73 protein-coding genes and 1 tRNA gene (2 of these 74 only partly in view) are annotated in these 53,546 nt (G+C 36.0%); 50 read left to right on the top strand and 24 right to left on the bottom strand.

Going from position 1 to position 53,546, the window contains the following annotated elements; genetic code table 11:
* Nucleotides 1–688, top strand: the 3' portion of a protein-coding gene (locus ACW9XA_RS01775) for a matrixin family metalloprotease (RefSeq protein ID WP_457762719.1). It extends 551 nt beyond the left edge of the window; the window shows 688 of its 1,239 coding nt (coding positions 552–1,239); its start codon lies off the left edge, out of view; its stop codon occupies nucleotides 686–688.
* A 15-nt stretch (nucleotides 689–703) separates the two neighbouring features.
* Here ACW9XA_RS01775 and ACW9XA_RS01770 read toward each other — a convergent pair whose 3' ends face one another.
* The gene (locus ACW9XA_RS01770; RefSeq protein WP_457762718.1) at nucleotides 704–1,717 is read right to left on the bottom strand and encodes an NAD(P)/FAD-dependent oxidoreductase; all 1,014 of its coding nucleotides are present in this window, start codon (nucleotides 1,715–1,717) and stop codon (nucleotides 704–706) included.
* A gap of 296 nt (nucleotides 1,718–2,013) precedes the next feature.
* On the opposite strand from ACW9XA_RS01770, the gene ACW9XA_RS01765 reads away from it, so the two are divergent.
* Entirely contained in the window at nucleotides 2,014–2,616 is a 603-nt protein-coding gene (locus tag ACW9XA_RS01765) for a nitroreductase family protein (protein ID WP_457762717.1), read from the top strand.
* A 43-nt stretch (nucleotides 2,617–2,659) separates the two neighbouring features.
* A complete protein-coding gene (locus ACW9XA_RS01760; protein ID WP_457762716.1) occupies nucleotides 2,660–2,866 on the top strand; it encodes a hypothetical protein in 207 nt (68 codons plus the stop codon).
* A 546-nt stretch (nucleotides 2,867–3,412) separates the two neighbouring features.
* On the opposite strand, the gene ACW9XA_RS01755 is transcribed toward ACW9XA_RS01760, so the two are convergent.
* Nucleotides 3,413–3,580 carry a hypothetical protein gene (locus ACW9XA_RS01755; protein WP_457762715.1) on the bottom strand — a complete coding sequence of 56 codons (168 nt, stop codon included), beginning with the start codon at nucleotides 3,578–3,580 and terminating at the stop codon, nucleotides 3,413–3,415.
* A 124-nt stretch (nucleotides 3,581–3,704) separates the two neighbouring features.
* On the opposite strand from ACW9XA_RS01755, the gene ACW9XA_RS01750 reads away from it, so the two are divergent.
* The 6 genes from ACW9XA_RS01750 to ACW9XA_RS01725 all read left to right on the top strand — a co-directional run bounded on the left by ACW9XA_RS01750 (nucleotide 3,705) and on the right by ACW9XA_RS01725 (nucleotide 5,841).
* Complete coding sequence (locus ACW9XA_RS01750; RefSeq protein ID WP_457762714.1) at nucleotides 3,705–3,914, top strand: hypothetical protein; 210 nt, start codon at nucleotides 3,705–3,707, stop codon at nucleotides 3,912–3,914.
* Nucleotides 3,911–4,150 carry a hypothetical protein gene (locus ACW9XA_RS01745; protein WP_457762713.1) on the top strand — a complete coding sequence of 80 codons (240 nt, stop codon included), beginning with the start codon at nucleotides 3,911–3,913 and terminating at the stop codon, nucleotides 4,148–4,150. The genes ACW9XA_RS01750 and ACW9XA_RS01745 overlap by 4 nt, the downstream gene beginning before the upstream one ends.
* On the top strand, nucleotides 4,119–4,862 hold the full coding sequence (locus ACW9XA_RS01740; protein WP_457762854.1) for a TIGR00266 family protein: 744 nt from the start codon (nucleotides 4,119–4,121) through the stop codon (nucleotides 4,860–4,862). Before ACW9XA_RS01745 ends, ACW9XA_RS01740 begins: the two co-directional genes overlap by 32 nt.
* A 97-nt stretch (nucleotides 4,863–4,959) precedes the next feature.
* Complete coding sequence (locus tag ACW9XA_RS01735; protein WP_300322988.1) at nucleotides 4,960–5,142, top strand: hypothetical protein; 183 nt, start codon at nucleotides 4,960–4,962, stop codon at nucleotides 5,140–5,142.
* Nucleotides 5,143–5,336: 194 nt separating this feature from the next.
* Nucleotides 5,337–5,603: a hypothetical protein gene (locus ACW9XA_RS01730; protein ID WP_457762712.1), complete on the top strand. Its 267-nt coding sequence runs from the start codon at nucleotides 5,337–5,339 to the stop codon at nucleotides 5,601–5,603.
* The gene (locus tag ACW9XA_RS01725; protein ID WP_457762711.1) at nucleotides 5,596–5,841 is read left to right on the top strand and encodes a hypothetical protein; all 246 of its coding nucleotides are present in this window, start codon (nucleotides 5,596–5,598) and stop codon (nucleotides 5,839–5,841) included. The genes ACW9XA_RS01730 and ACW9XA_RS01725 overlap by 8 nt, the downstream gene beginning before the upstream one ends.
* A 1-nt stretch (nucleotide 5,842) precedes the next feature.
* On the opposite strand, the gene ACW9XA_RS01720 is transcribed toward ACW9XA_RS01725, so the two are convergent.
* The 3 genes from ACW9XA_RS01720 to ACW9XA_RS01710 are packed head-to-tail and all read right to left on the bottom strand — an operon-like array spanning nucleotide 5,843 to nucleotide 7,081.
* Nucleotides 5,843–5,965: a hypothetical protein gene (locus ACW9XA_RS01720; protein ID WP_457762710.1), complete on the bottom strand. Its 123-nt coding sequence runs from the start codon at nucleotides 5,963–5,965 to the stop codon at nucleotides 5,843–5,845.
* A gap of 48 nt (nucleotides 5,966–6,013) precedes the next feature.
* Nucleotides 6,014–6,796, bottom strand: a complete 783-nt coding sequence (locus tag ACW9XA_RS01715; RefSeq protein ID WP_457762709.1) for a 2OG-Fe(II) oxygenase — start codon at nucleotides 6,794–6,796, stop codon at nucleotides 6,014–6,016.
* Nucleotides 6,797–7,081: a hypothetical protein gene (locus tag ACW9XA_RS01710; protein ID WP_457762708.1), complete on the bottom strand. Its 285-nt coding sequence runs from the start codon at nucleotides 7,079–7,081 to the stop codon at nucleotides 6,797–6,799. It lies immediately after the preceding gene.
* Nucleotides 7,082–7,260: 179 nt separating this feature from the next.
* Here ACW9XA_RS01710 and ACW9XA_RS01705 point away from each other — a divergent pair, with 179 nt between their 5' ends.
* Nucleotides 7,261–7,485, top strand: a complete 225-nt coding sequence (locus ACW9XA_RS01705) for a hypothetical protein (RefSeq protein WP_457762707.1) — start codon at nucleotides 7,261–7,263, stop codon at nucleotides 7,483–7,485.
* Nucleotides 7,486–7,761: 276 nt separating this feature from the next.
* Here the strand turns inward: ACW9XA_RS01705 and leuS are convergent, their stop codons facing one another.
* Together leuS and alaS are read right to left on the bottom strand one after the other, a co-directional pair.
* The gene (leuS, locus tag ACW9XA_RS01700) at nucleotides 7,762–10,632 is read right to left on the bottom strand and encodes a leucine--tRNA ligase (protein ID WP_457762706.1); all 2,871 of its coding nucleotides are present in this window, start codon (nucleotides 10,630–10,632) and stop codon (nucleotides 7,762–7,764) included.
* 4 nt (nucleotides 10,633–10,636) lie between these two features.
* Nucleotides 10,637–13,306 carry an alanine--tRNA ligase gene (gene alaS / locus ACW9XA_RS01695; protein WP_457762705.1) on the bottom strand — a complete coding sequence of 890 codons (2,670 nt, stop codon included), beginning with the start codon at nucleotides 13,304–13,306 and terminating at the stop codon, nucleotides 10,637–10,639.
* Nucleotides 13,307–13,384: 78 nt separating this feature from the next.
* On the opposite strand from alaS, the gene ACW9XA_RS01690 reads away from it, so the two are divergent.
* From ACW9XA_RS01690 to ACW9XA_RS01680, 3 genes are all read left to right on the top strand, one after another.
* Nucleotides 13,385–13,894, top strand: a complete 510-nt coding sequence (locus ACW9XA_RS01690) for a hypothetical protein (protein WP_457762704.1) — start codon at nucleotides 13,385–13,387, stop codon at nucleotides 13,892–13,894.
* 57 nt (nucleotides 13,895–13,951) lie between these two features.
* On the top strand, nucleotides 13,952–14,248 hold the full coding sequence (gene rpl12p, locus ACW9XA_RS01685; RefSeq protein WP_457762703.1) for a 50S ribosomal protein P1: 297 nt from the start codon (nucleotides 13,952–13,954) through the stop codon (nucleotides 14,246–14,248).
* Between the two features lie 66 nt (nucleotides 14,249–14,314).
* Entirely contained in the window at nucleotides 14,315–14,947 is a 633-nt protein-coding gene (locus ACW9XA_RS01680; RefSeq protein WP_457762702.1) for a trimeric intracellular cation channel family protein, read from the top strand.
* Nucleotides 14,948–14,955: 8 nt separating this feature from the next.
* Here ACW9XA_RS01680 and ACW9XA_RS01675 read toward each other — a convergent pair whose 3' ends face one another.
* The 4 genes from ACW9XA_RS01675 to ACW9XA_RS01660 form a co-directional block, all read right to left on the bottom strand.
* On the bottom strand, nucleotides 14,956–15,174 hold the full coding sequence (locus ACW9XA_RS01675; protein ID WP_457762701.1) for a hypothetical protein: 219 nt from the start codon (nucleotides 15,172–15,174) through the stop codon (nucleotides 14,956–14,958).
* A 1-nt stretch (nucleotide 15,175) separates the two neighbouring features.
* Nucleotides 15,176–16,249, bottom strand: coding sequence for a hypothetical protein (locus ACW9XA_RS01670; protein WP_457762700.1), 1,074 nt, complete (start codon nucleotides 16,247–16,249; stop codon nucleotides 15,176–15,178).
* A 74-nt stretch (nucleotides 16,250–16,323) separates the two neighbouring features.
* Nucleotides 16,324–17,190 carry a 50S ribosomal protein L10 gene (locus ACW9XA_RS01665; RefSeq protein WP_457762699.1) on the bottom strand — a complete coding sequence of 289 codons (867 nt, stop codon included), beginning with the start codon at nucleotides 17,188–17,190 and terminating at the stop codon, nucleotides 16,324–16,326.
* Complete coding sequence (locus ACW9XA_RS01660) at nucleotides 17,183–17,845, bottom strand: 50S ribosomal protein L1 (protein WP_457762698.1); 663 nt, start codon at nucleotides 17,843–17,845, stop codon at nucleotides 17,183–17,185. Before ACW9XA_RS01660 ends, ACW9XA_RS01665 begins: the two co-directional genes overlap by 8 nt.
* Nucleotides 17,846–18,037: 192 nt before the next feature.
* Between ACW9XA_RS01660 and ACW9XA_RS01655 the strand changes: the two genes are divergently transcribed.
* Nucleotides 18,038–18,469, top strand: a complete 432-nt coding sequence (locus ACW9XA_RS01655; protein ID WP_457762853.1) for an Lrp/AsnC family transcriptional regulator — start codon at nucleotides 18,038–18,040, stop codon at nucleotides 18,467–18,469.
* Here the strand turns inward: ACW9XA_RS01655 and ACW9XA_RS01650 are convergent, their stop codons facing one another.
* Genes ACW9XA_RS01650 through ACW9XA_RS01640 form a run of 3 tightly spaced genes read right to left on the bottom strand, consistent with a single transcriptional unit; the run spans nucleotide 18,470 to nucleotide 19,618 of the window.
* Nucleotides 18,470–18,949, bottom strand: a complete 480-nt coding sequence (locus ACW9XA_RS01650; protein WP_457762697.1) for a 50S ribosomal protein L11 — start codon at nucleotides 18,947–18,949, stop codon at nucleotides 18,470–18,472.
* A 35-nt stretch (nucleotides 18,950–18,984) separates the two neighbouring features.
* Nucleotides 18,985–19,443 carry a transcription elongation factor Spt5 gene (locus ACW9XA_RS01645; protein ID WP_300323019.1) on the bottom strand — a complete coding sequence of 153 codons (459 nt, stop codon included), beginning with the start codon at nucleotides 19,441–19,443 and terminating at the stop codon, nucleotides 18,985–18,987.
* A 1-nt stretch (nucleotide 19,444) separates the two neighbouring features.
* Nucleotides 19,445–19,618, bottom strand: coding sequence for a protein translocase SEC61 complex subunit gamma (locus tag ACW9XA_RS01640; protein WP_014964557.1), 174 nt, complete (start codon nucleotides 19,616–19,618; stop codon nucleotides 19,445–19,447).
* Nucleotides 19,619–19,657: 39 nt separating this feature from the next.
* Between ACW9XA_RS01640 and ACW9XA_RS01635 the strand changes: the two genes are divergently transcribed.
* Both ACW9XA_RS01635 and ACW9XA_RS01630 read left to right on the top strand, forming a co-directional pair.
* Nucleotides 19,658–20,434 carry a D-aminoacyl-tRNA deacylase gene (locus ACW9XA_RS01635; protein ID WP_457762696.1) on the top strand — a complete coding sequence of 259 codons (777 nt, stop codon included), beginning with the start codon at nucleotides 19,658–19,660 and terminating at the stop codon, nucleotides 20,432–20,434.
* Nucleotides 20,431–20,730 carry a methylated-DNA--[protein]-cysteine S-methyltransferase gene (locus tag ACW9XA_RS01630; protein WP_457762695.1) on the top strand — a complete coding sequence of 100 codons (300 nt, stop codon included), beginning with the start codon at nucleotides 20,431–20,433 and terminating at the stop codon, nucleotides 20,728–20,730. Before ACW9XA_RS01635 ends, ACW9XA_RS01630 begins: the two co-directional genes overlap by 4 nt.
* Here ACW9XA_RS01630 and ACW9XA_RS01625 read toward each other — a convergent pair.
* Entirely contained in the window at nucleotides 20,727–21,182 is a 456-nt protein-coding gene (locus tag ACW9XA_RS01625; protein ID WP_457762694.1) for a 50S ribosomal protein L19e, read from the bottom strand. The two genes, ACW9XA_RS01630 and ACW9XA_RS01625, sit on opposite strands and share 4 nt — an antisense overlap.
* Entirely contained in the window at nucleotides 21,166–21,570 is a 405-nt protein-coding gene (locus ACW9XA_RS01620) for a 50S ribosomal protein L32e (RefSeq protein ID WP_457762693.1), read from the bottom strand. Before ACW9XA_RS01620 ends, ACW9XA_RS01625 begins: the two co-directional genes overlap by 17 nt.
* Nucleotides 21,571–21,718: 148 nt before the next feature.
* Between ACW9XA_RS01620 and pckA the strand changes: the two genes are divergently transcribed.
* On the top strand, nucleotides 21,719–23,323 hold the full coding sequence (pckA, locus tag ACW9XA_RS01615) for a phosphoenolpyruvate carboxykinase (ATP) (RefSeq protein ID WP_457762852.1): 1,605 nt from the start codon (nucleotides 21,719–21,721) through the stop codon (nucleotides 23,321–23,323).
* A 1-nt stretch (nucleotide 23,324) separates the two neighbouring features.
* On the opposite strand, the gene ACW9XA_RS01610 is transcribed toward pckA, so the two are convergent.
* Complete coding sequence (locus tag ACW9XA_RS01610; protein WP_457762692.1) at nucleotides 23,325–25,346, bottom strand: S8 family serine peptidase; 2,022 nt, start codon at nucleotides 25,344–25,346, stop codon at nucleotides 23,325–23,327.
* 77 nt (nucleotides 25,347–25,423) lie between these two features.
* Between ACW9XA_RS01610 and ACW9XA_RS01605 the strand changes: the two genes are divergently transcribed.
* The 20 genes from ACW9XA_RS01605 (at nucleotide 25,424) to ACW9XA_RS01510 (ending at nucleotide 37,888) form a co-directional block, all read left to right on the top strand.
* Nucleotides 25,424–26,044: a superoxide dismutase gene (locus ACW9XA_RS01605; protein WP_457762691.1), complete on the top strand. Its 621-nt coding sequence runs from the start codon at nucleotides 25,424–25,426 to the stop codon at nucleotides 26,042–26,044.
* An 89-nt stretch (nucleotides 26,045–26,133) separates the two neighbouring features.
* A complete protein-coding gene (gene pfdA / locus ACW9XA_RS01600; protein ID WP_457762690.1) occupies nucleotides 26,134–26,562 on the top strand; it encodes a prefoldin subunit alpha in 429 nt (142 codons plus the stop codon).
* 3 nt (nucleotides 26,563–26,565) lie between these two features.
* Nucleotides 26,566–27,864: a signal recognition particle-docking protein FtsY gene (gene ftsY / locus ACW9XA_RS01595; RefSeq protein WP_457762689.1), complete on the top strand. Its 1,299-nt coding sequence runs from the start codon at nucleotides 26,566–26,568 to the stop codon at nucleotides 27,862–27,864.
* Complete coding sequence (gene argF / locus ACW9XA_RS01590; RefSeq protein ID WP_457762688.1) at nucleotides 27,861–28,775, top strand: ornithine carbamoyltransferase; 915 nt, start codon at nucleotides 27,861–27,863, stop codon at nucleotides 28,773–28,775. Before ftsY ends, argF begins: the two co-directional genes overlap by 4 nt.
* A gap of 36 nt (nucleotides 28,776–28,811) precedes the next feature.
* Nucleotides 28,812–29,294: a 50S ribosomal protein L18 gene (locus ACW9XA_RS01585; protein WP_457762687.1), complete on the top strand. Its 483-nt coding sequence runs from the start codon at nucleotides 28,812–28,814 to the stop codon at nucleotides 29,292–29,294.
* 2 nt (nucleotides 29,295–29,296) lie between these two features.
* A complete protein-coding gene (locus ACW9XA_RS01580; RefSeq protein WP_457762686.1) occupies nucleotides 29,297–30,016 on the top strand; it encodes a 30S ribosomal protein S5 in 720 nt (239 codons plus the stop codon).
* A 5-nt stretch (nucleotides 30,017–30,021) separates the two neighbouring features.
* Complete coding sequence (locus ACW9XA_RS01575; RefSeq protein ID WP_457762685.1) at nucleotides 30,022–30,489, top strand: 50S ribosomal protein L30; 468 nt, start codon at nucleotides 30,022–30,024, stop codon at nucleotides 30,487–30,489.
* A 1-nt stretch (nucleotide 30,490) separates the two neighbouring features.
* Nucleotides 30,491–30,916: an uL15 family ribosomal protein gene (locus ACW9XA_RS01570; protein ID WP_300326053.1), complete on the top strand. Its 426-nt coding sequence runs from the start codon at nucleotides 30,491–30,493 to the stop codon at nucleotides 30,914–30,916.
* Nucleotides 30,909–32,342, top strand: coding sequence for a preprotein translocase subunit SecY (gene secY, locus ACW9XA_RS01565; protein WP_457762684.1), 1,434 nt, complete (start codon nucleotides 30,909–30,911; stop codon nucleotides 32,340–32,342). Before ACW9XA_RS01570 ends, secY begins: the two co-directional genes overlap by 8 nt.
* Nucleotides 32,320–32,907 carry an adenylate kinase gene (locus tag ACW9XA_RS01560; protein WP_457762683.1) on the top strand — a complete coding sequence of 196 codons (588 nt, stop codon included), beginning with the start codon at nucleotides 32,320–32,322 and terminating at the stop codon, nucleotides 32,905–32,907. The genes secY and ACW9XA_RS01560 overlap by 23 nt, the downstream gene beginning before the upstream one ends.
* A gap of 3 nt (nucleotides 32,908–32,910) precedes the next feature.
* A complete protein-coding gene (locus ACW9XA_RS01555) occupies nucleotides 32,911–33,534 on the top strand; it encodes an EMC3/TMCO1 family protein (protein WP_457762682.1) in 624 nt (207 codons plus the stop codon).
* Entirely contained in the window at nucleotides 33,531–34,091 is a 561-nt protein-coding gene (locus ACW9XA_RS01550; RefSeq protein ID WP_457762681.1) for a cytidylate kinase-like family protein, read from the top strand. The genes ACW9XA_RS01555 and ACW9XA_RS01550 overlap by 4 nt, the downstream gene beginning before the upstream one ends.
* Nucleotides 34,088–35,089 carry an RNA-guided pseudouridylation complex pseudouridine synthase subunit Cbf5 gene (locus ACW9XA_RS01545; RefSeq protein ID WP_457762680.1) on the top strand — a complete coding sequence of 334 codons (1,002 nt, stop codon included), beginning with the start codon at nucleotides 34,088–34,090 and terminating at the stop codon, nucleotides 35,087–35,089. Before ACW9XA_RS01550 ends, ACW9XA_RS01545 begins: the two co-directional genes overlap by 4 nt.
* Nucleotides 35,056–35,562, top strand: coding sequence for a hypothetical protein (locus ACW9XA_RS01540; RefSeq protein WP_457762679.1), 507 nt, complete (start codon nucleotides 35,056–35,058; stop codon nucleotides 35,560–35,562). The genes ACW9XA_RS01545 and ACW9XA_RS01540 overlap by 34 nt, the downstream gene beginning before the upstream one ends.
* A gap of 67 nt (nucleotides 35,563–35,629) precedes the next feature.
* Nucleotides 35,630–35,731 (top strand) — tRNA-Ser (locus ACW9XA_RS01535).
* 257 nt (nucleotides 35,732–35,988) lie between these two features.
* Entirely contained in the window at nucleotides 35,989–36,147 is a 159-nt protein-coding gene (locus tag ACW9XA_RS01530; protein WP_457762678.1) for a hypothetical protein, read from the top strand.
* Nucleotides 36,148–36,197: 50 nt separating this feature from the next.
* A complete protein-coding gene (locus ACW9XA_RS01525) occupies nucleotides 36,198–36,581 on the top strand; it encodes a hypothetical protein (protein WP_457762677.1) in 384 nt (127 codons plus the stop codon).
* 59 nt (nucleotides 36,582–36,640) lie between these two features.
* Nucleotides 36,641–37,093 (top strand): sensor histidine kinase, encoded by a 453-nt coding sequence (locus ACW9XA_RS01520; RefSeq protein ID WP_457762676.1) that lies wholly within the window; start codon nucleotides 36,641–36,643, stop codon nucleotides 37,091–37,093.
* A 5-nt stretch (nucleotides 37,094–37,098) separates the two neighbouring features.
* On the top strand, nucleotides 37,099–37,485 hold the full coding sequence (locus ACW9XA_RS01515) for a DUF302 domain-containing protein (protein WP_457762675.1): 387 nt from the start codon (nucleotides 37,099–37,101) through the stop codon (nucleotides 37,483–37,485).
* Between the two features lie 124 nt (nucleotides 37,486–37,609).
* Nucleotides 37,610–37,888 (top strand): hypothetical protein, encoded by a 279-nt coding sequence (locus tag ACW9XA_RS01510; protein WP_457762674.1) that lies wholly within the window; start codon nucleotides 37,610–37,612, stop codon nucleotides 37,886–37,888.
* Between the two features lie 22 nt (nucleotides 37,889–37,910).
* Here ACW9XA_RS01510 and ACW9XA_RS01505 read toward each other — a convergent pair whose 3' ends face one another.
* Nucleotides 37,911–38,228 (bottom strand): hypothetical protein, encoded by a 318-nt coding sequence (locus ACW9XA_RS01505; protein WP_457762673.1) that lies wholly within the window; start codon nucleotides 38,226–38,228, stop codon nucleotides 37,911–37,913.
* Nucleotides 38,229–38,315: 87 nt separating this feature from the next.
* Entirely contained in the window at nucleotides 38,316–38,741 is a 426-nt protein-coding gene (locus ACW9XA_RS01500) for a Fur family transcriptional regulator (RefSeq protein WP_457762672.1), read from the bottom strand.
* Nucleotides 38,742–39,351: 610 nt separating this feature from the next.
* On the opposite strand from ACW9XA_RS01500, the gene ACW9XA_RS01495 reads away from it, so the two are divergent.
* The 5 genes from ACW9XA_RS01495 (at nucleotide 39,352) to ACW9XA_RS01475 (ending at nucleotide 43,601) form a co-directional block, all read left to right on the top strand.
* A complete protein-coding gene (locus ACW9XA_RS01495; RefSeq protein ID WP_457762671.1) occupies nucleotides 39,352–39,495 on the top strand; it encodes a hypothetical protein in 144 nt (47 codons plus the stop codon).
* 95 nt (nucleotides 39,496–39,590) lie between these two features.
* A complete protein-coding gene (locus ACW9XA_RS01490) occupies nucleotides 39,591–39,779 on the top strand; it encodes a hypothetical protein (protein ID WP_457762670.1) in 189 nt (62 codons plus the stop codon).
* Between the two features lie 96 nt (nucleotides 39,780–39,875).
* Nucleotides 39,876–41,975, top strand: coding sequence for a PKD domain-containing protein (locus tag ACW9XA_RS01485; protein ID WP_457762669.1), 2,100 nt, complete (start codon nucleotides 39,876–39,878; stop codon nucleotides 41,973–41,975).
* An 89-nt stretch (nucleotides 41,976–42,064) separates the two neighbouring features.
* Nucleotides 42,065–42,502, top strand: coding sequence for a CBS domain-containing protein (locus tag ACW9XA_RS01480; RefSeq protein WP_457762668.1), 438 nt, complete (start codon nucleotides 42,065–42,067; stop codon nucleotides 42,500–42,502).
* 25 nt (nucleotides 42,503–42,527) lie between these two features.
* A complete protein-coding gene (locus tag ACW9XA_RS01475; RefSeq protein ID WP_457762667.1) occupies nucleotides 42,528–43,601 on the top strand; it encodes a baeRF10 domain-containing protein in 1,074 nt (357 codons plus the stop codon).
* 18 nt (nucleotides 43,602–43,619) lie between these two features.
* Here ACW9XA_RS01475 and ACW9XA_RS01470 read toward each other — a convergent pair whose 3' ends face one another.
* The gene (locus tag ACW9XA_RS01470; RefSeq protein WP_457762666.1) at nucleotides 43,620–44,927 is read right to left on the bottom strand and encodes an NAD(P)/FAD-dependent oxidoreductase; all 1,308 of its coding nucleotides are present in this window, start codon (nucleotides 44,925–44,927) and stop codon (nucleotides 43,620–43,622) included.
* Nucleotides 44,928–45,015: 88 nt separating this feature from the next.
* On the opposite strand from ACW9XA_RS01470, the gene ACW9XA_RS01465 reads away from it, so the two are divergent.
* Entirely contained in the window at nucleotides 45,016–45,297 is a 282-nt protein-coding gene (locus ACW9XA_RS01465) for a hypothetical protein (protein ID WP_457762665.1), read from the top strand.
* Between the two features lie 26 nt (nucleotides 45,298–45,323).
* The gene (locus tag ACW9XA_RS01460) at nucleotides 45,324–45,695 is read left to right on the top strand and encodes a ChuX/HutX family heme-like substrate-binding protein (protein WP_457762664.1); all 372 of its coding nucleotides are present in this window, start codon (nucleotides 45,324–45,326) and stop codon (nucleotides 45,693–45,695) included.
* Nucleotides 45,696–45,892: 197 nt separating this feature from the next.
* Here the strand turns inward: ACW9XA_RS01460 and ACW9XA_RS01455 are convergent, their stop codons facing one another.
* Nucleotides 45,893–46,861 carry a 2-hydroxyacid dehydrogenase gene (locus ACW9XA_RS01455; protein WP_457762851.1) on the bottom strand — a complete coding sequence of 323 codons (969 nt, stop codon included), beginning with the start codon at nucleotides 46,859–46,861 and terminating at the stop codon, nucleotides 45,893–45,895.
* 49 nt (nucleotides 46,862–46,910) lie between these two features.
* Here ACW9XA_RS01455 and ACW9XA_RS01450 point away from each other — a divergent pair, with 49 nt between their 5' ends.
* Genes ACW9XA_RS01450 through ACW9XA_RS01435 form a run of 4 tightly spaced genes read left to right on the top strand, consistent with a single transcriptional unit; the run spans nucleotide 46,911 to nucleotide 50,459 of the window.
* Nucleotides 46,911–47,057 carry a hypothetical protein gene (locus ACW9XA_RS01450; RefSeq protein WP_008301345.1) on the top strand — a complete coding sequence of 49 codons (147 nt, stop codon included), beginning with the start codon at nucleotides 46,911–46,913 and terminating at the stop codon, nucleotides 47,055–47,057.
* Between the two features lie 49 nt (nucleotides 47,058–47,106).
* A complete protein-coding gene (locus ACW9XA_RS01445) occupies nucleotides 47,107–49,017 on the top strand; it encodes a 2-oxoacid:ferredoxin oxidoreductase subunit alpha (protein ID WP_457762663.1) in 1,911 nt (636 codons plus the stop codon).
* Nucleotides 49,007–49,969 carry a 2-oxoacid:ferredoxin oxidoreductase subunit beta gene (locus ACW9XA_RS01440; protein WP_457762662.1) on the top strand — a complete coding sequence of 321 codons (963 nt, stop codon included), beginning with the start codon at nucleotides 49,007–49,009 and terminating at the stop codon, nucleotides 49,967–49,969. The genes ACW9XA_RS01445 and ACW9XA_RS01440 overlap by 11 nt, the downstream gene beginning before the upstream one ends.
* 49 nt (nucleotides 49,970–50,018) lie before the next feature.
* Nucleotides 50,019–50,459, top strand: coding sequence for a hypothetical protein (locus ACW9XA_RS01435; RefSeq protein ID WP_457762850.1), 441 nt, complete (start codon nucleotides 50,019–50,021; stop codon nucleotides 50,457–50,459).
* On the opposite strand, the gene ACW9XA_RS01430 is transcribed toward ACW9XA_RS01435, so the two are convergent.
* The gene (locus ACW9XA_RS01430) at nucleotides 50,452–50,985 is read right to left on the bottom strand and encodes a hypothetical protein (RefSeq protein ID WP_457762661.1); all 534 of its coding nucleotides are present in this window, start codon (nucleotides 50,983–50,985) and stop codon (nucleotides 50,452–50,454) included. The genes ACW9XA_RS01435 and ACW9XA_RS01430 overlap by 8 nt on opposite strands.
* Nucleotides 50,986–51,089: 104 nt before the next feature.
* On the opposite strand from ACW9XA_RS01430, the gene ACW9XA_RS01425 reads away from it, so the two are divergent.
* Nucleotides 51,090–51,416, top strand: coding sequence for a hypothetical protein (locus ACW9XA_RS01425; protein ID WP_457762660.1), 327 nt, complete (start codon nucleotides 51,090–51,092; stop codon nucleotides 51,414–51,416).
* A gap of 2 nt (nucleotides 51,417–51,418) precedes the next feature.
* On the opposite strand, the gene ACW9XA_RS01420 is transcribed toward ACW9XA_RS01425, so the two are convergent.
* Nucleotides 51,419–51,973 carry a hypothetical protein gene (locus ACW9XA_RS01420; protein WP_300327103.1) on the bottom strand — a complete coding sequence of 185 codons (555 nt, stop codon included), beginning with the start codon at nucleotides 51,971–51,973 and terminating at the stop codon, nucleotides 51,419–51,421.
* 48 nt (nucleotides 51,974–52,021) lie between these two features.
* A complete protein-coding gene (locus ACW9XA_RS01415; protein ID WP_457762659.1) occupies nucleotides 52,022–52,798 on the bottom strand; it encodes a coenzyme F420-0:L-glutamate ligase in 777 nt (258 codons plus the stop codon).
* A gap of 73 nt (nucleotides 52,799–52,871) precedes the next feature.
* Here ACW9XA_RS01415 and ACW9XA_RS01410 point away from each other — a divergent pair, with 73 nt between their 5' ends.
* On the top strand, nucleotides 52,872–53,546 hold the 5' portion of the coding sequence (locus ACW9XA_RS01410) for a 3-isopropylmalate dehydratase large subunit (protein WP_457762658.1). Its footprint extends 597 nt past the window's final position; the window shows 675 of its 1,272 coding nt (coding positions 1–675); it begins with the start codon at nucleotides 52,872–52,874; the stop codon falls past the right edge of the window.

The following is a 53,546-nucleotide window of genomic DNA, read 5'->3' as shown; positions in this document are numbered from 1 at the left end:
TGCTATAATGTATCCTTCTTATCAAAATGTAAATCGCATTTTGGAGCAAGATGACATTGATGCAATAAGCACCCTATATCCTGGAATATCTGTTACAAATAATTCTCCTGTTGTTTCTATATCTGGTCCTTTTGATAATTCCTCCTTTGATTCTGCAACTGTAATTTCATTTGCTGGCTCTGCAAGTGATATTGAAGATGGAGATCTTTCTGCTAATTTGTCCTGGGTGTCTGACATTGATGGTTCTATTGGTGCTGGTAGCTCATTTTCAAATATTTTGACTGATGGAACTCATACCATAACTGCCCAAGTTACAGATGCTGGTGGAAAAAGTAATAGTGATTCTATCACAGTAACTGTTGGAACTCCTCCAGTTTCTGGAACAACAGTTGGTGTTGATTCTATAACTTATTCTGGTTCTGGTGGCAAAGACAATGATAGACATTTGACCGTATTCGTTCACGTGTCTGATGATTCTGAAAATAATGTCAGTGGTGCAACTGTATCTATTTCCCTCACAAACGGATCTAGTTCTTGGACTGCAACTGGAACAACTAGCGATACTGGAAGCATAGGGTTTACTTTGAAAAATGCTCCATCTGGAACATACACTACAACAGTAACCAATCTTTCTGCAAGTGGTTTGATCTGGGATGGAACTACTCCTGATAACAACTACACAAAATAATTATCTAAATTTTACTTAGGCTTTGGCAACTTTGAGCAAATCTGAAATTTTAATATCCATTCCAAATCTTGCCTCGTTCTTTTTCATATAGAAAAAGATTGCCAAAAAGTCTGGCAATGCCTTGATAAAGCTAAAGTCCTTGTGAATTTTTGCTCGAACAAAATTAAACACTTTGGCATAGACCTTGTAGTGTTTTTCAACTGCCTTCTCATATGCTGCAAAGTCATTCATGTTTTCAACAAAAATATCTACACACTGCATCGATGGAATGATTCCCTCTCCTAACAATGCATAAACAGTACCAATTGATTCCCCGACTCCGACAACTTTGCCCGAATAGTATGGCTTGCATCTGTCTGGAGTTGCTAGTCTGATTGGCCTTCCCTTTGTTTTGAGAACCTTGCCACCGTGCTTTTTTAGGAAATCATCAGTTGCCTTGATGTGCTGTTTATTGTAATCTCCTGCTCCAATGTGGGCCCATTTCTCACCCAGTGGGAAATACCAGAAATATCCTGACATTCCAGGAAATGGTTCAATGTAAAAGTCATCATATGGTACGCCGTTTTCATATTCTACTTTGTATTCGTATGTTGGCAAGAAAAAGTCCTCTTTCATTTTTGGCAAATATGCTCTACTAAAACCAGTACAGTCAACTATCATGTCGTATTCTTTTTCCAATTCCTCAAGCTTTGGTGCATCTCCGTAGATAATTTTTGAATCTTTTATGAAATCCTTGATTAGTGCTAGTTTGTCATATGTGCACATTCCGTGCAGTCCGATATCGAATTTTACGTCATTGTTCATTTTGACATGCATATTTTTTCCATCATGAATTAGAAAATCATTAAAATCTCTGTCTACCTTTTTGCAAAATTCTGTCAGTACTGGCTTGATTGTACCCCATGCACAAATTGAATCATGGTTTTCTTCTCTGTTTCTCTCATATCCGGTAACATCATGTCCTGAATTTTTTAGTCTGGCCATAAGATAAGAGCCTGCCACTCCCATTCCCATCACTGCGATCTTCAAGATGTTTGCCGTCGGCTTGGGCCTAATAAATACACTATCTGTTTTTGTTCAGGTAAATTCTCAATAGTAGGAAAAGATAGTGTCGGTTAAATATCAAATTCACATTATACAATATAAGAAAAGGTGAGTCTGTCGTCTGAGAACAATCGTTTCAGACCTTAAGACAAATCGCTGTCATCAGAAAACCAACGGTTACTGATCTTAAGTGAAGAGCTGTCATCTGCACCTTTGGTGTTGATCTTAAGCTCAACTGCCTTTTCGTTTCATTTATTTTACATAATTTTTTTAATTCTATCATGGATGTCTTTGAGGCAATAGAGACTCGTCGTGCAATCAAAAAATTTGACAGCACATACAAGATGAGTAGTGATGATGTTCAGAAATTAATGGAGCATGTAATTTTGGCTCCGACTAGCTACAATCAGCAGAACTGGAGATTTGTATATGTAACTGATCAGGATGTAAAAGAAAAGATTTCAGTGGCAGCCAGAGGTCAAGCCCAACCAAAAGATGGATCTTTGGTAGTGATATTGTGTGGTGACATGAATGCATGGAAGACTGAACCTCTGCGATACTGGAAGAATCATCCTGCAGAAAAACAAGAGACAATAAAGGCAGCTCTTGAGAGAAAATATGATGGCAATCCTCAAAATCAACGAGACGAGGCAATCCGTTCTTGTGGAATGGCAGCTCAAACAATAATGCTTGCAGCAAGACAAATGGGATTGGATTCTTGTCCTATGGTAGGATTTGAATACGACGAACTAGCAGAGTTGATAAAATTACCTGAGGACCATCTCATAGTAATGATGGTGGTAGTTGGCAAAAGAACAGAGGATGCTACAGCTCGTGGCGGTCAGTTGCCTTTGGATCAGGTAGCCTTTGAGAATAGTTTCTAGATTTTTTGAATATCTTTTATTATGATAATGTGGTAGATGTCTCATGGGTGCAGAAGAGGCAATCAAGAAATTAGAGACCTCAAACCAGGGTCTGCAAGTAATTTTAGATAACCTTGATGAGCAGCTAAAAGCAATCCGTTCAGACCCCAAACTCTCAGGGATGGTCGATGACTTGGAGACATTGTTTTATGCCTATCTTAAAACCTGGATGAAAAGCAACAATGAAATCCTTGAATTGCTAAAGAAATAAAATTACTCTAGGAAACCTTAACTCTTATCTTGATTATATACAATTGATTGACCTGTTTTAGATGTGACGGCAAAGGAAAATTGCGAAACCAGTTTGGCCTTTATGAGAAATGCGAGTCCTGTCAAAAGGTTGATATGACTTTTGAAAAGATGGATGAACAGGATTTTGATTAAGTAATGGTGTTTGGTTTTAAATTTGGATTCTTAAAGTTCAAACCGATATCTGAGAAATTTAGAAACTCTTTGTACATTGGAGACAACAAAAGATGTACAAAATGTAACCGCCTTTTATCAAAGCACACAAAGGGCGAACTGTGTTATTCCTGTCAGAGCGAATCTTAGATAAAAGAAAAAAACGAGGATTCTCTAATCCTCAAAGTCATAGTCTGATTCCGAATCATCGTCTTCGAAATCATCGTATTCATCTTGTGCTTCACGATTATAACTCATGGCAAATGTGGGTTGGAATTCTTGGATTTAAACAATATGAATGATTTATTCTATATTTGATAAAATCAGTATAGAGAAAAAAACAAGCTTCAAAAGATTATTTCTTTTTAGAAGCTGCCTTTGTTGTTTTTTTAGTTGCTGCTTTTTTAGCTGCTGGTTTTCTAGTTGCTGCTTTTTTAGCTGCTGGTTTTTTAGTTGCTGCTTTTTTAGCTGCTGGTTTTTTAGTTGCTGCTTTTTTAGCTGCTGGTTTTTTAGCTGTTGCCATAACTCAAATGGTAATTTTACATGGATTTCTATTCGTGAAATTAAAAAAAATACACTAATGAGGTATTATTTTAAACACTTTTTTTCCGAGTTTTAGATCCCAATATCTTTAAGTTGATAATTCTTTGAAACAAATTATGGACGGTGCAGATCTTGCAAGACGTGATCATCAGAGAAATAAATCTGAAATTGTCAATCTAGTAAAAGATATGTTCAAGCAAAACAAATGGGGAGATGAAGAATACAAGAATCAACTATATGATCTAGTTCTAAAAGACGAGGCTCTGGTAAAGGACGTGATATCAAAAATAAAACAGGAGAAAGGACTGGAATGAAGCCTGAATCAGTAAAAATTTTGATTGGTGAGATAGATTACAAGCTTGGACGCATTGAATTCTTTAAGGGCAGATTGGAAGAATGGGAGAATAAAGAGGACAAAGAGTATGACCAGTCCCTCAGACGACTAAACAAGCTAATTGACGAGGCTGTTAACCTCATTCGGATCATGAAAATTGAAGGGTTGGAAGAGTTTGCATCATATGAGGATGTGCTCCAAAAACTCTCTAGATAATACACAACTCTTAATTTTTAGTATTTTTAGAATTAACTCATTGGAATATGAAATTGTGAAAAACCCGATGGGGTTAATCGAGTTTACATTAAACAAGGGCGAGAAAATTACTGCAGAGGCTGCTGCCATGGTTTACATGAAAGGAAACATCGTTACAGAGACTAGGATGAGAAAGGGCGGATTCTTCAAGTCGCTCAAAGCTGCCGCTCTTGGAGGCGAATCGTTTTTTGTCAACGAGTTTATCGCAGAAGAGGATAACTGCAAGCTAGGCATTTCTGGCAACATGCTAGGGGACATTGAGGTAATTGATGTAAATGAAGAGTTTATCGTCCAGTCCGGCTCTTTTGTCGGCTCTACAACTGATGTAACACTTGACACACAATGGCAGGGATTCACCAAAGGCATCTTTGGAAGCAATCTGTTTATGCTAAAGACAGTTGGCAATGGAAAAATGTTTGTCAATGGATGGGGTGGCATACTAAAACAGGAACTGGCATCTGGTGAGAAGATGATACTTGATAACTATCAGCTAGTGGCACTAAGTTCTACTGCTGGATACCGTGTAACTAAACATGGAAGCATGAAGACTACGTTATTTGGTGGGGATGCCTTGGTAATTGAGGTCGTAGGACCCGGAACTGTCTATTTACAGACCAAGAATATTATGGAGTTTGTTCGAGCAATAATTCCGTTTTTGCCCAAAAGAAACTAGCATGAAAAATTTCATTGTAGGAATTGCATCTGCAGAGTTTGTTTGCGTTGCGCCTGATAAGAATGCAAATAAAGATGGGGGTTTGGTGTAAAAAATAATGGGATTCAAGGACAAGTTTGTAGGTGATAATACTGGAAATGTCTCAATCAAAGTACAATGCACTGGGTGTGAGAGAATAACCGTAGTTAGAATTCCATCTGGAAAATCATTTGAGAAATGGAATGAGAAAACAACTTGTAGTCTTTGTGGTGGAAAAAGCTGCTGGGAAAAACTTACCTAGTTTGTCCTCAATCTCTTTAGATTCTAAAATTACCACTAGCAATTTAGTTTGATATTTTTGATATACTAAAAAAACACATCTGAAACTATGGTTATGAAATTAGATAGCAAAAAGACATTGATTGCAGGGCTGGGAATTACATTGTTGATAACAATTTTTGGTGGATTTATCATTACTACATTTTTGATTCCACAATGCAAGGAAGTTTTATGCTAGATTCTGAATTTGATTTGGATTGGTCCGAATTTTCATTCTTTGATTGGATTCCAAAGGTAATCCGACTGCAGTCCGTCCGAGATGATGATTGGCAAATTACTCGCAAGTCAATGCTTGGGACGACTCTGAAATTCAAATTTGAAACTTTGAAAAACTGGCTAGAACAAAACAATAATTCTGAAAAATCCCAAGTTCAAACCCAAAACTATGTTCAAGCTCTGAGGCGAAGTGGTCTGATTGAATAACCTGATAATTGTTGTTATTGTGTTTGCAGTTGCAATTGGTATTGGGATTTTAGCCAACTCAAACTATGGGCAGTATGTGGTGGAGCGAGACCAGAGAAACTTGCAAGCCTCAGTTGCTGATTGCAAGAATCTGTTCTCTCAAGGAATGAAACAAGATGATTGTATTACAAAATCACTTGAGGTCTTTGGAACTGATTATCAAAAGACTCAGTGGGAGCAGAGATTAGACTACCCTTGATTTATGGGAATCGTCCCTCTCTGACTTTGGATTCAATTGAGATTGTTTCGAATTTGTCTGAATCATCAACTGTTATGGTATCTTTACTCTTCATAAAAATTCTAATCAAACCTTCTAGTTTCATATTTGTTTGATGTATTTGTGACTAGATTTTACAAGATGATTTTTCTATCTAAGACCAAGTCACAACTTTTTTTCCATGTTTAGAAAAAGCTAAAAACAATCCTAATGTAATGCGCTTATTTGCCCTCACTGGAAGTATCTCATGATAGTAAATTGGATTGATTATCACCAAATCCCCTTGATTTGGCTTTATCTTTACAGATTCATTACAATCTGAAATCACACCTTTTGAATAACCAAAATCTATGTTACGAAACTTTTCATCTGATTTTTCCCATGATTTTTTGTACAATACCAATTCTCCCCCTTTTTCAGATTGCTGAATATACAATACTGTGGATAGTTGAATTGGAAATTTGGAAATATCAAAACCCTTTGCTTCATAACTTGCATTGTCTCTGTGTATTGGAGCAAAATCTCCTAATTCATGCAGTCTGATTACTCCACATGCATATTTTTTTCCATCTTCTACTGCAATAGTGACCTGTTTTTCAGGAAATAGCACTTGTAATGTTTTGTGAATTTTTTTCCTTGGATCCTCCAAGCCTGAAAAAACTTGACGTACTGTTTTTCTTAATGCATCTGCTTGAACAAAATATTCCCCTTTTCTAGAAATAAATGATACAAGGGAGATGCCAATCTTTTTCATTTTTTCATTATTTTCAAAAGTTTTTGTCTCAATCCTTTTGGATATTGTTTTACATGAATCATTTTTGTAAAAATTCCTAATTATTAGTGCAGGTGATTCTCCCGTAATGATCTTCTCTATGATATTTTCATTTTGACATATCTCTTTACAGTCTATTTCTATTGGATTCCACTGTAAATTCATCTAATATCCACCTTGACCTGAATGTGAAACAACAGATGCTAGAGTTCCATCATTTTCTTTGTCTTTAATTTCACATTTTACAAATGATCCAGCTAAATTTTCTTGTATTTGCTCTTTTGTACACTCGTTGGGATCTGCAGGGAGACTCATTATGTCAGTTTGAAGAATCTTTATTTTCTCAATTTCTGAATAGTCGCCCTTGTTTCCATCTTTTTTGTGTGTCACACTAAGCTCAAAAATCTGACCCGACAAAACATTTCCTACGTTTCCCCAAATTATGTCCATAAACTGAATTTGTATTTTCTAATATTTATTGTCCCTATTATTTCTCATCTAGTGGTAACTAATTGAAATTAGTGGTAAAAACCTCCTATGATTATTTTATTACCATGTTATCTGGAATAATTAAAAATCCGTTTCTCTGATACAATACCCTTAAGTTTCCAATTTTCAATTGTATACCTATGAATTTCATCACAAGAAAGGTCCTTGAGATGCAGTACAAGAAACTTTATGATTCCAAAAAGAGACTAAACCAGCATCTGGAGAAAAGAGAGTCTATTGCAAATTCAGATAACAAAAAAGAGATTGAAAAACTCGAAAAATACATTGCCATCTGGAAAAAGAATATCGAGAAAATAGAAAAAGAGATCAAAAAGATAGAAGACAGGGAATCTGATAAAGAATAGACACGCTTAAGTTACCAAGATATTCTGAATCGTATGCAACTAACCAAGAAAGACAAAAAAGCAGTAGCTGTAAGTCTAGCACTATTAGTAGGAATAACACTATACACGTTTTCTACTGTTTTAGAATTCTAAATTCACAAGTTAGAAATTCTCGAATCTTGAAATGATTTGTGACTTTTGGTTCTAACTTGCTCTACTGGTCCGGTCGAATTCGATTAACTGCGTCCAAAATTATACCCATGTTAGTGGGCATATCCCATTCCGTCAAACCCAAACTTATTCAATTAAAATTGCAGGTTTAAATGGTCTTGCGTGTCTTGATTTTCCCTTAGGATCATAAATGTCACTATCTGATTCTGAATACACTTGTATCTCTACACCAAACTCTTTCTTTCCAATACTGGATAATTCCGATGATAAGAATTCCTTTTCATCAAATGACTCTGATTCAAGTTTCATTTGCTTTATCTCCTCCGATTCAGAATGTAAATCCTTGATTACTTTTTGGATATAGTCTGGCATCTTTTTGGCCTCTGTAGTTTCAGGATCTGCAATGAGTTCTTTCATTATAACTCCCATGTTATTTTGTCCACCTACCATTATGCTCAAAATTTTATGATAAACTTTTGATTTCATAGAATCAGAATTTACATAGATTACAATTTTCTTTGGAGTAATCTTTGTAACTTTGAGAATGTTTGAAATATCATCAATAGTTGCTTTTAGTAATTCTTCTGATTGAATTGATGTTGCATCTACCTTTTCTTTAGAGAATTCAGGCCATGTTGATTTTGATACCAATCCACCGTTTCCAAGATTACTCCACATTTCCTCAGATATGTGTGGTGCAAATGGAGACAACATTGCAACTCGTACAGAGTTTATCTGGTGTAATATTCCTGAAACATCTTTTCTTTCTTTAGCTTGGATTCTTTTTTGATACCATCCTAAATCCGTTTCAAAAGTAAACAAAATGTCATGTAGTGCTTCACGCAATCTCATCTTCTCTACAGCTTCTGTAATTTGAGAAATCTTGTTCTGGGTTTTTGATAAAATCCATTTATCTTCGGCTTGTAGTTCTCCAATTGGAGCATTTTTGAGCCTAGAACACTCCTCTAACAGGGCTGCAAGCTTGTTTTGAATACCGTAAACTGATTCCATGTTAAAATCAGCATCCTGCAATAATTCAGCTGATGAAATGATAGCTAATCTAATTGGGTCTGCACCATGGTCTCTAATTGCAGTACGTAATGGAATGATGTTTCCCATACTTTTTGACATCTTAGCACCATCCATCATGACACTACCGTTAACTACAATTTCTTGTGGCCAGAATTTTTTATCAAATATTGCAACATGATTTAACACAAAGAATGACAAGTGGTTCTGCACTAAATCTCTACCAGAATGTCTTGAATCAACTGGATAAAAATATGTAAATTCTTTTTTCATTGTTTCGATTACGTCCTCACTAAGCTTCGATGTACTTGCAGCTAGTTTTACATCTCCCTTATCTAGCATAACATAATCAAAGAATTCTTGAGTTAAATTCTCTGGAGTTACTGTTCCATCATTTACAAATTGTGAAATGGTATAGTATGCCATGTAAATTACACTGTCTGATAATGATTCTACAATCCAATCATGATCCCATGGCAGTTTAGTTCCCAATCCCTGCTGTCTTGCACAAGCTCGTTCATGCAACCAATCAATTACTTCAACAAACTCTGTCTTGATGTTACTGGGAAGAATGTTCATCTCATCAAAACAATTGCGAGCTAGTTTCTTCCATTCTTCATCTCCATAATTCAAAAACCATTGATTGTTCAATACTTTGACAACACATTCAGCTCCGCATCTGCAATGCACTGGAGCATTCTCTAGCACTGGGAATTTTTCTAAATGTTTATTCTCTTGAAGCCATGCCCTGATTTTATCACGGCCAAACTGTACCTTCTCTCCGTTAAAATCTCCACACTTATCATTTAATTTTCCATCTGTAAACTCTTTGAGGTACAATTCTTTGGTGGCCTCTTCAAGCTTAGAATCAGTTTGGTCTGACACTCCTAGTTTTTCACAAATCTGTTTTGCAGGATATTCATCGTATCCTTCAGTAACTATGATTGGTATGGGCTCAATTTTTGAGGCTAGATTATCATTTCTAGCCTTCAAATCCATCAAGGCTTGGTAGTCTTTTGGTGCATGGGCAGGTACTGACATTACTAATCCAGTCCCCATTCCAGGCTCTACAAATTCTGCAGGCAAAATTGGAACCTCACTTCCATTGGTTGGAGATACAGCTGTTTTTCCTACAATGTCCTTTCCAGAAATATCTCCAATTACTTTGACCTCTTTTTCAAAGAATTCTAGTTTGTGTGCACATTCTTCTGAAACTATCCATGTTTCATTATCTACTGAAACTTTTTTGTAGATAACATTTGGATTGACCCAAAGATTAGTTACACCAAAAATTGTTTCAGGTCGTAGTGTTGTAATAGGAAATACAAATTCACCAAATGCAAACTTCACCAGGAAATTTTTATCATCAATTTTTGGCTCAACATCTCCCATTGTGTCATGTTGTGATACTGGGTTTTGATCTTTAGGACACCATCCAACTGGATGACTCCCTTGAATGATTCTACCATTTTCTTTAAGAGTTGTAATTTGCCATTCGATAAATTTCTGATAACCTGGAACGATAGTTGTAAACTCTCGTCTCCAATCAATTGAATAGCCCATCTCTATCATGCCCGACTTTATCTCTTCATGGAAATAATCTGCAATCTTTATTGGCTCTACAAATGTTTTGATATCTTCTTCAGGAACATGGTAAATGTTTCTCAATCCGTCAAGAATCTCTTTTTCTCCAGCTTCAATTCTTTTTGCCATTCCAAGTACCGGAGTACCAGTATAATGAAATCCCATTGGGAACAATACATTGTATCCTTGCATTCGATAGAATCTTGCATGAACATCAGCTAGTGTGTATGTTCTTCCATGTCCAATGTGTTGCGGAGAGTTGGGATATGGATATGCTACGGTAATGAATTTTTTTGGTTTCTCATTTGGGTTTGTCTCAAAGTCTTTAGATTCTGCCCATGTTTTGCGCCATTTTGTTTCTATTTCATTCCAGTTAATCGTCATTGTTTCATCCTAAAATCATTGATTTTGCTTTGGCTATTGCCTGCTCTTTTTTAGATGTGTCTTTTCCTCCACCTTGAGCAAATTTAGCGTCTCCCCCTCCTGAACCGCCCAAAATTGAGGCTATTTCCTTGGCTATTTCACCTGAATTCACGCCTGAATCAGCTCCTGCAAACACCATAATTCTAACAGTTGGCCCTGATTCGAAAATACCGCAAAATGCAGCTTTGCTATCTTTGGCAACTAGTTTTTTGCCAAAGTTTTGATGGAAATAATCATCATAATTCTCACTAGATGTAAAGCAAATTTTGTTGTTAACTGTAATGCCATCAAGGTCTCCAGATTCTCCAGATAATATTTTCTCTAATAATACTGGAATCTGTTCTCTGGCTTTGTTTTTGTTTTCTTCTCTCTTTTTCTCTAGTTGTGCTTTTGCAATTTGTTCTTGCTCTTGTTTCTTTGATTCTTCTTCTTGGTCTTTGACATATTGGAATGCAGTGGGACCTGAGACAAACTCTATTCTAACAACACCGTCTTGAATTCGTTTGGTCTTTGTAATTTTGATTAGTTCAATGTCTCCAGTTTTCTTTACATGTGTTCCACCACAAGCTTCAATGTCTTTATCCTCAATTGATACAATTCGTACTGATTTTACTGGAACTACTCCGCCCTGATAAATTCTAAATCCATACTTTTGTTCTGCAGTTCCTCTGTCGTAATAGTTGATGCTTACTGGATGGTTCTCTTTTACCATTTGGTTTGCCGCATCTTCGATTTGTTTTACTTGTTGCTCAGTTAGTGATGAATGATGTGTGATGTCTAGTCTGGCATGATCTGCGTCTTTGAATGCAGAGTGCTGCCAAATCCAAGAACCTAACACTCCCCTTGATGATGCGTTGATGATGTGAGTACTGGTGTGATTCTTTGTAATGTTTGCACGACGAGTCTCATCAACTTTACAAGATACAGTTTTTCCTTCTTTTGGTACTCCGCCTTCTAATTGGTGAACAATAATGTCTGCATGTTTGTCTACATTAATCACCTTGAATCCTGCAATAGTTCCATAGTCTGGCTCTTGTCCTCCACCTCTAGCATAAAATGAAGTTCTATCTAATACGACTTGATCATCAAAGACCTTGATCACTTTGGCATCAAACTCCATTGGGTCATCCTTGTAAAACAGAGTCTCAGTTTCAGGCAAATCCTCTAGTGGAAGTTCTGCTATTGCCTTTTTCTTTTCAGACTGGTGCAAATCAGATAGTTTCGAGTAAAATTGCGAAGGAATCTCTGTAATCGCATCCACTTCCTTGAGGTATTCGGGCGTTATTCCGTCTGATTCGTACAATGTTATTAGTTCATCAACTGTTGGCACTCCTCTCTCGCGAATCTTTTCTGCTTTTTTCTTCATGTGAACTTTGGATTCCTCATATCTTGCAGACTCTAGTTTCAGTATTGTCTTGACATCTTCTCTTTTCTCATCAAGTTCTGGATACGTATCTTTGAGATAGTCAATATGAGTATCAATCAAATCATCAATGTCTAGTTTTAGATTCAATCTGTTGATTGTTCCATTAATTCTTCGCAACATCATTCTCAAGTTATATCCTCCGCCAACATTGCTTGGCAGTGCACCATCTGTAATTGCAAAGATTAAAGTTCTCAAATGATCTGCAATAAGATAAACTCCTTCAAGCGGTGTAATCATTTTGTTTAGTTGTGTATCTGTAATTCCTGCATTTTTTACTGCAAGACGTCTTACTTGATTCAAATCATCAAAATGATCAATCTCTTTTGCAATCTCTGTAAAGTATTTTTTCAAAACATCAGAATCTGAATCAATTCCAATTTTTTCAAACAGTTTTTGATTGATTGGACCAAAGCAGCAGTCATATGCAGTGGGAGTTCCCATGGTAATCCATGCAAATCTCTCAAGGCCTGCACCCATGTCAATTACTCTCTGGTCAAGTGTTGTGTGTTTCCCTAGTTCACCTTGGAATTCAGTAAACACTGCATTTCCAAGTTCCAGTCCTCGCACAAAGTATTCAAGTGATGGACCAAACGAACCGCCACCTGCCCATACGTCTTCAACAAAGACGACTTCTTCTTTTTTAATTCCAAACTGGTCAGTCAATAATCTAAAGTCCAAGTCAACACATTCGTCTTTCCAGTATCCACCCAAATCAGGAACACTGTGTTGTCCTATCATACAAAAGCTAGAAAAGTGTCTTCCTGTGACTCCGACATTTTCCAAGTCTTTGAAACGCAGACATGTTTGTGGTACTACAAGAGGATTTGCAGGAAACTCAAAGACTACCTTGCTTCCCATAATTCTCTGAAAATCAACAACTGATGCAATTGTAAAAAACAAGTCATCTCGCCATCTACACACTACTGGGTATCTGCTCACTGATGTGTGATTATTCTTTACAAAAAATTCTTCTACCTGCTTCCATGATTGTGTATAATCAAATCTTTTTGAAGTTGGAGGCTCGCCGATGAATGAGTATGTGTCCAATCCATCATCCGGACACAAGTTCCTATCTGCATTTAGTGTCCAAAAGAATCTGCCACATTTACTGCAAGACTTTCTTACAAATCCTTGCTCTGCAAATAATTTTACATTATAGTATTTCTCAGGATCTGCTGAAAACTCTTTTAGAATCTGACTTTTATCCAACGAAAAGCCTGCTTGAGACCGATATTAAGAATTGTCGATTAATAATACATTAAATACACTACACATACAACTCTATTCATGTTTGGAAGAAAACCTCAGCTAAAAGAAGGAACTCAGATTTTCTCAGTTAAAAAAAATGGCGAGTTTAATGACTTTATTTTTGGTGTAGTTACTGGTGTTGAGGGAAGAAAAGTGGGAATCAACGGTGTGATAGTAAATCCTATTGGACTCAAAAACAAGATTGCCCAAGGAAAGACAGGTGAGCGTTCTAGAGAAATCCTTGAGCATCCAAACCCTGACAATATAATTTTGGCATTGGTGCATAGAGTCGAGCATGAAAATTATGCCGAAGTGTTAGATCTTGATGTTGACAAGTGTGATATTCTTCCACCCAAAGTCTATGCAATGCTAGATGGTTGGGTTCGTGAATCATTACCTGAATTTTTCAATACTGTCTTGTCACTACCAGAAGGCCCTGAAAGGGAAGAGGCAAAACGAGTTTTAAGACACAGAAAGGATACTTTGACTGATCCTAATCTGAAACGTACGGTTTATTCTGTTTGCAGAAGTCTCAAAATTCTGAACTAGTTTTCAGGCGTGAGTTCTCCATAGTTTTATATTATCCAGTAAGAGAATCTCGATACAATGGAATATGTTTACGCTGCTTTACTTCTTCATAAACTAGACAAAGAAGTTAACGAGGCAAACCTCACATCAGTTGTCAAAGCATCTGGTGCTGAAGTTAACGAAGCCCAAGTTAAATCTCTAGTCGCAGCCTTAGCCGATGTGAACATCGATGAGGCAGTTAAAGCCGTACCAGTAGCAGTTGCAGCAGCCGCACCAGCAGCCGCAGCAGCAGATGCACCGGCAAAAGAGGAGAAGAAAGAAGAACCTAAAAACGAAGAAGCAGCCATGGAAGGATTGTCTTCCTTATTTGGCTAAACAACTTTTCTTTTACAAATTTAATTTTGTTAATTTTAATTACTTCTAGCTCGCAGTCTCTATTGGTTGGTTGATTTCTCTTTTCCAATAGATGGTTTCATTAGCATCCTTGATTACTTGGGTACGATAGCATTTGCAGTAACTGGAGCTTCAAAAGCAATTGCACACAAGGCAGATATTTTTGGAATTATTGTATTGGCTACTGTGGTCGGTGTTGGCGGTGGTGTAACACGTGATGTTATTTTTGGAAGATTTCCAACTGCATTTTCTGATCCTATCTATGTATCCTTAACTGTTCTAGTTGGAGTTGTGATGTTCTTTTTGTTTAGACGACTCCAAAAACAGATGAACGTCTGGTTAGTCTTTGATGCAGTTGGGTTGGGGGTATTTTCAATCTTGGGCGCATCAATTGCACACCAAGTAATTGGCTTGGAATTTTTACCAATGCTCTTTGGCGGAATGATTACTGCAATTGGCGGTGGAATACTCCGAGATGTGTTTGTGCGAGAGATGCCAATTGTATTTGTAAAAGAAGTCTATGCTATTGCAAGTATCATTGGAATTGTGATATTTTATGCAATGCTCTCTTCTGGTATTGATACCCAAGTGTCATCTATACTTGGAATTGCTGTGGCAACTGGAATCAGATTGCTTGCAATGAAGTTTAATTGGAATCTTCCAAAGGTTCGAGAGTCTTGATTTTAGTCTTATAATTTGAGTTTGCCTGACTCTATTCCTTCTTGAATAATGTTAATCAAATTCTCCACAGTACAATTTCTCATCGACTCTGGCATGGTATGTGCATCGTATTCCCGAAATCTACTGATCATCTTTTTTCGTATCACCATCTTTACAATTCCTGGGACTTCGTCGTCGAACTTTTGCTTTATGTGCTCTAATATCTCGTCGATATCTTTTTGGTCCATATTATTCTGAAGAAAATCTTAGTATTTTAGGTGCTGTCATCATTCCTACTACTCCGGAAATTATCCCTCCTGGAATACTCGTCATCCAATGATTGAATACAACATCCCCTGATGTTGGCAATACATCATATGGAAACACTCCGTTGTACAGAATTACCTCCAAAAATGTCATTGAAAGCATTGGGAAACCAAAAACAAAAAACATAGAACCAATCATGGCACCTGCAATCTTTCCTGAATGCCTGTTGAGAGTTTTTGATTTGAATTTTGTATTGAAAATGTAATCTGCTGCAATAATGCTTGTCATAGGCGCTAAATACCAAGGAAGAAACTGTGTTAGGTTTTCTCCTGTAAATATTGTAGATGATATGCTCATTACAAAAAATACCAGTCCTGAAATACTGACCAACCCAAATCTATTCATCACTTTTGATGCACACCAAAAGACAAGTGTCAATGCAAATGGGATGAATAAAAAACTCAAAACAATTGCAACATGAGGATCTGGATTAAAGTCATGAGTCTCACCTTCTGATACTGGTAAAACAAAAAAGAAGATCAACCACATTGCACTAAACCAGAAAATTCCAAAGGTCAATGATAATGCTGTATTGATGAATAGACTCTTTTTTTCCATATGAAAACTAATTCTTGAAAATCCAATCACAGTTCCTGTAAGCACACTGAGCATTCCAAGTGCAAGAATCATGTGGGTTGGACTAAGCAGTCCGTCTAACCCAAATGCCTCATGCCACAAAAAGTCTCCAGGACCTGCGATTACTTGAACACTTACACCAATGATGATTAGTTTTAGACCTGTTGCAAATGATTCTGATCTGATGTCTTTTCTTTTTATGTATACAATAACAGCTGCGATTGCCCCGATGACATTGATTCCGACACCAGAGTACAGCATAGTATGGGATGGTGTGAAAAAGGAATCTGGTATTCTCTGCAAATGAGATGAGATGTCCCAACTTGCACCCCACATTGCAATAGTTGTTCCAATTAATGTAATTAGGAAAATGATTGATGGAATTAGAGCCTTTGATCTTTGTTTAATCTCAATTGTCAATAATCTGAGAAAATCTCTTAATGTTCATAAAGGATTCTTATTTTTTTCTGATTACCACTTTGTAAAATGAATAATTATGCAGGGGTGTAATCTTTTGCTTGGCCTGCAACTGCTCTTGCTTGTGCATCTGCTTTTTGTAAGATTTGCTCTTTTGTCTCATCTGTCATAAATCCAGATTCTACTGACAAAGAGCGTGCATGCTGTGATGCCTTTGCAAGAATTTGTGAGATATTGTCTGCAGTAATGTATCCTGCCTCGATAGATAGTGATACTGCCTCTTGGTGGAATTGTGCAAATGCATTTCTTATCTTCTCAACATCGATGACCATTTCTGCTTCTGCATATCTTTGACCTTCTTCTAATGCTGAGTAAAGTGAAATTCCTGCCTCTACTGGTTTGATATCTAATTTACCTAGAATTGATGCTAATTTTTCATTGATTATTCCTCCTTTTTCTACTGGAGTACTGTCTTTGGCAATCCAAATTGTTCCTTGATCAATCTTTGTTGGAATTCCTGCCTCTTTGAATTCAGTAAGCATTGGACCTGGTGCAATTCCTGTATTTTTGGCAGGGACTACAATGTCGATGCTTGCAACATCTCCGCCTCTTGCTGCCATCATGATTTTGTTTTTGGCAAGAAGAACGTTTAGCTTGAATGGTGACATGTTTGTAAATATGAACATGATTTGTCCTTTCAAATCATCGATAATATCTTTGATTCCTGGAATGTCTAGTGTCTCAAGTGCTTTAGCTGCCACTTTATCTTTGACACAGACAAACTCTACTTCGCCCTTGAGTGTTTTTCTTAATGGTAAGATTTGAGTTGAACGAACTTTTTGCATTTGAATAATTGATACAACTTTGTATTTTTTTGGTAACTCTTGTAATTGTTGATACATCTGGGTTTTTCTTTTAGGATAAGTGGTTCTATTTTCATGCATACTTCTTCTTAACCTCTGGTGCTTGCTTTACTGGTTTACCCATTGTAGTTTTGATTAAAATTTTTCTAAGATTTTTCTCACCGTTTGGCAATTTCTTTTCAACTGCATTAAGAACTGCATGTGCATTGATTGCCAAATCTGCGTCTTCCATAGTTACATCTCCAATCTTAGCTGAGATTGAAAGTGATGCTCTTGTTCTTACCTTGATACATGATCTGAATCTTTGCAAGAATGCGTCAATAGATGCATCAAAAGGAACTGGTGTTGGCATTTTTCCTCTTGGACCTAAAAGTTGACCCAAAGTTTTACCAACAGTTGGCATTACTTTGGTATCTGCTAAGAAGAAATCATATTTGTTGATGAATTTTCTAGATTCTCTTTTGTTAGTTCCAAATTTTTCTAGTTCTTCTGTTCCAATTACAGAATCTGCTTTTGCAGCTTTTGCTTTTTGATTCATATCTCCTGTTGCAATAATGCATACTCTTGCAGGAGAGCTGGTTTTTGGTAATTGAACAACTTCGTTAATTGCAAATCCTTTCTTCACATCAATATCTTTGAAAGTAATGATTAGCTCTACGGCTTGTGTGAATTTTCTCTCTTTTGTGGCAGCTTTTGCATCTTTTACAAGATCAACTAGCTGAGCATCTGTAATCATTACGAATCAATTCCTAGAAAACCTACTTAAAATCGTTTAGAGGTTTGGGTTTTTTGCCAATCATTTATTTTAAAAAATTACATATTTTTAGCAATATTCTTACAAATAAGGCAAAAATGTTGCTGAAAACCTACATATATTAATTCAGAACCCTGTTTTTTGAATACGTTGCATCGTTTTGATGAATTAGATATGAAATTACTTTATGAATTGACTCGTGATGGTTCTATTTCCGTTCCCACACTATCAAAAAAACTGGGAATTAACGCCTCTGTTTTGTATAGCAGGATTAAGAGACTGATGAAAAAGAAACTAATCAAAAAATTCACCATTGAAATCGATGACTCTCTCTTGGGAATAGGAGTCAAAGCAAATGTTGGGATAAACCGAGATCCTAAACTCAAGGACTCTATTCACAAAAAATTTCTAGAGACTGCCGAAGTCGTATCTATTTCAGAGGTCACTGGCAGATTTGACATCATGGTTCAGGTATATGCCAAGAACCTTGAAGCCCTTCACTCTATTGTAATTGAAAAAATTGGAAAAATTGAAGGCATACAAAGTACTGAGACCTTTGTAGAGTTACAAAAAACCGATAAAGATCCGGTCTATCTAATTCAATAATTATTTGAATTTCTCATCCCACTTGCCTTCGTTAATTTCGGCAGTGATTTCTTTTGGAGTCTTTCCTTCTACTTTGACTCCTAATGCAAGACATGTTCCAATGACTGTCTTTGCAACTGATTTAATTGATGAAGCATAAGATTTCTCTAGTTTTGTGTTTGCAACTTTGAGTATTGCATCCATTGTAACGTCTCCTGCCCATTCTGTACCTGATGCGCCAGAGCCTTTCTGGATTCCTGCTTCTTTCATGATTAATGCAGCAGCTGATGGGATTCCGATTTCAATTTCATACTTTTTTGTATCGCTATCAACAACTACTGTAACTGGAACTTTCATTCCTTCAAAGTCTTTGGTCTTTTCATTAATTGCATTAATGACTTCCATGATGTTGACTCCCAGTGGACCTAGTGCTGGACCTAAAGGTGGACCTGCTGATGCTGCTCCGCCGGTTACAAGTGATGATACTTTTTGTTCTCCCATGTTAAATCAGACTCTAAATGAAAATTTAATCCTTCCTAAGCCTCACTGGATAGCTTTAGGTAGTTTGCGTCTACTGTGACTGGTAATTGGTATGATGCATCAAGTAAAACTACGGTTGCCTCTTCTTTGTCAACATCAATTCTTGTAATTGTTGCCTTCATTCCCTTGAATGGACCTCCTGTAATTTCTACGATATTATCTACTGTTAATTGCGAAACTGTTGATTTCTTTACTAGATATCCTTCAATATCTTTGAATTCTAATTCTCCTCTTAACTGACCTCTGATGTGTCTTACGCCTTCTACTGCCAAGTATGCATCACTTGGATTGATTGCTTCAATGACGACATAGCCTTTCAAATCACTTACCCAAAATACTGATTGAATGTTAATCTGATTTGCATTGGCTTTAGCTTCTAATAATCTCATTACCACTTTTTCTTGTCCACCAGTGGTTCTAATTGCAAACAAATGTGATTTGATTTCTTCAGACATGTTACCTACCAAATGTAATTACCGAAAAGACAAACTGAATTGTAAAACCAATAGCTCCTACTCCTGCTATTCCTAACAAAACAAGTCTAAGATGCTGTGAATACTCATCCCTGTCTGGTTTCTTGGCCATTTTCATAGTGTTGGCCATGTTCTTGACAGTCTGCTTAGGGTTCATTGCCTGAAATTAATAAGGTGTCCTTATATCTCTTATCTCATGGAACTGTTGGTTGCGTATCAAGATGACCCCGCCGGCCATAATATGGCAAAATTTCTTTCAAAAGAAATGACTTTGAAAGATGATATTTTTCATGGGAAATATTATGATCTTATAATAATTCCAACTCCTGCAATTTCTGCTGATTGGCTTGAAGAAAAATATGATTACGATGGATTTGTTTTTCTCTCAAAGCATGCAGCCGAATCAGGGGAACTTGCTTTGACTTGTCATAGTACTGGAAATTTCTCAACTGCAAAGTTTGGCGGAAATGACAATCAGGTCGCAATCCCAAAACCTGATTTTCAAAAAGTATATCTTCAGACATTAAAGAAAAATCAATCAAAGTTTTCTAATTTTCAAATTACTATAGAGGCAACTCATCACGGACCTACTGCATTGAGTAAACCATCTATTTTTGTTGAAATTGGAACTACTGAAAAACAATGGACTGATGAGTTGCTGTGCAGTTCTGTTGCATCACTAGTCCATCAGGTAATGTCACAACCGATCAAAGAACATCCTGTTGCAATTTGTTTTGGTGGAACTCACTATCCATCAAAATTCACTGATGAATTACTACATGGAAAATTTGCACTTGGAACTGTAATTCCAAAACATGCTTTGGATAATTTGGATGAAAAATTATTTTCTCATATTTTACAGCAAAACAGCATGGCAAGAACTGCCCTTTTGGATTGGAGAGGATTGGGTCCTAACAAACAAAAAGTTTTAGATCTTTTAGAATCAACAGATCTTGAGGTAATCAAGCTTTGAATCTTTCAGAAAAGATTTACAAAAAATTGCTTGAAGTACCTAGAGGACAAATCACAACTTATGGCGAATTGGCAAAAGCCGTTGGACTAAAAAATGGTCAAAGAGCTGTTGGAAAAATAATGAACAAAAATCCATACCCTGTGATTATTCCTTGTCATAGAGTTGTAATGTCTACTGGAAAAATTGGGGGATATGCATATGGAGAACATGTCAAAATAAAGATGCTAAATGATGAAGGCATAGAAATTCAAAATGGCAAGATTGTAAAACTAGAAAATAAAATTTATCGATTCTAATCTTTTCGTTTTTCTCTGATTTCGTCCATCAATAGTCTGAGATGGGCTTTGTTTCTAACTGTGTTACCGCCGACCTTTTTGTAGAGGGCCCAGAATTCTGGATTTGTCAAGTCTTTTCTGTCTTTTGCAATCTTTAGCAATCGTCTCAATGAGCGAACCTTTGCAACATAGACTTCTTTCTTACCGACTCTAGCTCCTTTTCTTCCTTGTTTGGAACCTTGAGTTGTACCTCTCTTGTTCTTCTGAGCTTTCTTTTCATGGGCTCTGCCTCTTGAAGTACCGGTAAATGGTTTGATTTGGATAGTGTTAGCTGTAATGAGACTGCGAATGTTTTCTCTAGTGATTGCATCTGCAACATCATCTAGGTGGTCAGTATCAAATTTGATTCTGTGAACTCCGACACCAGTAACTCTGGCGGCGAGTCTTTTTTTAGCTTTAAGATTTACTACCACTTGCACTCACTCTTGCGTTAAATATTTTGAATTTTTGTTCAACTGCTTTTACGATAATTTCTTTTCTCTTTCTAGTACCTACCCCGTGTCCGAATCTTACCCCATCTTTCTTTGGGTCTAATTTTTCTAAATCGCTCAAGTTGAAAACTAGGTTATCTGTAAATCCTGATGGGTGTAATCCTCTTGCATCTTTTGGTCCGCCATATCCTACTTTGACAAGACCTGGACGACCTCTGCTTTTTTGTTTTCTTTGGTGATGATCAATACCTTTTGGTTTTCTCCAATTGGTTTGAAGTCTAACATAACGCCAACTCTCTGGTCTTACAAAGTCTGGCTTGTTCTGCTTTGCCTCTTCTCTCTTTGCAAGTAGATCTTTGTTGATCGTCATTAAATTGAGTCTTGAATTTTGGAATAAATACGTTCCTAGGCCAGAAAAAAAATTTCTTAAGAAAAAGATAATAAGGAAACTTTGGGCGGATCGAATATCTCATGAACCAGCCTGGGATTGATCTTAGTATTTTTGGAGGCATGTACCTCTGACCCAAGTACTAGGTACAGCTGCAACTGAGAAATTTTCCGCACAATTAACTGCATTTGGAATCAAACCCTCCAAAGTCCACAGAAATCTCAGCGTAGATGATATGGTCAAACTGGCAGTTGAGAGAAAGGAAGGCGTTGTAAATTCAACAGGCTCATTGTCTGTGAACACCGGAAAATATACCGGCAGATCTCCTGATGACAGATTTATCGTGTATGATGATAAGACACATGACACCATTGATTGGGGAAAAATCAACCATCAATTCCCAAGTGGCAAATTTGAAAAATTATTTGAAAAAATGAAAAACTTTGTTGATAATAAGGAACTCTTTGTTTTTGACGGTTTTGTAGGTGCTGATCCTGAAACCCGTTTACCAATAAGGGTGATAAATGATCATGTCTGGCAGAGCATGTTCTCAAGTAATTTGTTTATCAAGCCAACTCCTGAAGAATTAGAAAAACACGAACCTGAATTTACTATCTTGTGTATAAACGACTTTTTTGCAGTACCTGAAGTTGACGGAACACGAACTGATGTCTTTATCCTAATTGATCTTACAAGAAAAATTGTTTTGATTGGCGGAACAGAATACGCCGGCGAGATGAAAAAATCCATGTTTGGTGTAATGAACTTTTTGTTACCTGAACGCGGTATCTTCCCAATGCACTGTTCTGCAAACATTGGCGAAAAAGGTGACACTGCTTTGTTCTTTGGTTTGTCTGGCACTGGTAAAACAACTCTCTCTGCAGATCCTAACCGGAGATTGATTGGTGATGATGAACATGGTTGGTCTGATAATGGTACATTTAATTTCGAAGGTGGTTGTTATGCAAAATGCATCAACCTAAGTCAAGAAGCAGAGCCTGAAATTTGGAATGCAATCAAGCCAGGTGCACTATTAGAAAATGTTGTACTAAACAACAATGTACCAGATTATGATGATAATACACTAACTGAGAACACACGTGTTGGATATCCATTGGATTTCATTCCAGGAGCTGTAATCCCAAGTGTTGGTGGAAATCCTAGAGTCATTGTATTTTTGACTGCAGATGCATTGGGTGTATTGCCACCTGTTTCCAGGCTAACAAAAGAAGGAGCAATGTATCACTTTATGTCCGGATATACCAGCAAATTGGCAGGAACTGAAAGAGGAATTAAAGAGCCAAAATCTGTATTTTCTCAGTGTTTTGGAGCCCCATTCATGCCTAGACCTGCCTCGGTTTACGCAAAATTACTTGGAGAAAAAATTAACAAACACAATACTGTAGTTTATCTTGTCAATACCGGCTGGTCTGGCGGTCCATACGGAGTAGGAAAAAGAATCAAAATAAAATACAGCAGAGCAATGGTTACTGCTGCACTTTCAGGTGCACTTGATATTGTAAAGTACCGACATGATGATTTGTTTAATCTAGATATTCCGACTGAAGTTGAGGGAGTGCCTTCTGAGATTTTGGATCCTAAGAATACTTGGATTGACAAAGATTCGTATGATCTTTCTGCAAAAAAACTAGCTCAAATGTTTGTAGAGAACTTTAAGAAATTTGATAATGTCTCACCTGAGATAATTGAAGCTGGTCCAAAACTACCGCAATAGATTATTTTCTTTTAATTACTCCAAACACTGCAATTACAATTACAATGCTACTGATTATGAGAATTTGTCTTTCTGGAATGTCAATGCCTAATCTCTGCTGATTCTCATCTAGTGAATCCACTTCAATTACATTATATGCATTTGATGTTGTTCCATTGATTCTGATTTTGGCATCAATCCAATACTGTGAATTCTCAAAAACTTCGACTGATGCTTTTTTCTCTGGTGTTGTAGTTGTTGTTTGGAAGCTTCCATCTTTGCTGTTAATCGCTGAAATCTTTGCAAAACTCCATTTGTCTGGGTGGTGAATATCAAAGAACAGTTTTCCATTTTGCTGTTCTATTGAAATTGAACCTGGTGTGTAATGCAGCAAAAATGGAACTCTGTACTGTATTCCGCTATGGCTGATTAGCATTGTTCCTTCATGTTCACCGAAATTATCTTCAACTACATTCATTCTGATATTCAAAATACTTCCATCCAAAATCCCTCCGAATTTTATGAACTCTGGCCCATCAAACGTTACATCAAATCCATCCCATGTCCCATCCATTGATTTTAGCTGGAATTGCTTTTCAACAATTCTGTTATCTGGTGATGTAATTGCAACAAAGTTTGGTGGCTCTATGATCAGTTTTGCTTTAAACGCATTTGCAATGTCTAGCCTTCCAGCACCTGCCTCATGAATGGAGAATTGTTGCTCATATGCATCAGATACAGGCATGGCTGTGGTAAGCAACAATGATTTGATTTCGTGGTGGTGAAGTTCCGGGTTTTTTTCAAGTAAAAGGGCGGCCGCACCGCTTACGTGAGGGGCTGCATAGCTTGTCCCGCTGGTAAAGTTGTATCCTGCATTATTTTGAGTTGTGTTGATGTATGCGCCAGGTGCTACGATTTCTGGTTTGATGTAAAATGGAGATACCGGTCCTCTGGAACTAAAATGTGTAACAAAGTCTGGATTGTAAAATAATTGTAAGATTCCTCTGCTTTCATCTGTGATTGATTCTTTGATTTCTAGTCCTTCCTCTCTGTCTATTGATACTACTGGAATTTGTGGCGTATATCCCGGCTCAATAAATTCATGAATCAACTCTCCCAAAAAAATTCCTGGAATGTTGTTGTATACAATTAATGCCTTGGCTCCTGCATTTGCTGCATTTTTTTCTTTGATTGAAAAATATAACATCTCTCCTTCGACATCACTTCCTCTCTCGACAATTACTATTGCGTCCTTTACATCCAAATTCTCGAAGTCTGAAATTTTTCCATAACCTGCAGTAACTATTTTAGAAATGATTGGCTCTTCTAGTTTTGTAGAGCCGACCATTGGAATTACAGTAAATGATTTTTCATCTACCTCTAATGTTGCAACCAAGCTTGACGTGAGATTGTTGTATGTTGCACCGACTGTAACTGAACCGAAATTCCTTCCAGGACTACCAATTGTTTCCAATCCCGGCCCGTCATTTCCAGCTGCAGTTACTACAAAAATTTCTTTTTCCAATGCTTCATTTACTACACGATCAATCTTTGCATTTGTCCTGTTTACTCCCAAACTGATATTGATAATGTCTGCTTCATCTTCGATTGCTTTTTGAATTGCTCTGATGATCAGATCTGATGATACTCCTTCCCCGTCTTCTGAAACTTTGTAAGCTAGAATTTTGGCCTTTGGTGCAACTCCTGACTTTTCCCCGTCTGCTGCAATAACTCCTGCAACATGGGTTCCATGACCATTTGTGTCAAGAGGCGGCTCGTTTTCTTGTATGAAATTATACCCTCCAATCACTTTGCCGTCAGGTCCCCATCCAAACAAGTCTGGATGGTTAAAATCCACCCCCGTATCGATTACTGCAATTTTTACCCCCTTGCCCTCAATCCCTTCCATTCTTGGAATGTCTGTTCCGATGTATGGTACACTTCTATCCAAATACAGTTCTGACTCGTTTTGCATTTCTAAATTAGATATGATCAGAATCCCTGCAAATACCAGAATCACTGAAAAAACTAGTAATGATTTCACAGATTTCCTATCCGTTTTAACAAGTAAAAATGAATTGCTTAGTAAAGCAATAAATGGAATAAATCCTAAAACCTCTCATGGGAAAATACACACTTCCTGAAATGCCATATGCTTATGATGCATTGGAACCTCACATTGACGCAAGAACAATGGAGATTCATCATACAAAACATCATCAAACATACACTGACAAACTAAATGCAGCTCTTGAAACTTGTCCAGCTGAAATTCAAGGTAAAGATATCATTGATATCTTATCTGATATCAATTCAGTACCAGAAGACAAAAGAGGTGCAATTAATTTCAACGGTGGTGGTTATGATAACCACAGGTTATTCTGGAATAACATGAAAGCAAATGGAGGCGGAGAACCTGGAGGATCAATTGCAGATGCAATTAATACTTCCTTTGGAAGCTTCTCTGACTTTAAAGAGAAATTCTCATCTACTACAGCTGTAATTCAAGGCAGTGGTTGGGGATGGTTAGTATACAATCCTTCTACATCAAAGGTTGAATACAAATCAATGCCAAATCAAACCAGTCCAAGAACTGAAGGACTGGTTCCATTGTTAGGCTGTGATGTGTGGGAACATGCATACTATCTCAACTACCAAAACAAGAGACCAGACTATATTGCGGCCTGGTGGAATGTAGTTAATTGGGATGAAGTAGAATCTAGATTCTCTAAAGCAAAATAAAGTTAATTCTTTATTTTTTATCTATTTATTTTAAATTTTTCAAGTGTCCATGAATGAATTTATAACCATAAGAGAAAGATTTGCTGTAAATGAGTGAAGAACAGGCCGAACAATTAATGCAACACATGCAAATGCTTGAAACATATTTTTCTGATTTGGCCCAAAGAGAAAATACTTTTATGAATATTTTAAGAGAGGCAACTGCTTCAATAGAATCAATTCAATCACTTGGCAAAAATCCTGAATCTGAAACTCTGATTCCAATTGGAATGGGCTCATATGTTCCAACAAAAGTTTCATCTAATTCCAAAATTGTAATGAACATCGGTGCAGGAGTTGCAGTTGAGAAAGATTTCCCATCTGCAATCAATTATCTTGAAGCCCGAATAAAAGAGGTCGAAGTTGCTTTACAAGATACGGCTGCAAAAAAACAAGATGCTACAGCTAGACTAGAGCAAGGAAAAGCACAGATGAATCAAATGATGCAAGCTATGCAAAATCCTTCATCTTCAGGATAGGCTATGTTTGATAAACTTCGTAGTGCATTTTCTAATGCAGCGAAAAGTCTTGGTGAAAAAGAACTAAATGAAAAAGACATTGAAGACATTCTTTTTGAATTAGAAATTTCTCTCTTAGAGTCTGATGTTGCAACTGAAGTAATTGATTCAATTAAATCTGATCTTAAAGAAAAATTAATCGGATCTAAAGTTGATAAAAAAGAAATTGAAAAATTTGTAAAAGATAGTCTGATTTCAATTATCTCTACTTTGTTTGATGAGGCAGGAGAGTATGATCTCTTTGAAAAAATTAACGAAAAGAAAAAACAAGGACAACCATTTTTGGTTTTGTTTGTAGGAATTAATGGCACTGGAAAAACAACTTCATTAGCTAAAGTAGCTCACATGTTAAAGGAAGCAAAATATTCTGTAGTTATTGCAGCAGCTGATACTTTTAGAGCAGGTGCAATTGAGCAGTTGCGAGAACATGCAAATCGTCTAAATCTCAAACTAGTTGCACAAAATTATAATTCTGATCCTGCAGCTGTTGCACGAGATGCAGTGTTGTATGCAAAGTCTCACAAAACAGATGTTGTTCTAATTGATACTGCAGGAAGAATGCAAACTAGTGAAAACTTGATGCAGCAAATTGCAAAAATTACCAAAGTCGTAAATCCTGATATGAAAATTTTTGTTGGTGATTCTCTAGCTGGAAATGACACTGTTAATCAAGCAAGAGAGTTTTATGAACATGTAAAATTTGATGGTTCGATTTTAACCAAAAGTGATGCAGATGCAAGAGGCGGTGCTGCATTGTCCATTGTCAAAGTAACATCTACTCCTGTTCTTTACGTTGGAGTCGGACAAGAATATCCTGATTTAAAACCATTTGATAAGAAACTTTTCCTTGAAACTGTTTTCGGTTCATTAGGTGATGTAACAATCACAAAAACTGAAAAGTCAACATCTGAACCAACACCAGAACCTGAACCAACACCAGAACCTGAACCAACACCAGAACCTGAACCAACACCAGAACCTGAACCAACACCAGAACCTGAACCAACACCAGAACCAACATCTGATGATCCCTTTGATGGAATCAAAGATGATGACATTGCAAAGTATTCTGACTTGTTTGATATTCCTCCTCCAGAAAATGACAAGGAGGCAAATGCTCTAGCTAACAAAATTCGTCAGTGGATTAAAGATGGCAGACCAAAACCTGGTGAATCAAAAACTAATGCAGATGAGGAAATACCAAAACAAGATAAAGAAGAGGAGCCTAAAAAGAAAAGGAGATTCGGATTCTTTAGAAAATGAAACTAAAAACAAAAAATTTACTCACTTTGGCGGAACTTGCACCAAAAGAGTTTGCAGGATTAATCGATGATTCAATCAAGCTAAAAAAGGAACTCAAAAAAGGTGGCAACAAACCGATTCTAAAAAATAAAACACTGACGATGATATTCCAAAAACCATCCACTCGAACGCGTGTTAGTTTTGAAACCGGCATGTATCAGTTGGGCGGACATGCAATCAATCTATCCTCCAATGACATGCAGATATCTCGTGGTGAATCAATTGAGGATACTGCAAAAACTCTCTCACGTTATTCTAATTGTATAATGGCACGAGTCTATGAACATGACTTGCTTGAGGATTTGGCAAAGCACGCAACAATCCCAGTAATCAATGGGCTCTCTGATAGTTTTCATCCCTGCCAAATATTGGCAGACTTTATGACGATAAAGGAAAAAAAGAAAAAACTCCGGGGACTAAAGATTGTATGGATTGGAGATGGCAACAATGTCTGCAATTCCATGATTTACGGTGCAGCATTATCTGGAGTTGACATGTCTATTGCAACTCCAAAGGGTTTTGAGCCTGACAAGAATGCAGTCAAAGAGGCCCAGAAAAAAACAAAGATAGAGTTGACAACAGATCCATTCACTGCTGTCAAAAACGCAGATGTTGTGGTCTCTGATACTTTTTCATCAATTCACAATCTTGACAAGAAAAGATTGCAAAAATTCTTGCCAAAATATCAGGTAAATGACAAACTAATGAAGTCTGCAAAAAAAGATGCGATCTTTTTACATTGTCTTCCGGCAAAAAGGGAGCAAGAAGTTACATCATCTGTAATTGACGGACCACAGTCTGTTGTTTGGGATGAAGCAGAAAATCGTTTACATACTCAGAAAGCTTTGCTAGCTGCTCTGATTCGCGCTTAACGTATATAAGAGCAGATTCAAACTCGGTTTCTATAGATGGCCTATTCAAAAATATTGAGAAGATTAAGGGAAGAAAAGACCAATTATCGTAAACGTGGAACCATGTTGATGGGTAAACGCGATTTTATCACTGTAAATATTACTAATGAAAATACCCAAGTCCAAATTCTCACACCTGGCATGACTGGAGACAAAGTCGTAGCCTCTGCTCATTCTAGATATCTACTTGAGAAAGGATGGAAAGGTTCTAGAAAAAGTGTACCGGCAGCATATCTTACTGGCTATCTTGCAGGAAAGAAAGCACTAGGAAAAGGTGCAAAGGATGCTATATTGTATACTGGAACTAGACGATACACACAAAGAATGGCAGCAGCTCTCAAAGGAGTAGTTGATGCTGGCCTTAAAGTCCCTGCAGATGCAGAAACATTTCCAGCCGAAGAAAGAATTAACGGCGAACACCTTAAAGTAAAAAATGAAATTTCTAAAATAAAATCTGCCATTGACAGTGAGGTCAAATAGAAATGAGTCAAGCTGCACAATCAAAAGGCGGACAAGGTCAACGTGGAAAGGGTGCACCAGTATATGGAAGAGGTCCTCCTGGTGGAGCTAAAGAAGGAGATCGTCCAAGAAGACCAAGAAGAGAACCTGAAGAAGAAGCATGGGTTCCAAAAACTATCTTGGGACAAAAAGTTGCATCTGGAGAAATTACTTCTTTAGAGGAGATTATCGAATCAGGATTAAGAATTCAAGAATCTGGAATTATCAAGAAACTATTGCCTGACTTGAAAAGTGAAGTCGTAGATGTCGGAATGATTCAGAAGATGACTTCAAACGGTCAATCAACTAGATTCAAAGCTATTGTAGCTACTGGAAACGAGAATGGATACTTGGGTATTGGCCAAGGAAAATCAAAACAGATGAGAATTGCAATTGAGAAAGCAACTAGTCAAGCTTTCATTAACGTACAGCCAATCAAGATGGGATGTGGCAGTTGGGAATGCAGATGTGATCAAAAACATTCTGTTCCATTCAAAGTTAGAGGAAAAGGTGGAAGTGTAACAATTGAAATTATTCCTGCACCTCGTGGATTAGGTCTTGTAGCAGGAGGTAAAATTAAACGATTATTGGAATTGGCAGGACTAAAGGATGCATGGACTACAGCAAAAGGTTCTACTCCTACAATGAACTCCACTTCAAAAGCAGTATTGGATTGTCTAAGACAGACATTTAGTCAAGGTTGATGAAAATGGCAAACGCATATCTCGTTGTTAGAATTAAAGGCCAAGCAGACTGTCCATACTGGGCAACTCACACAATGATGCTATTACAATTAGATAAAAAATATCGTGCAACAATTCTTCCTGCAAGAGAAAATACTTTGGGAATGCTTAGAAAAGTACAGCATTATGTTTCTTGGATTGAACTTGATGCATCGTTGGCAAAAGAATTGTTGGACAAAAAAGCAAGAAAATCTGGCTATCAAAAAATTACTGCTGAAGATCTTAAGGCACTTGGATTTGCAAGTACTGATGAACTGGCAACAGCACTAGCTGATGGAAAAGCAATACTATCAAAATTAAAACCTCTAAAACCTTGGTTTGCTCTAGCACCACCAGTACATGGATTCAAAAAGAGTACGAAGAAACTTTACGGACAAAAAGGAATTCTTGGATCAAACAAAGAACTTGACACTATTGTAAGGAGAATGATTTAACATGGCATCTAGATTAAGAAAAACAAGACGACTTAGAGGCGGACGACACATGGGATGGGGACAAGTAGGTCAACACCGTGCTAGTGGTCACAAAGGTGGTCTTGGAGTTACTGGTATGAAAAAACATCATAGAAGTACTATGATGAAAGAAGAACCAGATCATTATGGCCATGATATTCCTAAAACACCTCACCCAAATATTATAAAAAAATGGACCAGCCTTAGAGACCTAGATGACTTGTTCACAAAGTTCGGTAAAGAAGAGGGGGGCAAAAAAATCGTAGACCTAGTAAGTGCAGGATACGATAAACTCCTTGGTGGCGGAAAACCTACAAATCCATATTCCGTCAAAGTTAAACAATTTACAGCATCTGCCGAAGAGAAACTAAAAGCTGTTGGGGGAGAAGTGTTATCTGATAATGGCTGAAGGTACAATCACTAACATTATTCGAAAAGCAGTTTTCAAAGCAGAACCATATCTACCACAAGTTCCAAAACCTAAAAAGAAAATTCCTCTCCAAGTCAGATTGCTTTGGTGTGGAATCGCATTACTCATCTATATGATAATGGGACAGACTCCTCTGTTTGGAGCAACTGCACCTCAATTTGATTTTCTAGCATTTGCTAGAGTAATTTTTGCATCTCAACAAGGTACCTTAGTTGAACTGGGCATAGGGCCGATAGTCACAGCTGGACTCTTGATGCAATTGCTCAGAGGTTCAGACATTCTAAAATTTGATTTCAAAAAGCCTGAAGAAAGAGGAATCTTCCAGACTGCAACTAAAATGGTAACATACATCGTAATTGTAGCTGAATCTATTGTATATGCTATGGCTGTTTATGGTCCTGGAGTTACCGAACCCTACGTACTGTATGTTCTGATTGGCCAACTGATGGCGGCGTCTATTATTATCATGTTCTTAGATGAGCTGATTCAGAAGGGTTGGGGTCTTGGCAGTGGAATCAGTTTGTTCATTATGGCAGGTGTTGCCCAGCAGATTCTTTGGAGCATGTTTAGTCCTTTGCCTGCTGGAGATGGAGGTATGATTGGTATTATTCCATACATTGCACAATCTCTTACTGGAAGTGGGGATATCACAAATGTTCTATTCCGTTCTAATCAACTACCTAGCATCTTTGGATTATTCTTGACTGCAGGAATTCTGCTAATCTTGGTATTCACACAAGGAATGAAAATTGAAATCCCAATCGTATCTACAAAATACAGGGGTTTCTCTGCTGTCTATCCAATCAAATTGATGTATGTCTCAAACATCCCTGTAATTTTAGCATCAGCACTTACAGCAAATGCTGTTTTCATTTTCCAAATGTTGTGGGCCAACATGAATCCGCGTAACAATAATTTCTTCATGAATTTTATCGCACAATTTGATCCTACAAGTCCAAACACTCCGATTGGTGGTATCATCTACTACATCACTCCTCCTAGAGGTCTAGATGTTGCAGCATTGGATCCAATGCGTGCAGTAGGTTATGTACTATTTATGATTGGAATTGTAGTTGTATTTGGTAGACTGTGGGTTGAACTAGGTGGTTTGTCCCCAAAGAGTGCAGCTCAAAACTTGCTTGATGCAGATGTACAAATTCCTGGATTTAGAAGATCAAATAAACCTGTTGAAGCTTTACTAAACAAATACATCCCATCTGTCACAATTATCGGTTCAATGATCTTAGGGTTGTTAGCTGGTGTATCTGATGTTCTTGGTGTTTTTGGTTCTGGAATCGGAATTTTACTTATGGTAGATATTCTCATCAACTATTACACACAACTTGTTAGAGAACAAGTAGAAGTTGTAATGCCACGTTTGGGTGCTCTACTTGGCAGAAAGTAAAAAAATCATCATGGTAGGAATCCCAGGAGTTGGGAAAACTACGTTATTATCTAAGATTGTAGAGCATCTCAAAGGCCATCAAAAAAACATCAGTGTAATTAGCATGGGAACGCTGATGTTTGAGGTGGCAAAAGAAAATGGCCTAAAAGACCGAGATGATTTACGAAAATTGCCCATCTCAAAACAACAAGAACTACAAAAGATTGCAGCTGAAAAGATTGCAGTTCATACAGAAGATATTGTAATTATTGACACTCATGCATTCATTAGTTCCCCTGAAGGATATTATCCTGGATTGCCAGAACATGTCCTCAAAATCATCAAACCGTCAAACTTTATTTCAGTTTCAGCAAAACCTGAAGAAATCTACAGCAGACGAATGACTGATGTGACACGCAACAGGGACAAAAACACTCTTGCAAATGTTAAAAAAGAATTGGATATTCAATCAGGTATGATTTCTGCATGTGCTGTTTTAACAGGCTCGCCACTCAAGCTTGTCCTTAATCGTGAGGGAAAGGTTGATGAAGCGGCAGAGAAGATAATCCAATCATTAGGACTGTAAAAAATGGATTTTAACTTTATTCTACTCTTTATCGAATCTATCCCTCTACAGTTTGATTTCTTTGGGGGTGGACAAACGACTTTGGGCAGTGATGATCCTATTATCAAAGGATTGATTTACTCTATGTTTGCAGTAACTGGATTTGGTATATTGCTAAATCTGTTCAACTCTGGAGTGAGAAAGAAGATGGTTGATCAAGTGAAACTGAAAAGAATTATGAAAGAAACCAGAGCATGGCAAAAAGAAAGAATGGCTGCGATGAGGGCAAAAGACCAAGCAAAGATTGCAGAGCTTGGAAAAAAATCATCTTACATGAACAAAATGTCAATGGAGATGATGCAGATGAACATGCGACCTATGATGATTACCTTTGTTCCTTTGATCTTGATATTTTATCTTGTCTTGCCACAACTGTTTGCTTATACTGTTGCTATTTCCCCAATTCCCCTAAATGTAATTCCTGGAGATATGTTCCAATTGACATGTACTGCAGAGCAAGCAGCTGATCCTGAACATGTATGTACTGTGGAAAACGCATTGTATCTTTGGGCATGGTATTTCCTTTCATCAATTGCATTTAGTGGGATTATCATGAGACTAACAAAAACCTCCATGGATCTCAGTTGACCAAATCTATCGTAATATCTGGTCCTCCCGCAGTGGGAAAGACAACTGTTGCCAAAGGATTGGCAGAAGAATTTCAATTACAATATCTCAGTGGCGGTGATGTCCTAAAAGAGATGGCAAGCGAACATGGATTTGATTCCAGTGGTGATGATTGGTGGGATACTGAAGACGGAATGAAATTCCTCAATCAGCGTGAACAGAATTCTGAATTTGATAAAAAACTTGACAAGAAACTGATTGCTCTTTTTGAAAAAGGTGGGATGGTAATTACAAGCTACACATTGCCATGGCTAATCAAAGACGGGATTAGGATTTGGCTTGAAGGCTCTCATGAGAGCAGCACAAAAAGAATGCAATCTCGAGACAGTATGAGTTCTGAGGATGCATATGAAATTACTAAAGAGAGATTTGACAAAAACAAGGCATTGTACAAAAAAATATACAATTTTGATTTTGGAGAGGACAAATCCGTCTTTGATGTAATTATAAACACAGATCATTTAACAGCACAGCAGGTAATTGATGTAGCAAAGGAGACTGTGAGAAAACTACTATGACTCTAAAACAACTGGAAAATCTAATTGAAATTGATCAGGATATCACCGATGATGCATACGGAACATATTATGACAAGAGAACTATTGAGCAGTTACTAAACTATGGAATAATTCTTTTAGACAAACCCCCAGGCCCTACTAGTCATGAGACAGTGGCATGGACCAAACGTTTACTGAAAATTCCAAAGATTGGTCACAGTGGTACGCTGGATCCTCAGGTTTCTGGAGTCTTACCATTGGGATTAGGTGAGGCAACTAAAGCATTAGGCGTTTTACTTTATGGTCCAAAAGAATATCATGCACTGGGACGAGTACATTCACTTCCGTCAAAAGAAAAACTAAAAGAAATTGTGGAAATGTTCCAGGGTGAAATTTTCCAAAAACCTCCACAACGTTCAGCAGTTCTTAGACAAACTAGGACAAGAACAATTTACGAGTTTGAAATAATAGAGCAAAAAGAAAGACTTCTCTTGACGAGAATTCTTTGCGAAGCTGGAACTTACATTAGAAAACTATACTATGACATTGGGGAAATCCTCGGTCCTGGTGCCACTATGGTTGAACTACGAAGAAGCAGAGTTGATCAGTTCCATGAAAAAGACGGTTTGGTTACACTGCATGAACTTGCCGATGCATTTGCCATGTGGGAGGAGAAAAAAGATGACACCAAATTGAAAAAAATGATCAAACCAGTTGAATTGGCACTCAGTGAGCTAAAGTCTGTAGTGATTAGAGATTCTGCAGTAGATGCAATGTGCCATGGTGCACAGCTTGCAATTCCTGGAATTCTGAAAATATCTCCAAATTTGAAGAAAGGTGATATTGTTGGAATTTATACCCAAAAAGGAGAAGCAGTTGCATTAGCAGAATCCACAATGTCTGAAGAAGAAATCAAGGATGCGACAAAAGGATATGCATTTGAAACAAAGAGGATCATCATGGCCCCTAACACATATCCTAAAAAATGGAGAACAAAACCGACTGCTCCAAAGGATTAAAAAATAAAGAAATTATTTTAAAAGAATTGTTAGCAAAAAGTCTTGTACTTTTTATCGGAGTTGGCGTGATTGCAGGACTCGGATTTGGCATATATCTAATGGATGTCAAAAATACCAGCCAGCTAGTTTTTGTTGATGGCCCATCGGTTTCAGTAGTTACTGAAAAATCTGATTTCAAAATAGGTGAAGAAATAAAAATTCGCATTGTAAATTCTGGAACTGTTCCCCTGATATTCTCTGATTCGTCTTATGGGCTAAGAATTACAGGACTTTCTGGAATTCTGATGTATTCTCCTACATCTGCACAAATGATATCTCATTTAGAACCTGGAGATGAAGTGGAATTTTCATGGGATCAAATAAAAAATGATGGAGATACTGCATTGGAAGGCCTGTACAAAATTACTGCAAAAGGCACAGATGATCAGAAAAATAATGTAGAAAAATCAACTACAATTACAATCTGGAAGTAGTTTTACAATTCCAAAATAACACAATATATAATCACATTTTACCGAATACATTTGTCGCAAGACTTGTGCCGGGGTCGCCTAGCCTGGTAGGGCGCGCGCCTGGAAATTGTTTAACCATAAAGCGCGTTCTCGCAAGGGAACGGGAGTTCAAATCTCCCTCCCGGCGCCATTTCCTAAATTAGTTGATTTCATTCTGAATCAAATCAAAATAAAATATCTTTAATATTCAATTTACAATATGTTTACCTTGTGCGCCATAGGCACAGCATGTCATAGTGATACCCTCGTATCCAGACAGCATAGCCTAGTGACGCATTAATTCTCAATCTTAAATTAATTTGATTTTCACTAATCTCTGATTTACATTTTCAAAAATATGGATGATTTGTTCGTTAACGTTTTAAGCAAATTTTGTATATCTATATCATGTCAACTATAATTCAATACAAACATGATTCTGACCTAAACACTTCTCTGAAACACGAGACTGAAAACACTGGTTCATCCAGAATAACTGCACTAGATATGGTCGGTCTTACATGGATCTTCAAAAAAGATCAAGATCTACTTGAGGAATTCAAGTAATCTCTCTCTATTTTCACTGCCTTTTTTAATCTCCTTATTCTTGGAATTGTATGCCTATTTTCTTAGACATGCATGCTCTAGGTAGTTATTCTAAAGAACAGCTAATTCCAGGACTAGAAAATGAATCTGATGAGTTTGGTGTGATAGTCCATCAAATGGTATTTAATGAAAAGGAAGACTTTTTGCATTGCATTTGTTCTGCTCCTGACATTGAATCTATACAAAAACATCATGCAAAATTTAACGTAAAATGTGACAAAATTTTTCCAATTGATCAAATAATGACTGATAAAAATATCAAAGATGAAAAATTAAAATCAATTGGGGAACTGTCTTCTCGAATTGCACATGATATCAGAAACCCTCTAAGCGTCATTCAATCCTCTGTTGATATTTTACAATCAAAATATCCTGAAATACATGAAAAGAAGTAATCAAATTTGACTCTATCCGTTCTGCAATAAGCAGAATCAATCATCAGATAACTGATGTGTTGGGATTTGTAAATACTAGGCAACTGGATTTCGCATTAAATGATCTATCTGAAATTTTAAACTCTGCTCTGCAAGGAATAGAAATTCCAAAAAAAGTCTCTATAAACAAATCTCAAAACAATGTTTCTATTTACTGCGATTTTGAATCCATACGTGTTGTTTTTATCAATATTCTTCTTAATGCTATCCAGGCAATGAATAATTCTGGAAAAATCAATTTACAGATAACTCGAGACATGGATGATTATGTTCTAATCTCTTTTGAAAATTCTGGACCTTCTATACCTGAAAAAATACTTCCGAAACTATTTGATCCTCTATTTACCACAAAGCAAGAAGGTACTGGTTTGGGTTTGGTTAGTTGTAAACGAATTGTGGAAGACCACAAAGGGACAATATCTGTGCAAAACAATCCTACAAAATTTACAGTCCGTTTACCAATAAATCAGTGATTGGAATGACATTTAATTACACTGTAAAAACTAAAAAAAATCTCGATAAAGTAATTGAAGAAATTATTGATAAACTTTCAGAGATAAAGTTTGGTGTACTTGGTATTTTGGATTTTAAGGAAATCCTTGCAAAAAAAGGAGTAGATTATCCACACGATTACAAACTGTTAGAGGTTTGCAACCCACATGCTGCAAAACAAGCATTAGATTCGGATCCAAACATTGGTCTTTTACTTCCATGCACTATTGCAGTCTTTGAGAAAGATGGAGAAAATCACATCAGCTTGGCAAAGCCGACAGAACTACTTTCTGTTGCATCTAATGCCGAATTGGAATCTATGGGAAAAGAGATTGAATCAAAATTAATCAAAATAATTGATAGCGTTAAATGAAGATTTCTCTGTAAAATTTGTATATCTTTGAATGAATTCTTTTGTTGATTATGATTATATGCCAATTTCACAATCCTGAAACTCTATGCGAAAATCCCTTAAATTCTTCTTTATAGGCCTGAGTATGTCGTTTCTGATATCCTTCTCAGAAGTATTTGAATTAGAAGAATTGCCTGATGATCCTGAGGAATATTTGTGGTATACTATCTCTTTTACAGGACCTTATGTTCGATTGTTATACTATTCTCTTTTGGTAGTTGTAATACCTCTATTGGCCATTCCGCAACTAAACGAAAAAGTAGGTAAGAAAACACACTATGTGTACATATTTTTATCTGGAATTACATTTGGATTTTCAGCAGTAGGAATTCACACCGTATTTACACAAAGGATTTTCATCTAAAATAATCAAAAAATAATAGAGTCTATGGCTGAACCATTTCGACTCTATCGTTTAGTCTGTCATAGTATCCATTAACTTCCATCGAAGGAACATAAAATGTAGCAGATACTATATCTCCAACTTGAGCATTACACTCAGATACGACCACACTGACGCCATATTGAGATTCTCCAACACAACCATCTTCTGTAACTGCCAGTACTGTTACGTCTTCAGTAATTTGAGTTGGAATGATATTCCATGGTGTAACTGTGAATAATGTAATCACAGCTATGCCTGTTATCATTATGGACATTAGCATACGTCGTGACAATCTTTTTTCTGTTTGTTTTGCTAACATTTTCTCTCACTATACTTACGCGTTTACTAGATAAAAGGAAAGATGTTTTCTCTTAAATTCAAAAATGGTCTTTGCTGGTTTTTAGATTTATTTCATCTTTGATTTGCAACTATTGCAATAACCGTGCAATTCAAAATTACTTTTCAAAATTAGATATTTTGATTTTTTAGCTGCCTTTACCTGAATGTCTTTTAGAGTTTCTTCATCAACATCATCGATTCTTCCACATTTTATACAAACTATGTTGATGTGATCATTTGTATGTGCATCAAACCTGGATTCTCCTTCAACTTCTATTTCATTGACTAGTTTTTTTTCCTTGAGTAAATCCAGTGTTTTGTATACTGTAGATAGACTGACCATTGGGTATCGCTTTCTTACAACCTTGTGAATGTGATCTGCGCTTGGATGGTCTTCTGTTTTTAATAGATAATCTACTATTGCCATCCTCTGAGGAGTGATTCTGAACCCTTCATCCCTTAATGATGCGACGATCTCTTCCATCTGCTGCATACTATAATCCCCACATCATCCTATTTAATATCTATTCCTAATTAGGAATTATTCCTAATTAATAATAACACTTAATTAGGAATCATTCCTAATAATAGTATGCAAATACAATCATTTCAAAACAATCAAGAGTCAAACAAAAAGACTGTAAATAATGCAGTAAGAATTTGTGTTAACTGTGGCAATATAGCCATCAAAATACAAAATCATGGTATCTTTTGCAAGGATTGCGGATCGTTTTTTGATGTGGAGAAAAACAATGATGAGTGAGCATTCTTGCAGAAGTGTCTGTGGGTATTATGATGCAAATGCTGAATTCAGAAATCCAGGAAACAACACCTTTAGAAAATATTGTCCAGTCTGTGATTTGGACTTAATCTCAAAATATTCCAATTGTCCTTGTTGTCACAAATCTTTTGAGGGGGGCATGTCATAATGGTCTATGTCTGCAAAGGTGTATGTGATACTCTCAAGGGAAAAAAATCCCAAATGGATCTAAATACATCTATGGACAAAAGAGATGTACTCTGTGCAGTATTTTTATGACCGTGTCGGGATTTCGCTGTCCCTGCTGTAGTGTACTTTTGAGAACAAAATCAAGAGGTAAAAAATGATGGCTAGAAGAGTTACTGTGACAATTGATGATGATAATTTAAAAAAACTATATACAAAACAATCTTCAGAGATTAAAAATTCATCAAAGTCTGTTAGTTTCTCAAAAGTTGTAAATGATACACTTCGAAAATCTCTATGATCATATCAAAATGAGATCTATGAGCAAGTTTTTAGAAAATTAGATGATTCATTGAAATTATGAACCTTAATTTACTATTCTTTTCTAATCATCTTATGGCAAGTTATGCAACACAAGTGAATATCATTCACAAAAAATTTACCAATGCATTGAAAAAGGCAAAGACAAAGCAGGCCTTAAACAAAGCATACAGTATGCACAAAAAAGATCATGAAAGATTGCTCAAAAAACATCTAGCTGAAGAAATAAGAGAGATCAAAAAAATCAAAGCCAGATTAGATTGAGTAGTTTTTCCATTTTATTTTTCCTTAAAATCCATATTTTGCTAGATCGCACAAAGAATCACAATGATTAATAGTGCCTATTTTGGACTATCATCTGTGAATCTTTATTTTCTATTACCTTTAATTTTAGGTGTAATTGCAATTGGTAGTTTTTCTAATTCTTTTGCAGAAATTGAATCTGTAGATGTTGATGAAAATAAACTAGTAACTTTGATTGGTGAAGGCTATGATGCTGATACATCTGATCTTTCTTTCAAATGGGCTCAGATTTATGGCGACCCTGTAAAATTATCCTCTACAACTGTTCCTGAACCTACATTCATGGCACCTGATGTCAAAAATGGCGAAATCAAAGTTCTAACTTTTGAATTAATAGTAACTGATCCTCAAGGAGAAAGTAGTTCTGATATTGTTGAAGTTATTGTAAACTCTGTAAATAATCCTCCAATTGTAAATGCTGGACATGATCTTTATGCCATCCAATCTATTAATGCAATTAGTATAATTCCTCAAGTCGTTGACAAAGACGGAGATGCTTTAACTTACAAATGGGAACAACTATCTGGACAAGAGGTTTATCTGCCTTCTTCTACAAAAAAACATCTTACACTTCAACCTGTTATGTTTGATTATTCTCAAACTGACCCACTAACATTTAGAATTACAGTTGATGATGGATTCGGTGGAGTTGCAAGTGACACTGTAAATGTGATATTATATACTAGCCAAATTCGAAATGCTGCAATTACAATTGAGGCAGGACCTATGCAAACTGTAACTGAAGGTCAAACTGTTTCTCTTGATGTTACAGGAAAGACATTAAATGACAAGCCTATTCGATATACTTGGATTCAAGTTCTTGGAACTCCTGTTACATTAAGCTCTTTTAGTGGAGACCATATTGAATTTACAGCTCCTAATGTAGGTGACATTGAAGAAATCATGTCATTTCATGTAACTGGATATTCTCAAGGAAATGGATATGCAAATGATATGGCAATAGTCAAAGTACTGCCATCTAACCATGCACCAATAGTTGATGCAGGTGATGATAGAAATGTTCCTCAGAGAACCTATGTGGGCTTTGAAGGAAGTGCAACAGATCCTGACAATGACAATCTAAGATATTTGTGGACACAAAAATCAGGTATTCCAATTGAAATTTATGAAAAAACACAACCATTTGCATACATTTTCACCCCAACAACTACATCTTTATCTGAACCACTAGTGTTTGAACTAACAGCCACTGATCCACAAGGAAATTCTGATACTGATGATGTAAAAGTTACTGTAACTACTCTGAACAGTCCTCCTCGAGCATATGCTGGTACTGATCAAAGAGTTTACGGCGGTGATAATGTTTCAATTTCTGGCACTGCATTTGATTTGAATAGCGAATCTCTAACAATTCAATGGAAACAAATCTTTGGTGAATCTGTATCATTTGATAAATCAAAGTTGAAATTTTCCTTTACTGCTCCTGAAGTTGGTCCATCAGATTCCAAAAGATTGGCCTTTGAACTAACAGTCACTGATCCTCAAGGATTATCTGATTCTGATCAAGTTGTAATCTTTGTATCTCCTGAAAATAGTGCCCCAAAAGCTAATGCTGGTGCTGATATTACTGTAGATGAAAACACTGTTGCCAATATCAACTGTGTTGGAACTGATCCTGATAGAGGAGCACTTTACTATTCATGGAGTACTACATCAAAAGCAGCAATAGAACAACCTGCAAATGCTAAAACTATGGTTAAAATCCCAAGCGTTGTACGTGATTCTACAATGACATTTACTTGTTCAGTATCTGATGGAACTTATTCTGATTCAGATAGCATGAATATTTTGGTTAGAAATGTATTCAGTGCCGATATTGTATCTAATGCAGGACTAGATAGAATAGTAAATGAAAATATCAAAGTATCCTTAGATGGAAGCAAGAGTCATGATCCTGAAAATCAAGAATTATACTTCCAATGGACACAATTATCTGGAGAAAAAGTCAAACTATCCTCCAAGACTAGTATGAGTCCATCATTTACCAGTCCAATTGTTAACAATAATGAAATCAAAGTTTTGACATTTGAACTTAAGGTGTTCGATGATCATGGAAGAGAAAGTACTGATACTGTAGTTATTACAGTTGACCCAGTCAACTCTCCACCAGAAGCTTCTGCATCTGCAAGACAATAATCTCAGATTATCTGTTTAGAGATTACTTTACCACCAAAGTAACTCTGGTCTCAATAAAATGTTAAAAACAAACAAAATCCATTAATTTCATGTCCAATTCGCATTCTTCAATTCCAATTGATAAATTCATGACTCGTAAAATAAAATCAATACCATCTACTGTCAGTGTTGCTGAGGCTGCAAAAACAATGTATGAAAATCATATTCCGTCTTTATTGGTAAAAGAGAATGAAAAAATGATTGGGATAATCTCTTATGCTGATATTGCAATTGCTTTGACTGTATATGGAAAAAAGCCTGAATCTAAAATTAAAGATGTAATGTCCTCCCCAGTGATATCTGTAAAATCTAACTATTCAATTTTAAACGCAATAGAACTAATGTTGGAGAAAAAAATTCATGAACTACCTGTAATTGATGATGAAAAAATTCAAGGAATCATTTCTGCATCTGATTTGATGGTTTTATTATCTATGTTGACTGAAGAACAATTCCATGAAGTATTTCGTATACATCTGACAAAATAATGATCTGTTTGGAGTTTATGATTAAATGGAAAAACAGAAAATGAAAACGCCTCTTGGTTCTTTGGAGATTGCTCCCCTTGAATGGATGTCATTAAACCAGTTTCTTCATGAAGTAAAAAAAATCAATTCTCAATGTGTGTCTGTATATTATCCATATGGTAAAGGGCAGGAAACTATTTCCCTATTGCAAGAAACAAAGCGAAATGAGACACTTGAAAGAATAGAGTTAAAAATTGAAAACAAAATTGCTGAACTGAAAAAGAATCCTGTTTCTGTAGGCAAGTTTACTAAAACCTTGTGTATTTTTGGTTGGATAAAAAACGGCAAAGTTGACATCAAAGTAATTGGTACCTCAAAAAAATTACCATACCTCTACATGGCAAGCAAAAAACCGTTCATCAAACCCTTTAATGATATTTTGGAGACAAATTATGATGTTTTACTAATAACTCTGGATCAAAAATCTGCAAAAATTCAAAAATATCATGGCAGTCAAATAATTCAAGAATCTAAACTTGGAATTGATTTGCAAGGCAGACATAAGAAGGGTGGACAGAGTCAGGGAAGATTCCTTCGTGCGAGACAAACAAAAATTCATGTTTTCTTCAAAAAGGTGGCAAACAAAGTCAAAGAGATGGATTCTGATTCATTGTTAATTTTGTTGGGTGGAAATGGTACTGCAAAAACTGAATTTTATGACGAACTCAATTTAGATCTGGCAAAAAAATGTCGGTTTGTAGAAAACTTGTCTTCTTCCACCTCTCAGGATGAGATTAATAAAAAAATCATTCATCATTTGTATCAGCATAGAAGAAAATATGTTACAGAATTGATTGAAAAATATGAAAAGCTAGTCAAAGAAGGACTAACTGCTAAGAGAAATGATGTAATTGCCAAGGCATTAGAAATTGGAGCAGTAGATACTCTAATCGTTTCTGCAAATTATCACACCAATTCCCAATTTAAAAAAATTATGAGGATGATAGAGATTGCAAAAAACACCTCATGTAAAATAGAATTTGCAGTTTCTCCAAAAATAATAAAAAAACTAGACATTGATAATTCTGTTTTAGCCATACTCCGATACAGAATCAGATAATTTTCTTAGATTGTTATGTTATTGCAATTTCTCTATGATTTTTGAAAATTTCCATGGCCCGCATGTAGCATCTTGTTCTTCATTATTGAAAAGCCCTGATTCGTTTAGATGGTTTACAATATGTGCTGAAAATGGCAAAGCTCCTGTAGCTCCTGGTGAATTATAATTTAAGACATGAAATGATGCTTCATCATCTATTAGAATTACATCTGGTGCAAATTTCCCATTCTCATCAATTATAGATGATCTTATTCCTGCAGTTCCCTTTTGAGTAATTTTATCTGGATTGATTTTTGGCAAGAATTTTTTTACTCTGTTTACCATTACAGTTTTTGACATTGATGATTGAATTTCATTCATTGCCAGCTCCTGAAACTGTTTGTCAAAAATCGCTTTTCTTGCACCTGAATTTAACATCTCCAGCATCTTTGGGATGAATCCCTTGATGTTCTCTACTGCATGATATCCATAAGGACTAAACACAGGTACAGCGTTTGGCCCAATCTCACAAGTGCCATCTACTCTGATAATCCAATGTGGATCCAAAAATGGATAATCTGGAAATTCAGGTACGGAATACACACTTGATTTTGTCAAATTGTTGTATTCAGTTGGAGCTTTCCAGTACTCTCCTCTAAAATGAACATCCGTGAAATTTTTTGCTATGCCTACATTGTGTGCAATGTCTACTGCCTCTCCTCCTGCAGCATTAATCAAAAATTTTGCTTTGATCTCATGTTCCCCATTTAATGTAATTGACCACTTGCCATTTTCTTTTTTTATTTTTGTTACTTTTGTGTCTAGAAGAAACTTTGTTCCTTCATTCTTACTGTCTTTCATTATTGCGTCTGTGAATATGGAATAATCTGCAGATGCATCTCTGTATACACAGAGTGCAGATTCACATTTTATTTCAGGTTCTATTTTTTTAAATTCATCTTTATCCACTATCTTGATGTCTTTTTCTTCCAGTCCGTTTTGCTTTCCCCATTTGAGATATTTCTCAAGTACTTTGGTTCCTTTTTTATCTACAGCAACTTCGATTACTCCATCTTTTTTAAACGGCAATTCTCTTAATTTTGCATATTCTTCCCACATTTCATAACCATGAAAAGCAGATTTTGCAAACAGTTTCTTCTTTTCGGGATTGTACAGGTATGGAGCGTGAACTTTTCCTGTGTTTCTTCCGCTAGTATGAAATGCAACTTTGTGAGCTTGCTCAATTACTGCAATTTTTTTTGATTTGTTTAACGCTGTTAGAAAATATGATAATGAAGTTCCTAAAATTCCTCCTCCGATAATTACTATGTCAAAATTATGTACCACAACTTTTCATTGTTAGTTGGTTTTCCTTGATAATAAATCAAATCTGTGACAATCAAGATTAATATCCAATAAAATTTCAATTCCTCTTATGTTGCCTGATAAATGTTCAGTAAAGGAAGAGGGAAAAGCATGTGTGAATCCTCCTGAATTTATTGTATCAATCATTTCAGGAAATGATGAATATATGGTAGGCTTGACTTGTCATAAGCATAAACAAATTGTATCTGGAAAAATAGGCATTTTACAAAATGAAGGTAAGATGCATGATGGAAAAGTTAGTTTTTCACCTGTAAAGGCAGTGGGAACTGACTGTGTTCATGGTGATTCCGATGATTTTGTTCAAATTGACATGAATCGCTCAAAAAACTGAAATAATTTCAATTTCAATGTTTTGTGATGCTTTTAGAATTATTGTCTGATTTAGTCAATATCGATGACGTACTGCTAATTGTAAAAAACAGTGGGGCTGTAAGTGAGATTAGAAGTCCACTCAGCATCAGACAAAAAGAAAAATGGATTACTATTGGCGATAATGATGGTCCTGCACATCTTCATGTTAATTCAGAACTGATAAAATCTGCAGAGTTTATAGAGGAAGAAAAACCAGAACGTAAAAGCTTTAGTGTTCATTTTCTTGATGAACATGGAGACAGAATTATGGCCATATTTTTTACAAAAATGTATGATGATTCTAAACATCTAATTCCTAAAAGACAAATAATTTATGAACAATTAAAACAAAAATTTACTTCTAAAATTCAATTTTAAAAAAAAACCTTGTCTGAAAAAGACAAGGAAAAAATCTTTTATTCTTGAGACTCTTTCTTTTTCTTATCTTTTTCAGTTTGTAGTTTAGCTAACTCTAATTCTTCATTCGTATGCTTGAATTTTTTCATTCTAATTTTATGCCTCGATTTAGATATAAAAACTGCACATATTTCTAGAGACTAATCTATGCGTAAAAGTCAATACCCTACAGAGTAGATTGGCTTTTTTCCTTTAATTCCAAGATCCAAATTCTTTACTGTAATTTCTGCCATTTTGGCTCTTGTCTCTATTGATGAGCTTCCTATGTGGGGGGCAAGTACAATATTTGTTAATTTTACGAAAGGATGTTTTTTACTGATTGGTTCTGACTCAAACACATCTAATCCTGCACCTGAAATAATTTTTTTCTTCAAAGCAATGGCAAGATCTTTTTCATTTACCACTTTTCCCCTTGACGTATTGATTAGAAATGCTGTTTTTTTCATCTTCTTCAAAATTTTCATATCAAATAACTTGTCTGTTTCTTTTGTATGGGGGACATTGATTGAAATAAAATCACTTTCTGTAATCAGTTTTTCAAATGAAACAAACTTTGCATTCAGTGATCTTTCTTTAGATTTTGAAACATGTTTTCTATTATGGTAGACTATTTTCATATCAAATGCCTTTGCTCTCTTAGCTAGCGTGCTTCCAATCCTGCCCAGTCCTAAAATCCCTAATGTCTTGCCCTGAAGATCTACTCCTACATAATCAAATGCGCCAAAGATTTCCTTCCACTTTCCACTGCGAATAATTCTGTCTCCTTCTGAAACTCTTCTTGATATATCTAGTAGCAATGAAAATGCAAGATCTGCTGTTGCATCCGTTAGCACTTCTGGTGTGTATCCTACACGAATTTTCTTTTTCTTGGCATATTCTGTATCTATATGGTCAAATCCTACACTGTAGGTACTTATCGCTTTAAGATTCTCAGCATAATCAATAATCTCTTTGTCTATTTTGTCATATGGAAAACATACGAGTCCCTCAATATCTTTAATCTTTGATCGCAACTCTGTTTTAGGTATGGGAATTTTTCCAGAATGAATTTCAATCTGATATCTTTTTTTCAATTCTTTCAGTGCAAAATCGTGCAAAGTTCTTGTCAGAAAGACTTTTTTCATCAGTCTTGACATTCATCTCAAACCATTTATACGATTTCTTTGTAATTCTTACATGTCTTCTAAAGTTGAAGAAGAGGAAGAATTTGCTATTTGTGTAGAATGTGGAAATTCAATTGAAAAATGTGTCTGTGTATGTCCTTATTGTGGTGAACGTGATAAATGTGAGTGTGCATTGTTTGATGCCGCCACTGGTGGTTAGAAGAAATGAACTATCATACTATTAAAATTCAGGAAATGAGTGAAAATCTGTGAGTTCGGTAGATTTTACTTGGTTAATTGGAGGTCCTCAAGGCAGTGGTGTTGAATCTGCTGCCAATATCTTTTCAAAAGTCTGTGCAGAAATGGGATATCAAATTTTTGGAAAGAGGGAATTCTATTCCAACATTAAAGGTGAGCATAGTTATTTTACAGTAAGAGTTGCTGATCAAAAAATCAATTCAAATGTAAATGATGTAAATCTCATGGCATCTTTTGATGCTGAAACAATTTTCCGTCATTATGACGAAATGGTTTCAGGTGGTGGAATAATTTATGATTCTGATCTGGAAGAAACAAAAACAGATGCTGTACATACTCTTGATCCACCATTCAAAGAAAGATTGCACAAAGAATTGGAATCAAAAAACAAACCATTCACAATTGCAGGTGTATTGGAAATTGCAAAAGAAAATGGTGTAAAACTATTCCCTGTGTCTTTTAAGACAATCCTTGAAACACTTTCTGAAGAAACAGAAAATCCACGTTTACGTGGATTAGTTAGAATGTATAATGTCATTGGTGTCTCGCTATCTTTAGGATTAGTAAAGATGCCTCCAGGTTCTTTGCAAAAAACTATTGAATCTATCTTTTCAAAAAAACCTGAGATTGCAAAAATCAATCAAGAGACTGCAAATTATTCATACAATTATGCAACTGCAAAATTTGAAAATTTCAATCATACTTTACCTGGAACAGAAAAAGAAGCCGGAACTATTTTGGTTCAGGGTTTTCAAGGAACAGCTTTGGGAAAAATGGCATGTGGTTGTAGGTTTCAACCTTATTATCCTATTACACCTGCGTCTGACGAATCTGTTTTCTTAGAATCAAATGAAATCATAGATGTCATTGATAATAGGCCTGGTTCTATTGCGGTAGTTCAAACTGAAGATGAAATTTCTGCAATGGGAATGACTATTGGTGGCGCATTAACGGGAACTCGTTCTGCAACTTGTACATCTGGACCTGGATTTGCATTGATGACTGAAATGCTAGGATGGGCAGGAATAAACGAGGTTCCTGTTGTCATAACCAATTATCAAAGAAGCGGACCTTCAACAGGTCTTCCTACACGACATGGTCAAGATGATCTGCTTTTCGCAATATTTGCAGGACATGGAGATTTTCCAAAAATAGTATATGCTTCAGGTGACATTGAAGAGAGTTTCTATGATACTGGTAATTGTTTTAATTATGCAGAAATCTTTCAAGTCCCATTAATTCATCTAATGGATAAATTTCAGGCAAGTTCTGTTATTACCTGTAAACGATTTGATCCGCAAAAAATTTCTATCAACAGGGGAAAACTATTGGAAAAAATAGATGGCGATTACAGACGATTTGAATTCACTGATGATGGAATATCGCCTCGTTCTAGATTGGGGCTTGATAATGGAATATTTTGGAACACTGGTGATGAATCAGATGAATCTGGCCATATTACTGAAGATCCTATATTACGTGTAAAAATGATGGATAAGAGAATGTCTCGTTTGGATCTGATCTTAAAAGAGATTCCAGACGATGAGCAAGTAAAATCTTTTGGGATTGAAGAGCATACCATAGTTTCATGGGGTTCTGCCAAAGGTCCAATACTTGATGCCCTAAAAATGCTAAAAGAAGAAGGAATCTCAATTGGATTCATTCAATTAAAACTACTGCATCCATTTCCAAGTGATTATGTTGATTCTCTACTAAAAGATGTAAAGACAATCATTGACATTGAAGCAAATCATTCAGGACAATTGGGAAAATTGTTCAAACAAAACACTGGGCGCGATATTGACTATTTTATCTTAAAATACTCTGGTAGAGCAATGACTAGTACCGAAGTCTATGACTCACTTAAGAAAATCATTGAAAATAAAGCAGACAAACGGGAGGTCTTAATGCATGGCGCTTAAACTGGCTGATTATAAAACAGATGTACACAATGACTGGTGTCCTGGATGTGGCGATTTTGGAATAGTCAATGCAATTCAAATGGCATTAGCTGAGATGGGAATAGAACGAGATAAAGCTGCTATGTTTTCTGGAATTGGCTGCTCTGGAAAAACTTCTCACTACATCAATACCTATGGTGTCCATACATTACATGGAAGAGTGTTGACATTTGCACAAGGTGCAAAGATTGCAAATCCTGATCTTACTGTTGTTGCAGTAGGTGGCGATGGTGATGGTTTGGGAATTGGTGCTGGTCATTTTGTTGCAGCAGGACGACGAAATGTCGATATGACTTACATTATTTTTGATAATGGTGTTTATGGTCTTACAAAAGGCCAAGCCTCTCCAACTTTGAAGCTTGGAGAAAAGACAAAGTCGTTGCCAACTCCAAATACTAATTCCAATGTTAATCCAATTGGTTTGGCAGTTGCAAGCGGCTTTACATTTGTAGCTCGCGGTTACTCGTATGATGTTAGGCATCTCAAAGATTTGATTATTCAAGCAGTAAATCACAAAGGCCTTTCATTCCTTGATGTACTGCAACCATGTCCGACTTACAATGATCTTAATACAAGAGATTGGTATGCCGGAACTGATTTGATTGATGAGGCACAAAAAAGACATTCTAGAATATACAAGCTAGAGGAGCAAGGATATGAACCAGTAGTCCATTATAACTCTGAAGTTGAAGTAAATGAGAAATTATCTCAGGCTTTGATCAAATCACTAGAATGGGGAAACAAAATCCCAATAGGTGTATTTTACAAAAATGCTCTGGTTTCTCCTTATACTCAGAGAATTCAAGATAAGATTCCAAACTATTTGGAAAACCCTCCTGCCAAACAAACCATCACCAAAAATGGCCAACCTATTACTGATATTTCAAAGATTTTGGATTCTTTAGAAGTATAGTTTCATTTTAAACCTAAGAAGTTATAGGCAAGTTTTGTTGAATCTTATTTTGCCTTTGAATATTAATGATGCAAACAAAATATTTAGAAAATCCATCATAAAGGGTTTTTTTGAACCAGAACTTTTGAATCTGGATTTTAAAAAATCTTCTGTAAAACATCCTTCCATAAATGATGATGGTCTTATGCAATCTGATTTACTTCATGTGTTTTTTGATGTAGAGACTGGTTCTGATTATCCTGACGGTGATGAGTGGTTTATAGTTGAATTACTATTTCCTCATGATGTTAAACTTCCAGATTCTCTGAAAGGAACTGATTATTTTACAACTTTGTCTGTTGAGGATGGTAAAACATTTTGGCATCATCGTGAATTGATTCGTTACAAATATGGAAAATCTAAAAAATTAATTGATGCATTAGAATTTTTGGAATTAAAATACAAAGAACTTCATGGATTGTTAGAGCCTTTACAAAAAGATCTCAAATAATCTCTTTCCATGAATCCCCTCTGAAAGTATATTTTTTATTCTTAGTTGATGCTGTATCTAAACGCCATCTTATCGATTCAGAATCAAATTTGTATATTATTTTTGTAATTTCAGATGGTAATTTTTTAGGATCTAGATGAAATGGCAGCAATTCCAAAACAAAATCAATCTTTTCTAATGCATTATCAAACCATTGCCTGTCTTCAATATCTACAGTAAAAACAATTTTTGGATTGCCAGAAAAATTAATAACAATTTTCAAAGCATTTCCGCTTCCTCTTCTTCTCTTCATTTCTTTGAAAACATCTTTGATCTTTTCCCAACGTTTGAATTCAAACCATTGGAAAAATTCCTCATTGAATTGTAAAGGGATGTCTATATCCAGAAAACTGACAAAATTCTCATCATTTATTTCAATTTCATCCTGAATTATGGTAAAATGGGAATTGAGAAATCCATAAAGAACTTCAATCTCCCACGGTGAAATTCCGTAATATCGTAATGTTGCTTTTACATTGTCTGACAATGATTTAAAATCCTGAAAATTGTAATTAAAGCTTCAAAATTACTCAAACTAGTACAAATTGACCTTAAAATTAAAATTATATTGAATTAGATGCTAGTATGGATATGAAGAAAGAATTTGTAGTGAAAAGTATAGACTCTGCACCTGATGGCGCACCATATGTAGTCGTATCTTTATCGTCTCTTAAAGATCTCAAAGAAGGAACTCAATCTCAGCAACCTCCTTTTGGCACTCCCAAAGTTATGGGATTTTCAAACATGAATGACATGATGAAAGATTTGAACAAGATGATGTCTGGATTGGGTGGAGCTGGTATGCAATCTGGTATTACTCAATTAAAACTAGAAATGCATGAATACAAAGAGATGGGTCTTTCAGTTGGAGACAAAGTCTTTTTGGAATTAAGCAAGGCTGAAACTTTAGGCGTCTAGTTTTACCAAATTGTGTTAAAGTATTTCCAACCGTAAAATGCTGCAATAGTTCCAATAACAAATAACATTGGTTTCCATGCAAATACTGGAATACTTGGGGTTGCAAGTTTAACTTTGTAATTGTCTACAATGGCATGAACATTTTTCTTAATTTTATCATGCCAAATATTGTAATCAACTTGATATTTTTTTAGAATTTCTTCTACTTCATAAACGACTGGTGTCCTTTGTGAAAACAAATGCTGTAGATAGTCTCTTGATACTTCCACCTCTGCATGAATTCCAATCAATCCTTTTTTCAAATCTACCATTCTAATGTGCATCTCCCATGGTTTTTTCAGTTTAAGATTAAGGCCACTGCCAATTTGATCTGGTTGCTTGTGTTCAAGCTTGACCTTGGTAAATCCTTCGTTTGCAAAAATTTTTGTTAGTTCATCAAAACTCTTCTTTACTACAATGTGTAGTTGTTCCACACCGTCTTTACTATCCACATCAATTTTGTGTTTGATTCCATCCAAAAATGACACAGTTTTAGGGTATGTGGTAAGATACTCCATTATTTTTTTCACTAAATTCCTCTATTTAAAGCAGAACCAATTTTTAGGTTATCTGTTTGGAGGATTTGCTAATCCTCTAACGTAAACGCATTGATCTGGCGAAATTGCCATTTCAGATGGATTAATTTTTCTATCCGTAAGTTTTGCATCTGAATTTCTAACTATTGCAAATGGTTTTGATTCGGCTCCTTCCCCCATCTTGTGATTTGCAATTGTTGCAAGATTATCCACAACTGCTTGAAATGTAACTTTTAATGGATTTCCATCAAGATCTTTTTTTGCCCTCATATCTAATACTGGCTCAATTCCTGCACATGCAATTGCAACACCTGATGTTCCAATTCTTGCTGGCATCAATCTACTATCTACAAGTATTATTCCTACATGGATGAAGAACTTTAAGAAAATCTTTCTACGAATTTCTTCTGCAATCTGATATGGGTTTTTTGGATATAGAATTGCTTTTCCTTTTTTTGCATTTGATTTATCAATTCCAGCATTTGGTGCCATGATGTTATCTGATGATGTAATTACAAATCCTCCAATTCCACCAAAAATTTTGTCTGATTCTCTGATGATGATCTCTGCAATCTCTGGCTTTAATTGATATTTTTTTGAAATTTGTTTGCCTTCTTCTGAAGCCTTGATTTTATCCAAATCAACTATCCTTCCTTGAGAGTTTGAGATGTATTTTGTTGAAATCACTAAAACATCCCCTTCTTCTAATTTTACACTATTCTTCTCTAGTGTTTTTAGCAAGGCCTCAAATACATCAAATTCTCCTTCCATTCTTTCAGATAAAAGTGGAAATACTGTTAATTGCATATTGTTCTGAGTGTTCTTTTTCTTTTTTATTGTTCTGAAAAGCTTTTAATCTGTAGACCAAGCTTTTTTCATTATGAATATTGTTGAGAAGATTCTCGCACGTGGTGCTGGAAAATCTTCTGTTTCTCCAGACGATGTGGTTTTTGCTAATGTAGACAAGGTCATGATGCATGATGTATCAGGACCAGGTGTGATTAAGGTATTTGATAAATTAAAGAAACAAGGTATTTCAGTAGACAAATTATGGGATCCTACCAAAGTCTGGGTCGCTGAAGACCACTTTGTTCCTTCTGCAGAAAAAGTATCTGCTGAAAATATCGTTAAACTATCAAACTTTACAAAAAACTATGGAATTGAAAAACACTTCAAGTATGGAATGGGCCAATATGGGATTTGCCACACTATATCTCATGAAGAAGCGATGGTGTTGCCAGGCGAAATTTATGTTGGGGGCGACTCTCATACAAATACAACTGGAGCTCTGGGTGCTTTTGCGTGTGGTTTGGGGCATACTGACATTGCTTATGTTTTATTAAATGGAAAAATTTGGTTCAAAGTTCCAGAAACTTATTACTTTAAGCTAAATGGAAAATTGCCTGATCATGTCATGGCAAAAGATTTCATTCTAAAAATTATCGGTGAAATTGGAAATGACGGGGGCAATTATAGAACTATGCAGTTTGGAGGAAGTGGAATTGATGAAATGTCTGTAGAAAGCAGATTGACATTATGTAATATGACTACTGAA

This window comes from Candidatus Nitrosopumilus sp. bin_6a, from assembly GCF_054095695.1.
Note: the sequence above shows the minus strand (reverse complement) of the source record. Positions and strands in the feature narration are given on the sequence as shown.

What these genes read in the sequence shown, in the direction of transcription:
- ACW9XA_RS01765 (WP_457762717.1), top strand. Translation starts at nt 2,014, where the DNA reads ATGGATGTCTTTGAGGCAATAGAGACTCGTCGTGCAATCAAAAAATTT.
- ACW9XA_RS01760 (WP_457762716.1), top strand. Translation starts at nt 2,660, where the DNA reads ATGGGTGCAGAAGAGGCAATCAAGAAATTAGAGACCTCAAACCAGGGT.
- ACW9XA_RS01755 (WP_457762715.1), bottom strand. Translation starts at nt 3,580, where the DNA reads ATGGCAACAGCTAAAAAACCAGCAGCTAAAAAAGCAGCAACTAAAAAA.
- ACW9XA_RS01745 (WP_457762713.1), top strand. Translation starts at nt 3,911, where the DNA reads ATGAAGCCTGAATCAGTAAAAATTTTGATTGGTGAGATAGATTACAAG.
- ACW9XA_RS01740 (WP_457762854.1), top strand. Translation starts at nt 4,119, where the DNA reads ATGAGGATGTGCTCCAAAAACTCTCTAGATAATACACAACTCTTAATT.
- ACW9XA_RS01735 (WP_300322988.1), top strand. Translation starts at nt 4,960, where the DNA reads ATGGGATTCAAGGACAAGTTTGTAGGTGATAATACTGGAAATGTCTCA.
- ACW9XA_RS01730 (WP_457762712.1), top strand. Translation starts at nt 5,337, where the DNA reads ATGCAAGGAAGTTTTATGCTAGATTCTGAATTTGATTTGGATTGGTCC.
- ACW9XA_RS01720 (WP_457762710.1), bottom strand. Translation starts at nt 5,965, where the DNA reads ATGAAACTAGAAGGTTTGATTAGAATTTTTATGAAGAGTAAAGATACC.
- ACW9XA_RS01715 (WP_457762709.1), bottom strand. Translation starts at nt 6,796, where the DNA reads ATGAATTTACAGTGGAATCCAATAGAAATAGACTGTAAAGAGATATGT.
- ACW9XA_RS01710 (WP_457762708.1), bottom strand. Translation starts at nt 7,081, where the DNA reads ATGGACATAATTTGGGGAAACGTAGGAAATGTTTTGTCGGGTCAGATT.
- ACW9XA_RS01705 (WP_457762707.1), top strand. Translation starts at nt 7,261, where the DNA reads ATGAATTTCATCACAAGAAAGGTCCTTGAGATGCAGTACAAGAAACTT.
- leuS (WP_457762706.1), bottom strand. Translation starts at nt 10,632, where the DNA reads ATGACGATTAACTGGAATGAAATAGAAACAAAATGGCGCAAAACATGG.
- ACW9XA_RS01690 (WP_457762704.1), top strand. Translation starts at nt 13,385, where the DNA reads ATGTTTGGAAGAAAACCTCAGCTAAAAGAAGGAACTCAGATTTTCTCA.
- rpl12p (WP_457762703.1), top strand. Translation starts at nt 13,952, where the DNA reads ATGGAATATGTTTACGCTGCTTTACTTCTTCATAAACTAGACAAAGAA.
- ACW9XA_RS01675 (WP_457762701.1), bottom strand. Translation starts at nt 15,174, where the DNA reads ATGGACCAAAAAGATATCGACGAGATATTAGAGCACATAAAGCAAAAG.
- ACW9XA_RS01665 (WP_457762699.1), bottom strand. Translation starts at nt 17,190, where the DNA reads ATGCATGAAAATAGAACCACTTATCCTAAAAGAAAAACCCAGATGTAT.
- ACW9XA_RS01660 (WP_457762698.1), bottom strand. Translation starts at nt 17,845, where the DNA reads ATGATTACAGATGCTCAGCTAGTTGATCTTGTAAAAGATGCAAAAGCT.
- ACW9XA_RS01655 (WP_457762853.1), top strand. Translation starts at nt 18,038, where the DNA reads ATGAAATTACTTTATGAATTGACTCGTGATGGTTCTATTTCCGTTCCC.
- ACW9XA_RS01650 (WP_457762697.1), bottom strand. Translation starts at nt 18,949, where the DNA reads ATGGGAGAACAAAAAGTATCATCACTTGTAACCGGCGGAGCAGCATCA.
- ACW9XA_RS01645 (WP_300323019.1), bottom strand. Translation starts at nt 19,443, where the DNA reads ATGTCTGAAGAAATCAAATCACATTTGTTTGCAATTAGAACCACTGGT.
- ACW9XA_RS01640 (WP_014964557.1), bottom strand. Translation starts at nt 19,618, where the DNA reads ATGAACCCTAAGCAGACTGTCAAGAACATGGCCAACACTATGAAAATG.
- ACW9XA_RS01635 (WP_457762696.1), top strand. Translation starts at nt 19,658, where the DNA reads ATGGAACTGTTGGTTGCGTATCAAGATGACCCCGCCGGCCATAATATG.
- ACW9XA_RS01620 (WP_457762693.1), bottom strand. Translation starts at nt 21,570, where the DNA reads ATGACGATCAACAAAGATCTACTTGCAAAGAGAGAAGAGGCAAAGCAG.
- ACW9XA_RS01605 (WP_457762691.1), top strand. Translation starts at nt 25,424, where the DNA reads ATGGGAAAATACACACTTCCTGAAATGCCATATGCTTATGATGCATTG.
- pfdA (WP_457762690.1), top strand. Translation starts at nt 26,134, where the DNA reads ATGAGTGAAGAACAGGCCGAACAATTAATGCAACACATGCAAATGCTT.
- ftsY (WP_457762689.1), top strand. Translation starts at nt 26,566, where the DNA reads ATGTTTGATAAACTTCGTAGTGCATTTTCTAATGCAGCGAAAAGTCTT.
- argF (WP_457762688.1), top strand. Translation starts at nt 27,861, where the DNA reads ATGAAACTAAAAACAAAAAATTTACTCACTTTGGCGGAACTTGCACCA.
- ACW9XA_RS01585 (WP_457762687.1), top strand. Translation starts at nt 28,812, where the DNA reads ATGGCCTATTCAAAAATATTGAGAAGATTAAGGGAAGAAAAGACCAAT.
- ACW9XA_RS01580 (WP_457762686.1), top strand. Translation starts at nt 29,297, where the DNA reads ATGAGTCAAGCTGCACAATCAAAAGGCGGACAAGGTCAACGTGGAAAG.
- ACW9XA_RS01575 (WP_457762685.1), top strand. Translation starts at nt 30,022, where the DNA reads ATGGCAAACGCATATCTCGTTGTTAGAATTAAAGGCCAAGCAGACTGT.
- ACW9XA_RS01570 (WP_300326053.1), top strand. Translation starts at nt 30,491, where the DNA reads ATGGCATCTAGATTAAGAAAAACAAGACGACTTAGAGGCGGACGACAC.
- secY (WP_457762684.1), top strand. Translation starts at nt 30,909, where the DNA reads ATGGCTGAAGGTACAATCACTAACATTATTCGAAAAGCAGTTTTCAAA.
- ACW9XA_RS01555 (WP_457762682.1), top strand. Translation starts at nt 32,911, where the DNA reads ATGGATTTTAACTTTATTCTACTCTTTATCGAATCTATCCCTCTACAG.
- ACW9XA_RS01545 (WP_457762680.1), top strand. Translation starts at nt 34,088, where the DNA reads ATGACTCTAAAACAACTGGAAAATCTAATTGAAATTGATCAGGATATC.
- ACW9XA_RS01540 (WP_457762679.1), top strand. Translation starts at nt 35,056, where the DNA reads ATGGAGAACAAAACCGACTGCTCCAAAGGATTAAAAAATAAAGAAATT.
- ACW9XA_RS01530 (WP_457762678.1), top strand. Translation starts at nt 35,989, where the DNA reads ATGTCAACTATAATTCAATACAAACATGATTCTGACCTAAACACTTCT.
- ACW9XA_RS01525 (WP_457762677.1), top strand. Translation starts at nt 36,198, where the DNA reads ATGCCTATTTTCTTAGACATGCATGCTCTAGGTAGTTATTCTAAAGAA.
- ACW9XA_RS01515 (WP_457762675.1), top strand. Translation starts at nt 37,099, where the DNA reads ATGACATTTAATTACACTGTAAAAACTAAAAAAAATCTCGATAAAGTA.
- ACW9XA_RS01510 (WP_457762674.1), top strand. Translation starts at nt 37,610, where the DNA reads ATGTCGTTTCTGATATCCTTCTCAGAAGTATTTGAATTAGAAGAATTG.
- ACW9XA_RS01505 (WP_457762673.1), bottom strand. Translation starts at nt 38,228, where the DNA reads ATGTTAGCAAAACAAACAGAAAAAAGATTGTCACGACGTATGCTAATG.
- ACW9XA_RS01500 (WP_457762672.1), bottom strand. Translation starts at nt 38,741, where the DNA reads ATGCAGCAGATGGAAGAGATCGTCGCATCATTAAGGGATGAAGGGTTC.
- ACW9XA_RS01495 (WP_457762671.1), top strand. Translation starts at nt 39,352, where the DNA reads ATGATGGCTAGAAGAGTTACTGTGACAATTGATGATGATAATTTAAAA.
- ACW9XA_RS01490 (WP_457762670.1), top strand. Translation starts at nt 39,591, where the DNA reads ATGGCAAGTTATGCAACACAAGTGAATATCATTCACAAAAAATTTACC.
- ACW9XA_RS01480 (WP_457762668.1), top strand. Translation starts at nt 42,065, where the DNA reads ATGTCCAATTCGCATTCTTCAATTCCAATTGATAAATTCATGACTCGT.
- ACW9XA_RS01475 (WP_457762667.1), top strand. Translation starts at nt 42,528, where the DNA reads ATGGAAAAACAGAAAATGAAAACGCCTCTTGGTTCTTTGGAGATTGCT.
- ACW9XA_RS01465 (WP_457762665.1), top strand. Translation starts at nt 45,016, where the DNA reads ATGTTGCCTGATAAATGTTCAGTAAAGGAAGAGGGAAAAGCATGTGTG.
- ACW9XA_RS01460 (WP_457762664.1), top strand. Translation starts at nt 45,324, where the DNA reads ATGCTTTTAGAATTATTGTCTGATTTAGTCAATATCGATGACGTACTG.
- ACW9XA_RS01450 (WP_008301345.1), top strand. Translation starts at nt 46,911, where the DNA reads ATGTCTTCTAAAGTTGAAGAAGAGGAAGAATTTGCTATTTGTGTAGAA.
- ACW9XA_RS01440 (WP_457762662.1), top strand. Translation starts at nt 49,007, where the DNA reads ATGGCGCTTAAACTGGCTGATTATAAAACAGATGTACACAATGACTGG.
- ACW9XA_RS01425 (WP_457762660.1), top strand. Translation starts at nt 51,090, where the DNA reads ATGAAGAAAGAATTTGTAGTGAAAAGTATAGACTCTGCACCTGATGGC.
- ACW9XA_RS01420 (WP_300327103.1), bottom strand. Translation starts at nt 51,973, where the DNA reads ATGGAGTATCTTACCACATACCCTAAAACTGTGTCATTTTTGGATGGA.
- ACW9XA_RS01415 (WP_457762659.1), bottom strand. Translation starts at nt 52,798, where the DNA reads ATGCAATTAACAGTATTTCCACTTTTATCTGAAAGAATGGAAGGAGAA.